This is a genomic window from Bradyrhizobium sp. Mp27, from assembly GCF_029953005.1.
Taxonomy (GTDB): domain Bacteria; phylum Pseudomonadota; class Alphaproteobacteria; order Rhizobiales; family Xanthobacteraceae; genus Bradyrhizobium; species Bradyrhizobium barranii.
The window spans coordinates 1-55,961 of record NZ_JASAUS010000002.1 but is presented as its reverse complement, the minus strand read 5'-3'; the positions used below and the strand labels follow the sequence as shown (position 1 = coordinate 55,961).

Genomic DNA, 55,961 nt, shown 5'->3' with positions numbered 1-55,961 from the left:
GCATCGCCACAAAAACGACAACGGCCTCTGCGGAGTACCCTTCGCAGAGGCCGTTGCACTATCAGCGGCAGGGATGGCGGAACAGCGGCCTCGCGATGCCGGCGCCGCGACAGTTACGGCTTCTGCTGGAATTCTTCCTTCGAAACATAATTGAAGTCCTCGACCAGGACGTCCTGGACGACGTCGGCCTGCATCCGCTCGTTGACGCGCTGCTTGATGGCCGTCGTGAGGATGGAAAGGTCGTAACGGGCGAGCTTCCTGAAATCGAGGCGGTCGTCGGCATAGATCCTGCGGAAGGCCTCGTCGACGACGAACGGCTCCGGCGGGACGTTGAGCTGGTGCATGATCCGCGCCTCAACGGTGTAGACGAAGCGCGCCACGATGTAGCCCTGCACGCTGCCGCCCTCGACCATTGGCACGCTCAGCGCCCGCGTCTTCTGGTACTGAAGGCCGTCGAGATATTCGTCCTTCGCCGGCAGCAGGCTGCCGTTTTCCTTCCAATAGGCCACGGCATAGCTCGTGCCCGCGGTGAGGATGCATACCCAGAGCCCGGCCAGCACGAGTCTGATCATTTTCCGTCCTGTGCTGTGCGGCCGGTATAGGTGCCGTCCGACTCGGCTTCCTTGATCGCCTTGACGATGATGGCCGCGACCTCGCGCACCGCATCGTAATGCATTTCGAGGATGGAACGGTTTCGCTCGAGCTTCTCGCGCAACCGCTGGATCTCCTCGGTGATCTCGACCTCGTTGCCGAGATGCATCCGTGCCCGCATCAAGCGGACGAATTCGAGCATGCTCCGGCTCTTCCGGGCACTGAAGTCGTCGAAATCGATCTTCTTGCCCGTCGAGAGCGCGACCGTCTCCTCTTCGACGATGTTCTCGAGCCGGCGGATCGCAGACAGCAGGCCACGCACCTCGTCCGATCTCGCCGCGTCGGTGCCGTCGTTGACCACGTCACTGCCGAGATTCGGCAGCAGCGCAGGCAAGAACGCATCGCCTTCCGCCGCTTCCAGCGTCATCGCCTCGGCGTCCACGACCGGCTGCTCCACCACCAGGACCGCCGCACCTTCTTGTGCTTGCATAGGAAATTCACCCCTCAACTTCTGTCACCCATTCCCGGATCATGATCCGGTCTTTTCCGTAACGCCGGGCCCCGCCGGCTGCGCAGCGGCGAGTTGCTTGGCAATGCCAATGCCGTTGCCCTTTGCCAGCTGAGCACCAAGCTGCTCCGCCAGCATCGACTTCCAGACGCCGCCGGCCGTGCCCTTGCCGAAGACTTCCTCCGACTCCTTCGGCAGCATCGTCTCGACGAAGGTCTGGAGAATGAACGCCTCGAACTTCCGGTACACCTCGCCGGATGCGGGCGCCTTGATCACCCGCACCGGCGGCCCGTTCACCGCACCCGACTGCTGCGCTTCGGCAGCCTGCGCCGCGGAATGATCGGCAGTCGCCGCCTTGGCCTTGCCGACCTCTGCGTCCATCGTGGCGGCGAAATCGGCGTCCGACGATTTCAGCGCATCGAGCTTCGCGGTCGCCGCCCGCTGCGTCACGGGGTCGGCGGCATCGAGGACATCGAGAACGAGGTCTGGCGTCGCTGTCACGATCATGTCTTGTTCCGGCTGGCTGGCCGTGACGTCCAGTCGCGCACGGCGGGGCTTTTTCCCGTCATCTCTTCGAGCGCGCGCGCCTCCGCGTCGCGAAGCTTGTCTGCGAGCGCGGCCTTCGCGACCTGCTCGAGCTGCTTCACACGGCGAGTCTCCGCGCGGACCTGGTCCAGTTGCTGCGACGCCTGCGCCTGGACCGCGCGCGCACCGGCGCTCGTCCTGTTGAGGCGCCGCGCGATCGATGCGCTCGACGACCCCGCCGGCGGCTTGCCCTCGTTGAGGGTTCCTACCAGCCATTCCTGCTCGTCCTGCAAGCTGCGCTCCTGCTGCCGCAGATGCGCGAGCTGCCATTCGGACAGCCGGAGCTGAAGCTTCACGAGCGAGACGATCCGGCCGAGCTTGTCCGCGCGCGACGTCATGACCATCACTCCGCCAGCCACGACGAGACGCCGAGCATGAATTGCGTCAGGAGCTCGTCGCTGGTGAGGTAGAGCAGCAGGAAGCCGCCGAACAGCACGAAGGGCACCGAGATGAAATAGACCGGGATCGCCGGCGTCAGCTTGTTGATCAGGCCGACCGCGAGATTGACGATGACCGAATAGACGATGAAGGGGCTGGTGATCCGCAGCGTCAGCACGAACGCCTCGGACAGGCGGCTGACGAGCTGGTCGAGCGCCATGCTGCCGCCGATCTTGTTGCCAGGCTGCCAGACGTCGTAGGAGTTCATCAGCCCGCGCAGGACCTGCCAGTGCTGGTCGGTCATGAAGAACAATGTGGTGACGGCTGCCATGATCAGCGGCACCAGGGCCGGCGCCGGATCGGTGTCGCCGACCGGCGTTCCCGGGATGTTGCTCAGCCCGATCGCACTCGCCATCACGGTCGCCATGGTCTGCAGCGCGAGGAAGAACACGCGCCCGCCGAGCCCGATGACGCTGCCGACCACGAGCTCGGAGCAGATCAGGAGCGCAAGCGTCAGCGGCGCGGCGTTGTCGGTGAGCGGTTTCAGGACCGAGATCAGGATCGGCGTCAGCGCAAACGTCGTGACGAGCGCGACGAACAGGCGAACCTGGGCCGGAACGTTGACGCTGGAATAGCCGGGCACGAGCATCAGGCAGGCGCCGATGCGGCAGAACACGATGAACGTGACCAGCACGCTGTCGGCCAGGCCGTTGATCACGAGATGGCTCCCAGCGCCCTGATCTCGGCACTGCGCGCGACCTCGACATGCGACAGGACCGGCAAGGTCGGAAACACCCGCTCCAGGATCATCCGGACATAGGGGCGGGCTTCCGGGGTGACCGCCAGAACCACGCTGGTGCCGTTCTCGGTGAATTTTCGGATCGCGGCGCTGGCTTCGGTTGCGAACTGCTCGATCAGGCGAGGATCGGCGTCGAATTCGAAGACTTCGCCCTTGGCGTCGCGCTTCAGGCTCTGGTGGAACGCCAGGTCCCAGCGGTTACCGAGGCGGACGACGTTCAGCACGCCGTTGTCGGAAAGGTCGCCGCAGATCTGCTGGGCAAGTCGCGTCCGCACATGCTCCGCGACCTGCTCGGAGCGCCGCACATGGGGTGCGATCTCGGCAATGGCCTCCAGGATCAAATGGAGATTGCGGATCGACACGCGCTCGGCCAGCAGGATCTTCAGGATCGCCAGCAGGCCCGAATAGGAGATCTGCGACGGGCAGAGATCCTCGACCAGGCGCTTGTATTCGGGATCGAGACGGTCGAGCAGGCCGCGCATGTCCTTGTACGACAGCAGCTGTGCGAGATTTGCCCTGAGCACTTCGCTCAAGTGCGTGAGCAGCACCGACAGGTTGTCGACCGGCTTGCAGCCCTGACGCTTGACCTCGTCGGTGAACGCCTCCGTCACCCACAGCGCCTTCATGCCGAAAGCGGGTTCGATCACCTCTTCGCCGGGCACGTCGGGCTTGCCGTCCTTGTCGACAAGCACCAGCACCTCGCCGAGCCGCAGCTCGCCATGGGCGATACGCGTGTCGTGGATCCGGATCTGGTATCCCTTGGGATCGATCGACAGATTGTCGCTGAGCTTGATCTCCGGAATGACGAAACCGTATTGCTTGGCAAACTTCTTGCGGAGCTTGCTGACCCGGTGGCCAAGCTCGGTGCGCGCGCCCAGCAGATGGACCGACAGATGGCCGCCGAGCGACACCTCGATCTCTGCGGTCTTGAGCGACTCCTTGACGGATTCCTTGGCATCGGCCTGGGCGCGCTCGTCGGCCTTGCGCGCATGCTCTTTCTTCTCCCGCGCCGCCTGCCGCCGCGGCAGCGAGTAGCCGACAAAGGCCATGACGCCGCCGAGCAGCACGAAGGGCGCCATCGGCAGCCCAGGCATCAAGGCGAGCACGAACATCATCAACGACGCCGCCGACACCGCGCGCGGGTAGCCGCCGAGCTGCCGCAGCACGGCCTGCTCCGCCGACCCCCTGGTGCCGCCCTTGGAGACGAGAAGGCCCGCCGACAGCGACACGATCAGGGCCGGCATCTGCGTGACCAGACCGTCGCCGACTGACAGTTTTGTGTAGACGTCGGCGGCACGCGACAGCGTCAGACCGTGATGGGTCACGCCGATGATGATGCCGCCGAAGATGTTGATCGCGGTGATGATCAGGCCGGCGATGGCGTCGCCGCGGACGAATTTCGAGGCACCGTCCATCGCGCCAAAAAAGGAACTCTCCTCTTCGAGCTCGCGGCGCCGGCGCTGAGCTTCCTTGTCGTCGATCAGGCCCGCGGACAGATCCGCGTCGATCGCCATCTGCTTGCCCGGAATGGCATCCAGGGTGAAACGGGCGCCGACTTCGGCGATACGCGTCGCACCCTTGGTGATCACGACGAAATTCACCGTGACCAGAATCGCGAAGATGATCAGACCGATGACGAAGTCGCCGCCCATGACGAACTTCGAGAAGCCGGCAACGACGTGGCCCGCGGCGGTTTCCCCCTCCCCGCCTCGCGACAGGATCAGACGGGTGGTCGCAACGTTGAGAGCCAGCCGCAGGATCGTCGCGATCAGCAGCACGGTTGGGAAGGCGGAGAAATCGAGCGGGCGCTGGATCCACAGCGCGACCATCAGGATCAGCGCCGACAGCGCAATCGAGACGGCGAGGCCGAGGTCGATCAAGATCGGCGGAATCGGCAGGAACAGGATCGTGAGCATGGCCACGATGCCGCCCGCGAAAAAGGCGTCGGCCCCCAATCGTCGCGGGGTCGGCAGGCTAGCAGCTAATGTATCGGCCATGGGTCACCGGCAGAGGGTCCGCCCCGCAATCTGCCGTGCAAAGCTTACGCGAGGGTGGTGGCCGGGCTCTCGCGGATCAGAAGCCGTGCTCGATCCGCGAATACACCATCTCGGTGAAGGTGGAGAGATGGGCGCCGATGAAGGAGCCGGAAACGGCAACGACCACGAGGATGACGATGATCTTCGGCACGAAGGTCAGCGTCACCTCCTGGACCTGGGTCAGGGCCTGGATCAGCGCAATGGCGGTGCCGACAAGCATCGCGGCGCCGACGGCGGGGCCGGAGGCGACGATGATGGTCCAGATCGCCGCCTGGACGATGTCGAGGGCGTCCCGCTCGTTCATGACTGGCTGATCGTAAGGCCGGGCCCGACCGCGACCTTCGTGCCGTTCTCGAGGGTCGCGATGGAGCCGTCGCTGTTGATGGAGATCGAAACGACCTTGCCGCTGAAGTTCGCGCCGGTCGCGTCGGTGAAGCTGACGGTCTTTCCGATCAGCCCGTTGGCCTGCGACAGCGACTGCGACGACAGCAGCGCATCCAGCTTCGAATTGGTCTGCATGGCCTGCTCGACCGTCGAGAGCTGGGCGAACTGGCTCATGTATTGCGAGGTATCCATCGGATTGGTCGGATCCTGGTTCTTCATCTCGGCGACGAGGAGCTGAAGAAAGGTATTGTAGTCGACGGTGTTGGTCGCCGTGTTCTGCGTGGAACTGGTCGCATTGGACTTGCTGGTGCTGTCGGTCGCGCTGTTGACGTTCATGTAGCCTCTCCGCTCTCAGGCAGCCTCGAATGGGATCTCGGTGGCGACGCCGGCCAGGCCGGCCAGGATTGCGTCCTCCACCGGGAACAGCGCCCGGATCCGCTTGAGCGCCTCGAAATAGCGGGTCGTACGGACCAGCTCGTGGATCGCGGCGAGCCCGTCGAGCATCTCGCGGCTCTCGCAAACCGCAAGCAGGGCCGCATGATGCTCCCCGTAGAGCGCGACTGCGGCGCCGATATCCGTCGGGTTCAACAGCATGAGCTGGACGATGAAATAGAGCTGCCGCATCGCCGTAGTGGCGTCGGAGGCCTGCATGACCTGCCCTTCGAGCAGGAACATCACGTCGTTGACGAGCTCGACGGAGACCTTGCGGTCCACGCGCAGCACAGCGCCATTGACGTAGATCCGCTCGCCCGCCCGCAAGGATATTTTCATCAGAGGGCGTCTCGGATCAGGCGGTTGATTTCGATGAGCTGCATCACGTCGTTCGACTTCTCCTCGCGAAGCCGATCGGCTTCCTTGACGACCCACAGGCCGATCGAGATGATGTCGGCGCGCAGCTTTTCCGGGAGTGCGTTTTCCGGATGGGCGAGATCCTCGATGAAGATCGTCCACAGCCGCCGCACGTAGAGCAGGCTCTCGACCAGATCCTCGAAGCTGAAGCGCCCGCCCTGGACCCGCTCAAGCCGGTCGATGCCGAGACTGAGCGCCTGCCGCTCGCGGCCCCGCGCCTCATAGCCGCTATCGTCGACAACCGCTTCATAGGCTTCAAACGTCATTAGAACCACTCTGCGCAGGAGACCGAATAACGAGACAAAGGTTACAGACCCAGACTCAGAGATAGTTGATGAGGCTGATCTGCTGAAGCTGCGACGTCAGCGCCAGCGCCGTCTTGATCTGGGTCTGCAGCGTGTTGACCCGGACCGAGGCCTCCGTCGGGTCGACCGCCTCCAGACCGACGATCTGATTGTTCAGAATGTCCTGCTGCGCCTTGAGCTTTTCGGTGGCGCCGGTGACCCGCTGCTGGACTGTGCCCATGCTGCCGCCGAGCGTAGCGAGGTCATTGATGGCGTTACCGACAAGGCCGATGGCCTTGTCCACGACGACCTGGAACGTGTCCTGGCTCAGCTTCGCGTTTCCGAGATCCGCCATCATGGTGTAGGCCTCGGCGAGCCTGCGGAAGCCGATCTGGTTGGCGCTAACGGACGTATCGGCGATCTCGGTCGTGGAGATACGGCTTTGCATGGTCTGGTCGGTGGCCGTTGACCAATTGGTGTTCCAGGCCGGGCTCGCGAACTCGGCATCGAAGGTGGTGTCGAGGAAGGTCTGCATTTGGGCCGGGGTAATGGTGCCCACGCTGGCCGAGGATTGCGAGAAGCCGAAGGTCGCCAGGAAATCGGCGTCGACCTGGTTCTTGCTGGCCGAGCCCGCGGTGTAAGCCGTGATCGGTTGGTTCTGCGTGTTGATGCCCGAGAACAGATACGAGCCGTTATAGGAGACGTTCAGCGCGCCGATCAGGTCCTGGAGATTGGAGGACGCAGGCGGCAGGATGATCCGCCCGCCGCCGTCGGTGCTGCGGGCCGCGATCAGGTCCTTGAGGAAAGAGGTTGCGGTCGTGCCGAGCTGGGTGATCCGGTTCTGCGTCGTGTCCAGGCGCCCCGAGACGAGCCCGTTGGTATCGACGAGTTGATCGGCAAAGCTCAGGTCTGCCCGCAGGGTGACGTCGCTTCCCGTCGTGGCACCAAGCTCGAGGCCGACATCGGCGAAGCGGCCGGTGGTGGCTTCCTTCGAGGCCTTGGTCAGCGCGGCCTGATTGTTCGTGATCGAGGACCTCAACGACGAAGACAGCATCAGGGTCGAGATGTAATTGGCGCTCATCATGACTTAATTCCCCACGGCGGCCAGCAGGCTCTGCAACATTTGGTCGACGGTCGAGATGATCTTCGACGATGCCGAATAGGTACGTTCGACCTGAAGCATCAAGGACATCTCGTCGTCCATGTTGACGCCGCTGACGTTCGACAGCGCCGCGGAGCTGCGGTCGAGCAGCGTGTTCTGGTAGGTGGCGTTGTCGTCCGCGGCCTTGCGCTGGTTTTCGATCCAGCTCGTCGACGACGCCGCGAAATCGATCAAGCTGCCGGTCGGCTTGCCTTGGGTGGATGCATCGAACGGCTGCGACGCATCCATGTTGCCGATGAGCTGCTGCAGCCTGGTCGAGTAGCCGGCATTGCCGGTGGTGTTGTATCTGTAGGCGACGTTGCCGCTGATCGCGCCATCACGCAGCAGATTGGGATTGCCGCCCTGGGCCGGGTCGACCGACGCCGCAACGCTGATCGAGCCGGCCAGGCCGACCGAGACGGTCGCGCTTGCGGGCATCGCGGGTGAGCCGGGATAGGTGAAGAGGCCGGGCCGGTCGGGCAGCGCGGCGCCGGACTGGTCGACCTCCTTGAAGGATTCGACAAGGCCGCGTGCGACCTCGTCGAGCTGGCTCTGATACGTGACCGTGGCGTTGTCGCGCAATTGGGCGAGGCCGGCGAGCTTGCCGGTCTTGATCGGCATCACGGAATTGGCGCCGGTGACCGGGACACCGTCGATATAGACAGCATTGCCGGTGGTCCCGGGCGTATAGATGTTGGTCGCCGCGAAGCTGACCGAGCGCGCCGTCTTGTCGAACAGCACGACACCGCTGTCGGTGTAGAGCGCCGCGTCGCCGTTGGCGCGCAGCGTCATCGAGACGCCGACCTCCTGCGACATCTTCGAGACGATGTTGTCGCGCTGGTCGAGATAGTCGGTGACGTCGTCACCGGCGATCGTCCCCTTCACGATCGCGGTGTTGACCTTATCGAACTGGGTCAGGAGCTGATTGATATTCCCGACCGAAGTCGCCATGTCGGCGTCCGCTCCCTGGCGCACCGTCTGCACGGTCTTGGTGGCCTGGTTGAGCGCGGTCGCCATGTCCTTGGCGGACGTGACCGCCGCCTGCGCCAGCGTGGTGTTGTCCGGAGCGTTGGCATATTGCTGGAGCGCCTGCTTCAGCTTGTTGAGCTGGGCAGCCGGCGACTGCCCAAGTTCGGGATCGTCCACAGTCGAGGCCGATATCTTCTGAAGACCGTCCAGGATCGCATTCTGCTTGGCGGACCCGGACGTCGCGATCAGGACGTTATTATAGAGACCCGAGCTGGCGGCGCGCTGGATCGCCGCCACATAGACGCCGGCCCCGGGGAGATTGTCCAGCACGGCGATCTTGCGCGAATAGCCGGTGGCGGTGGCACCGGCTATGTTGCGCGAGATCGTCGAAGACTGGATGCCCGACGCCATGAGCGACGCACGAGCGGAGTCGAGAGCGGCGGTAAGGGACATGATCTGCTCTTGCCCGGAATGAGCGCTTGAGGATTCAGCGCTTCAGGTTGACGACGACGTCGAGAAGATCGGCGCCGGTCTGGAACGATTTCGAATTCGCAGTGAAGCCGCGCTGCGCCTCGATCATCCCGGTGAGTTCGTCCGCGAGGTCGACGTTGGAGTCCTCCAGCGCGCCCGACTGGACAGTGCCGAGACCGCCGGTACCGGCATTCCCGGCCTGGGCGTTGCCGGAATTCATGTTGGTCGAATAGACGTTGCCGGGCTCCGGCGTCAGGTTGTCGGGGCTCGCGACGTCGGCGAGCATGATGGTGTAGAGCGTCAGTTGCTGCCCGTTCTTGAGGATGGCCGTCACGAAGCCCGAATCGTCGACATCGACCTTGTCGATGGCCGATGGAGCGCTGCCATTGACGGTCGCCTTGAAGCTGAAATCGGTTCCGGTCTGCGTCAGATTCGACAGGTCCAGGGTCGCCGCCGCACCGCCGGGGACGGTGAAGGCGAGAGTCGTCGGGCTCGCCGCGGCCAGCGCGCCTTTGCCGGTTGCGGTCGTATCGAGGGTGAGAGTGGTGGCGGCGCCGACCGACGCACCTGTCGCGGAGTTGTAAGCCTGAATCTGCCAGGTGTCCGAGCCGGCGGCCGTCGCCGTGTGGGACATGTAGACGTCGAGCGTAACGGCCTGGCCGATATTGTTGTAGGCCACGATCGAGCTCTTCGACGAATATGACGCCGGTCCGGGCGGACCGGCGATCACAGCCGCTTTCGGATCCAGATTGCCGGTCGTGAGCGTTCCCGCCGTCGTCGGCACGGGCACTTGCGAAACCTGGGCAATGTTGACGATCTGCATGCCGGACAGGCTGTTCTGCGAGAAATTGGTCACCTTACCGGGCTGGCCCAGGAGGTAGTAGCCGGCCGCGTTGACCAGATTGCCCTGGGCGTCCGGCACGAACGAGCCGGCGCGCGTCAGATATTGCTGCGTGTTGGTGGCGTTCGACACCACGAAGAAGCCGTTGCCCTGCACGGCGAGGTCCGTGGTCGACGTGGTGAACTGCGTGTGTCCCGCGTCGCTGATGGCGTAGCGAACCGTCGTCTCGACGGCGCCGGAGTCGTAATTGCCGGAGCCGCTCTTCAGGATCAGTGACGAGAATTCCGTCGAAGCCCGCTTGTAACCGGTCGTGTTGACGTTCGCGATGTTGTCCGAAACCGTCGACAGCTTGTTGGACTGCGCGCTCATTCCGGAAACGCCGGTGCGCATAACACCATACAGGCTCATGAAGTAGGCTCCTTTGTCAGGTTGTATCTACAATGCGGGTTCTTGCTTGCGCGGGGCTGATGATTGGGATCCGTACACAACTTTCAGGTTGTAGCGGTCATGTCGTCTTCGGCTGACAGAACGAGCGCGCCTTGTCGGTCCACGCGCCGAAGCCGCTGGAGACGAGATGAGCGACGATGTGACAGACGTAGCGCTTCTGCGCGGGCTGGTTGTTGGGGCCTGCATTGTAGCGCGCGACCGCCATGGTCCAGCTGCCCTCGCGCTGCTTCAGCTCTTTCAGGAAGCGTGCGGCGTATTCGACGTTCTTCGCGGGATCGAACATCGCGCGCACCGACGTGAACTTGTCGCCGTGATAATAATGGTTGATCTGCATACAGCCTAGGTCGATCAGCTTGATGCCCTTGCTGCGCATCGTCTCGAAATTCGCGATCGCGTCGTTCATGTCCTTGGCGAACACGGTCTGGCCGTCGGCGCCGAGCGCGTAAGGGTGGAGCGAACCACGCCGCCCGGTCTCCGTGAGGCCGACCGCATAGAGAATGCCGAGCGGAATCCCATGCTGCTGGGACGCGCGCGCCATCTCGCGCTCGCAGGGGCGCGCGTTGTCGGTCGCAGCTGGCGCGGCGCCCGCGCTACAGATAAACAGGGCCGCGGCGAGTATGCGGCCCCACGTCCTGGTCATGACGCGTCTCCTCGTTGGACTGGCGCTCCTGCCGGGCCTGCTTCGCACCGCCGTCCGATTGCCCGGACGACGTGCCGGCGCCGCCGAACGTGCCTTGCGACTGCGACGATGGCTGTTGCTGGCCGGCGAGCTGCGGCTGCGGCTGGCCGGAGCCGCTCTGGAATCCGTCCAGCGAGCCGTGCTGCACGGGCGCGACGTCGGCGACATAGCCCGCCGACTGCATGAGATCGCGGATCGAGTCGCGCTGCTGATCCAGCATCAGGCTGGTGTCCTTGCGCGCGGCCGCGAGGTGAACGGAAACCTCCGAGCCGACGAGGCGAAGGCGTACCGTGACGTTGCCGAGCGCCGGCGGTTCGAGATTGATCGTCAGGATCTTGAGCGGCTCAGGCGCATTGGTCTGCGACGTCGCGAGATCGGGGGCGGTGGACGCCGTCGGAGCCGGCGATTCCTTCAGCTCGGCGACGACTGCGTTGGCGACCTGCTGCGGGGCGCTGAACTGCGCCGGTGGCAGATGGGTCTCCTGCTGGACCACGGTGACCTTGGTCGCTTCGGGCAATGCGTCCCGCGCCGAGGCTTTGACGGCGCGCTCGACATTGGCCGTGATGGCCTCGAAGCCTTGCGTCGCGGGCATTGGCTTCGAGGACACACCGCTGCCTTGTTGCGCGGCTGCCGCCGCCTGCGAAGGCGCGGCCTGCGAGCGCGTGCCCGTTGAAGCGGCAGCGGGCGGCGCGGGCTCGGCAGACGTGACCTTCGCCGTGCCCTGGACCTCACGCTTCGCCGTGGCAGGGCGCTCGTCGCGCGCAGGCGCGTCCTTCTTGTCGCCCGCCGGCGATTGCAGCTGCGGCTTCACGGCCGGCACGGCGGCGAACTGCTGTTCGACGACCGCCGGAATGCTCGATCGGGCCGAAACTTCGGTTTTCGCGCCGTGGTCGACCGGAGTTTGCGTCTCCGGCGATTTTTCAGTTTTCTCGTCGGACGATTTGCGAATGGGTTCGGGCTCGTCATCCGCCTCGGTGCGTTCCCGCACCGTCTTGTCCTTGTCGGCCGGGCGCGCAAGGTGCGTGCGCAACGACCCGGCCTTCGCGCTCATGTTGCCGCCCTCGTCGTTGAGCGCCCGCTTCGCGAGATTCGAGACGGTGTGCAGCAGATCGTTGAACGACGAATCTGCCGGCGATTTCGTTCCGGCGGATTTTCCCGAGCGCGATGCGCCGCGCACGTTGAGGCTTTCGGCGAGACCCGAAAAGACCTGTCCGGAGGTTCCACTGAGCTTCGTCATGGGCGATCCCTGGTAAGGCGTTCGAGTTCGCCGAGCTGCTTCCGCGCGCGCGCAAGCGTCTCGGTCGACGCGGCGAGATCGAGACGCGCCGGCGTGACCGGAGGCTTGTCGGCGGCGGCGGTGGATCCGCCCGCGAACGGCTTGCGGACATCGAGTGCGAGCTGCAACGTCGCATTCAGCAACGGAACGTCGCGCTCGGGCAACTTCGAGCGGTCGAGGGCCTTCAACTCGGCGACACCGCCGTCATACTCGTCAGTGAGCGCCCGCGAGACGCCGCGTAAGAAATGCGCGCGCTCGCGATCCTCCGAGGCGTCGGCGCTGAGCGTCAGCGCACGCTCGCCTGCAAGCCGGGTCACCGCCAGCCGTCCATGCACCATCGCGGTACGCGCGATCACGAGATAAAGCTTGAGGCGGCTCGCGCGGTCGATCTGCTCCAGCAGAGTGACGATCCGCGCAAAGCGGCGCTCGTCGAGAGCAATGCTCGATTGCGTCAGGCCGGAGGCGAAGCGCTGCCAGAAGTCCCCGGCATAGACCGAGTTGCGGTAATGGCGGATATAGGCGAGCGTCAGGAACTCGAACTTGTCGAAATCCTCGGCCTGCCCGACCAGCAGGATCTCGCGCCGCAGCGCCGCCTCCTCCACCAGCGTGCCCGGCAACAGCAGCCGCGCGTCGTCCAGGCGCTCGATCGCGAGCGATGCCTCGGCGCGCGCGAACAGCGCGCCCTGGACCAGCGCGACCTGTCCGCCCAGGCCCGTTGGCAGCGTGCGCGGCTTGACGTCCTTGAGCAGTTCGCGCGCTTCGTCCTGGCGGCCTTCGACATAGGCCAGCGCACCATTGAACAGCCGCTCGTCGACGTTCAGCTTGTCGCGCGGCAGCTTTCGGACGACCTGCGGCCCGCCGCCGCTGAGCAAATAGATGATGACGGCCTGGCCGTTCTGCGCGTTGCTCCACACGCCCGGATCGGCGGCGAGGAACTTTTCGCCGACCTGCCGGGTCAGCGCGATGTGGCTGCCATGCGCCGCGGTGTCGCCACGGGCAATGCCATCCTGCACCGCCTGCAAGGTGCGCACGAGCTCATAGGGCTCGCCCGAGGTTGATGCCGGGGACGGTGCCGGATCGGCAAACGCGCATACCGTCGTGAACGGCAGCAGCAGCGCGGCGCGCAGGAGCGGCCTGATCAAGGGCGCTTCTCCCGGACCAGGATCTCGATCCGGCGGTTCTGAGCGGCAGCAGGATCGTTCGTCAGTTTCGGCCGCCGATCGGCGTAGCCTTCGACATGCTCGATCCGCTGCGCATCGACGCCGGACCGAACCAGCATGTAGTAAGCCATCTGCGCGCGCGCGGTCGACAGCCGCCAATTGTCGTAATTCTCGGACTTGTAAGGCCGATTATCGGTGTGGCCGCGGACGATGATCATGCCCTGGCGCTTCGTCAGCAGCGGCCCGATCTTGTCGATCACGCGGATCAGCTCGGGCCGCGGCTCGGCCGAGCCGACCGCGAACATGCCGAAGCTCGCATCGTCGGTCAGGCTGATCAGAAGGCCTTCCTCGACCTGGCGTACCTCGGCCACTGGGCCCGCACCGGCCTTGATGTCCGACAGCGCATCCGCGATCGCGGACTGCAGCTGCTTGACGGTCGGCTGCTGGGTCTGTGCCGCATCACGCGATTCGGAATTCTTTGCTTGATCGCCGGGGCGTGGCTGCGCGGCGGCATTGGCTTGAGCGCCAGCCTGGGCGCCCGGTTGCGGCGCATTTGCCTGGGCACTGCCATCGCGTTGAGCCTGCGAAGGCGCAGGCCCCGGCGGCAGCAGGGGCGACAGGCTTGCAGACGACGCGTCCGCGTTCGGAGCCACGCTTCCGCCGGCATCGTCCTGCTTGGCACGTTGCGCCTGCGGCTCGCCCTGACCTGTCCCGGACGCGTTGTCGCGCGCGGACGCGCTCGGCTTTGGCTCGCTGTCGACGAAGTGATCCGCATCCTTGGACGACTGAGGCGCCAACTTCCAATAGCCGGGATCGAACGGATCGCGATAGGCATCGCCGCCCTTGAGTCCGTCCTCTTCGGCGGAGGTCAGCGCGCCGGCACGGCGCTGGCCCGAGGCCTGGTTCGCACTGTTCGCGATCTCGGCAAGCGTCGCATAGGGATCGCGGAACAGAACCTTCTCTTCGAAGGAGGCAGGCTTCTCCGCCGTCGGCGAGTCTCCGCGACGTTCTTCGTTCGGCCCGGCCGGCTGACGCTTGCCGTCCTGGCCTTCGAACTGCGTCGGCTCCTTCTTGGTGAGATCCTTGAGGCCCTTCGGGGCGGGTGCGTTCTCCGCGAGCTTGATCGGGTTGAAATAGCTCGCGACCACCTGCTTCTGGTCCTGATTGAGTGCATTGAGCAGCCACATGACCAGAAAGAACGCCATCATCGCCGTCATGAAGTCCGCGTACGCGATCTTCCAGACGCCACCGTGATGCGCCTCCTCCGCGAAGGCGCTGCGCCTGCGGATGATCACCAGCTCGTGCTTGACTTCTTCCATGACGGACTACCGGCGCGCCTCGTTCAGACGTTCGCTCCACGCCGCAATCTGCGTCTCGATCACGGTCTGGTCGGCGACAACACGGACCTCGAAGGTCTCGGCGGCTTCGTATTCAATCCCGGTTCGCCGGGCCGCCTGGAGCTGCGAGCGCACCAGATCGAGCAATTCGCCCGGGCCGGTGATCTTGAACACCGGCACCGGCGAATTGCCGGTCAGCGCCGCGATCTGCTCGACCAGCGATCCGATCGCCTTGTCACGGACGGCGTCGGCGAGGAAAGGCAGCAATATCCGCGCGACCGAGCTTGCGATGTTGGTTTCGATCTCGCGGCAGGCCGTCTCGAAGCCGCCCACGATCGTGGCCGCCTGCTGGTCGGACCATTTGGCCCGCTCCTCGCCGAGCCGGATCGCGCTGCGGACGCGCTCCTCGGCAACCCTGGCATCGCCTTCCGCGACACCGGCGGCATGGCCGCGACGATAGGCATCTTCGAGAAGATTGACCGGCGGAGCTTCCGCCTCGGGCGCCGGAGGCGGCGATTGAAGCTGCGGCTGCGATTGGGCCTGACGCGGCGGCTGAGGCTCGCGCCGCACCTCCATCGGCCTTGTCAGCACATCCTGGATCTTGGGGGGCGGAGGCGGCGGTGGAGACTTGGCCCGCCCATTCGCGTCGAACTGCGTCAGGAGTTTTCCGATAGCCGCGTTCATGCTGCCTCCTCGCGCCGCATCCAGTCTTTAAGGATTGCTGCCGCCTGCATCTGATCGAGCCGTACGATCTGCTCCAGCCGCTTCTGCGGCGTCCGCTGCATCTTGCCTTCGAGATCCTCGACGAGGTTGAGCTCGGGGTCCTGACTGTCGGCCAATGCAAGGGCTGTTGCAGCTTCAAGCTCGGCGGCCTCGGCCGCCTCGGTCTGCTCCTGCGCTGCGCGATGCGTCAGAATGCCGTTGACCGCAGGGCGAAGGCCGAACCAGACCAGCATCGAGGCAACGGCCAGGATGGTTACTGCATTGATGACGCTGCCGAGCTGCTTGTTGATCATCTCGACGAAGCTGATCGGCGGCACCGGCGCCAGTTCGCGCGAGCCTTCGATGAAGTCGACGGCCGTCACCTGGATCTGGTCGCCGCGCTGCTTGTCCAGTCCGCCTGCCGTCGCCGCGAGCTGGCTGATCTCGGCGAGCTTGCTGTCGACGATCGCCTGGTTGCTCTTGTCGCCGAGATCGGCGACGAGCCGCGCGCGGTTGACCAGCACGGCGATGAAGAGTTTCTTGACCAGGTAACCGTCGCTCACCGTCGTCGTTGTCTTGGACGACACCTCGAAATTGGTGACGTCCTCGCGGCGGGTCTTGTCCTCGCTGGAATTCTTTGTGCCGCCGGAATTCACCTGCTGGTCGGGCAGGTTCTGCTGCACCGTGGTCGGCGTCGAACGGTCCGCATTCTGCGACGATTCCTTCTCGCGCACGTTCCGGACCGAACGCTCGGCGCGGCTCTCCGGGTCATAGACCGTCTCGTTGGTCTGCCGCTTGTCGGTGGAGAGCTGCGGCGCGACGCTCACCTCGAAATTGTCCAGGCCGAGATATGGCGTCAACGCCTTGCGGATGTTCTCCTGCACCATCCCGCCGACCGTCTTCTGGAGGCTCGCCATCTTGGTCGGCGCTGCGCTCGCCTCGTCCTCTTCGGCCAGCAGCATCGAACCATCGGCATCCAGCACCGTCACCTTGTCCCGGCTCATGCCGGGAATGGCCGCCGCGACGAGGTGGCGGATCGACTGCGCCGTACGCGCCTCGATCGCGCCGTCGGTGCGCAGCACGACCGACGCCGACGGCGGTTGCTGCGTCGCCCGGAACGAGCCGCGCACCGGCATCACGATATGCACCCGCGCCGCCTTGACGCCCTTCATCAGCTGCACGGTGCGCGCGATCTCGCCTTCCAGCGCCCGCAGCTTGGTGACTTCCTGCATGAACGAGGTCAGGCCGAGCGAGCCGATCTTGTCGAACAGCTCGTAACCGGAATTGGCGCTGGTCGGCAGGCCCTTCTCGGCCAGCAGCATCCGCGCCTGCATGGTCTGGCTCGGGCGCACCGAGACGGCGTCGCCGGCCGTATTGACGTCGAATGTGATATTCTGCTCGCGCAGCGCGGCGCCGATGCGCGTCACGTCTTCGCGATTGAGGCCTGTATAGAGCGTTTCGAACTCAGGCCGGCTCAGATAATAGGCGCCGCCGACGACGGTGACGAGAACGGCAAAGCCGATCAGTCCCAAGGCCATCAGGCGTCGCGGCCCAAGCTCCAGCAGATTGTTGAGCAGTTGCTGTACCTGCGCACGACTGAGCAGCATGTGACCTCGTACCAATGCGAACGTATGGGACACTCCGCTGCCAACCTTGTCTGAAGGTTGCGCGAGGAGGCGAATGTGTCGGTTCGCGGGCGAGGCGTTGCAATTTTACAAGAATCTTGGACGACGCAATCAGGTCAGGAGCAACAACCGGGCGCGCGGGCGCATGGCAGCGCGATCGGCTGCGGTGTGTTGCATGACGTCTGGCGTCGGGAGATCTTCCATTACGGGCACATCTTGTGCCGCCACACCCGCCGGTCATGGCGGGGACCGTGCTCCCGGGGGAGCACGGTTGTTTTCGAAGCCGGAGCTTACTTGAACAGCGACAGGATGCTCTGGCTGTTCTGGTTGGCGATCGAGAGCGCCTGAACACCGAGCTGCTGCTGGGTCTGCAGGGCCTGGAGGCGGGTCGATTCCGCGTTCATGTCGGCGTCGACGAGCTGGCCGACACCGCGATCCACCGAGTCCATCAGGGTCTTGACGAAGTCCGTGTTGGTCGCGATGCGGTTCTTGACGGCACCGAGATTGGCGGCGGCCGAGGCCACCGTGTTGATCGCGGTCGTGACCTGCGTGATGTAGCTGTCGAGCAGGATCTGGTCGGGCGCCGAGTCGGTCAGTGCACTGATGTTCAGGGTGCTGACCGAGGCCGCGGCGGGAGCGGGCGTCGGACCGCCGGCGGGCGGAGCGACGGTCGTGTCGAGAATGCCGGTCGGAGACGCGCCACCGGTGGTGTAGAGCGCGAAGCTCGCGGTCGTCACGGTAATGGAGCCGATGGTGGGCGTACCGCCAACGCGGGAGTACGACGACACCAGGTTGAAGGATGCCGGCGTGGCCGCGGGACCGGTCGAGGTATTGATGCTCAGCCAGTTAATTCCGTTGAAGGTCGCGGAGTCGGCCTTGAGCCTCATATCCTGCTGAATCTGGGTGATGTCAGCCTGGATCTTGGTGCGGTCGATACCGGCGGTCTTGGCTTCGACCAGCAGCGCCTGGAGCTTGGTCAGGCCGGAATTCTTGTCACCGATCACCGAGGTCAGAGCGGTGTATTCGGTGTCGACGGTCGCGGCCGACAGACCGAGCGAGTCGGAGACGGCGGAAAGCGCGGCGTTGTCGGAGCGCATCGAGGTCGCGATCGACCAGTAGGCAGCGTTGTCCGAAGCGGTAGAGACACGCTGGCCGGTCGAGATCCGGTTCTGCGTGGTCGCGAGTTGCGAGCTGACATTGCGGAGGGTCTGCAGCGCGGTCATTGCAGACGAGTTGGTGAGCAGACTAGAACTCATTTTTGACGTCCCCTTGAAACGGATTGAAATTTTTTGGGACATACCGGGCTTGCACCGGTACGACAGGGCGGCGTCATGCCTTTGGGCGGCGAAAAAGCGGGCCCAACCTGTCGTAACGGCGGCGATAGCACGCGAAGTTTGTGCGAGGCTTGTGGCTCCGCGGCGGGCCGGAACACGACGAGCCAGGTCAAGGCGTCAAGTCGAATTTCCAGGCCGCGATCATGGCGCGCGACGAGCTTGCGCCAAAATGGAAAGGCCGCGCTTCGCGAGAAGCGCGGCCTCCCCTGATGGTTTTGAGGCTTAACCGCGGAACAGCGACAGGATGCTCTGGCTGTTCTGGTTGGCGATCGAGAGCGCCTGAACACCGAGCTGCTGCTGGGTCTGCAGGGCCTGAAGGCGGGTCGATTCCGCATTCATGTCGGCGTCGACGAGCTGGCCGACACCGCGATCCACCGAGTCCATCAGGGTCTTGACGAATTCGGTGTTGGTCGCGATGCGGTTCTTGACGGCGCCGAGATTGGCGGCGGCCGAAGCCACCGTGTTGATCGCGGTCGTGACCTGCGTGATGTAGCTGTCGAGCAGGACCTGGTCGGGCGCCGCGTCGGTCAGTGCACTGATGTTCAGGGTGGCGACCGAGGCCGCGGCGGGAGCGGGCGTCGGACCGCCGGCGGGCGGAGCGACGGTCGTGTCGAGAATGCCGGTCGGAGATGCGCCACCGGTGGTGTAGAGCGCGAAGTTCGCGGTCGTCACCGTGATGGAGCCGATGGTGGGCGTACCGCCAACGCGGGAGTACGACGACACCAGGTTGAAGGACGCCGGCGTGGCCGCGGGACCGGTCGAGGTATTGATGCTCAGCCAGTTAATGCCGTTGAAGGTCGCGGAGTCGGCCTTGAGCTTCATATCCTGCTGAATCTGGGTGATGTCAGCCTGGATCTTGGTGCGGTCGATACCGGCGGTCTTGGCTTGGACCAGCAGCGCCTGGAGCTTGGTCAGGCCGGAGTCCTTGTCACCGATCACCGAGGTCAGAGCGGTGTATTCGGTGTCGATGGTCGCGGCCGACAGACCGAGCGAGTCGGAGACGGCGGAGAGCGCGGCGTTGTCGGAGCGCATCGAGGTCGCGATCGACCAGTAGGCGGCGTTGTCGGACGCGGTCGAGACACGCTGGCCGGTCGAGATCCGGTTCTGCGTGGTCGCGAGCTGCGAGCTGACATTGCGGAGGGTCTGCAGCGCGGTCATTGCAGACGAGTTGGTGAGCAGACTTGAACCCATTTTTGATGTCCCTTTGAAGATTGAACTGTTTTTGGGGACATACCGGGCTTGCACCGGTACGACAGGGCGGCGTCATGCCTTTGGGCGGCGAAATAGCGGGCCCAATCTGTCGTAGCGCCGACGATAGCCCGTGAAGCTTGTGCGAGGCTTGTGGCCCTGTGTCCGAGCCGCAACAGGGCAGCCGAAATTACCGCATGCGCGCGGCGTCACGCCAAACGAAAGGGCCGCGCTTCGCGAGAAGCGCGGCCCTCCCCAGATGGTTTGGAGCTTAACGGAACAGCGACAGGATGCTCTGGCTGCTGTTGTTGGCGATCGAAAGCGCCTGAACGCCGAGCTGCTGCTGGACCTGGAGGGCCGCCAGGCGGGTGGACTCCTGGTTCATGTCGGCGTCAACGAGCTGGCCGACACCGCGATCAACCGAGTCCATCAGCGACTTCACGAATTCGGTGTTGGTCGAGATGCGGTTCTTGACGGCACCGAGATTGGCGGCGGCCGAGGCCACCGTGTTGATCGCGGTCGTGACCTGCGCGATGTAGCTGTCGAGCAGGACCTGGTCGGGCGCCGCATCGGTCAAGCTACCGATGTTCAGGGTGGCGACCGAGGCTGCGGCCGGGGCGGGCGTCGGGCCACCGGCGGGCGGGGCGACGGTCGTGTCGAGAATGCCGGTCGGAGATGCGCCACCGGTGGTGTAGAGCGCGAAGTTCGCGGTCGTCACCGTGATGGAGCCGATGGTGGGCGTACCGCCAACGCGGGAGTACGACGACACCAGGTTGAAGGACGCCGGCGTGGCCGCGGGACCGGTCGAGGTATTGATGCTCAGCCAGTTAATGCCGTTGAAGGTCGCCGCATCGGCGGTGGACTTCATCTGCTGCTGAATCTGGGTGACGTCAGCCTGGATCTTGGTGCGGTCGACACCGGCGGTCTTGGCCTGGACCAGCAGCGACTGAAGTTTGGTCAGGCCGGAGTCTTTGTCGCCGATAACCGTGGTCAGAGCGGTGTACTGCGTGTCGACGGTCGCGGCCGACAGACCGAGCGAGTCGGAGACGGCGGAGAGCGCGGCGTTGTCGGCGCGCATCGACGTCGCGATCGACCAGTAGGCGGCGTTGTCCGAAGCGGTGGCCACGCGCTGGCCGGTCGAGATCCGGGTCTGCGTGGTGGAGAGTTGCGAGCCGACAGACCGCAGGGTCTGGAGCGCGGTCATGGCGGTCGAGTTCGTAAGCAGGCTTGACATTGCGAATGTCCCTTTGATGTACGCGTTACATTTTCATGAGGGGACATACCGGGCTTTCACCGGTACGGAGGGGCGGCATCATGCCTTTGGACTGATGTGGGTGGGGTCCAACCCGCCGTGCCGCATTGCTAGCACGCCGAATCTTGCGCCGAGATTAAGATCGGCTTGAATTTCTCTGTAATATCATATAGTTAACATTACCCTCTGCTAACCATAGACCGGCACTTTTCGCTAACCATAACCGGCCGGCGATCGCGGTAGCTACGAGAACGACCGTACCAGTCCGGAGGCCAGCAGGTTCCAGCCGTCGATCAACACGAAGAACAGCATCTTGAACGGCAGCGCGAGGATCGTGGGCGGCATCATCATCATGCCCATCGACATGGTCAGCGTCGCCACGATCATGTCGATGACGAGGAACGGCAGGATGATGAGGAATCCGATCTCGAACGAGCGCCGGAGCTCGGAGATCATGAAGGCCGGAATGATGACACGCATGTCGATGCGCTTGTCGTCGAACTTCTTGCGGAAGCTCTCCGCGGCGAGTGCCTCGAAGGTCTGGAGATCCTTGTCGCGGACATGAGCCAGCATGAACTCGCGGAACGGATCGGTGATTTTCAGATAGGCTTCTTCCTCCGAGATCTCGTTCTTCATCAGCGGCTGGACGCCGGTTTCCCAGGCGCGGTCGAAGGTCGGCGCCATCACGTAGAAGGTCATGAACAGCGCGAGGCTGATCAGCACCAGATTGGCCGGCGTGGTCTGAAGGCCGAGACCTGAGCGCAGGAACGACAGCGCCACCGCAAATCGCGTGAAGCTCGTCACCATGATCAGCAGTCCCGGTGCCACCGACAGCACCGTGATCACCGCCATCAGCTGGATGATGCGGCCGCTGGTCGAGCCGTTGCCCGGCGGCAGCAGCGAGTTGAGGTCCGGAATCTGGGCCAGCGCCACCTCGGGCAGCACGACCAGAACCAACGCGAGCAGCAGGACTCTCACTCTCACTGAATCACCAAGGTCTCAATGATCAATTCGCGGATCTTGCCCGACGAGCGGATATTGGCCCGCTCGGTCAGGTCGTCGCGCAGATGCTGAAGCCCGCGCGATCCCTCGAACTGGCCAACCGATGCCGACCGCAGATAGGTCACGATGTCCTCGCTGATATGGGCGGCCAGGATGCCGGCATCCTCGTCGCTCATGCTATCAGTCACCATGGAGGCTTCGACACGGGCCCAGTTGTTGGCCGGCGCGGCGAGATTGGTCACGATCGGGGACAGCTTTCTCAGCCGTGCGCTGCCGGCGTAGCTCGTGGCAAGGGGCGGCGGCGTGGCGCTCTTCTTCGCGTCGGCGATGCGCTCCGCAGCCGCGAACAGATGCAGGCCGGCAACCGCGCCCGCACCGATCGCGATCAGGGTCAGCACCACAATGGCCGCAATCAGGCGCATCACGTCCCCTGCCCTCGCGGCGCGGCGCGGTCGGCGCGAATCTCAGAATGGTGCCACGGCGTCATAGATCCGATGTCCCCATCCAGGCTGCTGCACGTCAGACAGATTTCCGCGGCCGCCATAGGCCACGCGTGCCTCGGCGATCTTCTCGTAGGAGATCGTGTTGGTGCGCGAGATATCGCGCGGACGCACGATGCCGCCGACGTTGAGCACGCGCATCTCGGTGTTGACCTTGAACTCCTGCGAGCCGCTGATCATCATATTGCCGTTGGGCAACACGTCGGTGACGATGGCGGCAATCGACAGCTTGATGTCTTCGGTACGATCGATCTGACCGTTCCCCTTGATCTGGGTGTTGGTGTTCAGATTGGCGCTGGTCGAGCCCTTGTCCTGCCATCCGGCGACGTCCATCAGCCAATCCAGCCCGAACTTGATTTGCGAATCGCGCGAACGATCGGTCTTGTTGTCGAGCTTGGCCTTGTCCTGCATCGAGATGATGACGGTCACGACGTCGCCGGTGCGCCGGGCACGGGGATCGCGATAGAGATCCGTGCCGTCGTCCCAGGTCGAGCGATAGCTGACGGGCGTACGCATGCGGGGCGTCACCGGAATCGGATCGGCCTGTGTCCTCAGGCCGGTGCCGACCGGCGACAGTCGCGGACCGGTCAGCACTTCCGCGGGATCGCCGATGCACCCGGTCAGCATCAGGAGCGGCAGGATGAGGATCAGATTCTTCATCTATTTGGTCTTTCCGTCATCCACGCGACGCATTCCGCCGAGCAGATCGGCAAGGTGCGCCGCGCGTGCCGTCTCCATCTCGTTGAAGATCGCGCTCGAGCTCCTCGGACTGAGTTTTGCAAGCACGGCGGCGGCGGTCTCGTCCGCCATCCCGGCGATCTGCGTCGCCGCGGCGTCCGGCTTCATGCGCGAATAGATCTCGACGACGCTCGCTTCGGCCTTTTTCAGGAAGTCGTCACGCAGCGCCATCCACTTCTCGTATTCGGCGCGCTTGGCCTCGACCTCGGCGATCCGCTCCCGGAGCTGGGTCTCGGCCTTCTCCAGCTCCCTGAGCTGCCAGGCCAGCCGCGCATCGACGGCGGGGTCGGCGACATTGCCGCAGAACAGGGCGACCTCATTGTCCGCAGGTACCGCAGCCTGTGCTGGCGCGGGCTTCGGCGGCGCCGTGACGCTGCCCGGCTTGGCCGGGCGCACGGGCGCGACCGCGGGCGCCGGCGCGGGCTTCTCGGGAGCCGGCACGGCCCCCGTGATCGCGGGTCCGGAATCTTCGGCGGCCCACGCCGTCGCCCGCAACGACGCATTGTCGCCCGGTATCGACGAGGTCGCCGGATACGGCTTCTGCGGACCAGGCGCACGGGCACGCGCGAAGGACAGCAGGTTGAGCGGCTTCGACGGCTTGGCCTCGTCCAGTGCCAGGACGGGCGAAGCGCATCCGAACGCGCAGGCCGCGACCAGGAGGAGGAGTTTGGCTTTGTGATCCAGCTTCAGCATCGGGCCGCGTGCGATTCTCGGTCGAGACCTGAGCATTGAGCGACCAAGCTTGCACGACGCTTGTGCATCATTGCACGATGACGTCGGCCTGGAGCGCGCCGGCCGTTTTGATCGCCTGGAGGATCGCGATGATGCCCGACGGCTTCAGGCCGATCTGGTTCAGCCCGCGCACCAGGCGCTGGAGGTCGACGCCGCTCAGGATCGCCACCTGCGATCCGGCCTCGTTGGCCTCGACCACCGTCTGGGGAACGACCACCGTCTGCCCTCGCGAGAACGGCGCCGGCTGCGACACCACTGGAAGCTCGGTGACACGAACCGTCAGGTTGCCGTGCGTCACGGCGACGGTCGATATGCGCACGTCGCGCCCGATCACCACCGTGCCGGTCCGTTCGTTGATCACCACTCGCGCCGGCGTGTCCGGCTCGACCGTCAGCTCGCCGATTTCGGCGAGAAAGCGGACGGGGCCGATATGGCGCGGCTTCGACAGCACGATGGTGCGGTAGTCGCGCTCGAAGGCGATCTGCGCGCGGTAGCGGCCACCGGCGTAACTGTTGATAGCGTCGAGGATGCGCGTCGCGGTGACGAAATCGGGGTTCTTGAGCTCCAGCACCAGGAACTCCATCTCGTGGAGGCTTCCCTGCACCTCGCGTTCGACCAGCGCACCGTTCGGGATGCGGCCCGCCGTCGGCGTGCCCTGGCTGACGTTCTGCGCCTGCCCTCCCACACTGTAACCGGCGACCGTGATCGCGCCTTGCGCCACCGCATAGACGGCGCCGTCCGCCGCCCGCAGCGAAGTCATCACCAGCGTGCCGCCGAGCAGCGAGGTCGCATCGCCGAGCGAAGATACGGTCACGTCCATGCGCTCGCCCGCTCCGATCGAGGGCGCCAAATCCGCGGTCACCATGACGGCTGCGACGTTGCGTGTGCGCAGCGTCGTCGGACGCGGGGGATTGTTGGTGCTCGTGGTCTCGTTCCTGACGTTGATACCCATGTTCTCGAGCATCGATTGCAGGGACTGCTCCGTGAACGGAGCGTTCCGGAGCGTGTCGCCGGTGCCGTTCAGGCCGATGACGAGGCCGTAACCGACGATCTGGTTTTCGCGCAATCCCTTGATGTCCGCGATGTCCTTGATGCGGACAGCCGCCTGGGCGCTGGCGGCGGAAACGAGCAGGACGAGCGCAAGCAGGATTCTGGTCATGATCCATCCACGACCTTGACGGTGCCGTCCGGCTGGACGACGCCTCTGATGATCACGCCGGTGTCGGTGTTTCGCACCGGAATGAGCGCGCCGGTCGCGCCCGACTGCATCGCCGCGCCGTAAGTGACGATCGACAGGCCGCTGTCTTCCACCACGACCTTGACCATGGCGCCGCGGGCAATCGTCCAGGGATCCTCCACCGAATTGGTCGGAATCGGCTGGCCCGGCAACAGCGTGCGCCGTGCCATGCGTCCGACCAGGATCTGGCGTCCTTCGATGAACATGGCAACGCCGAGCACGTTCGGCGCGAAGGCGCGTTCCGTGATCATGTCGTCCCGGATCAGCTCGCCGGCTCGGATCGAGACGGCCGGCACGGGAAGCCGCTTCTCCTCGGCCGCAGCGAGGCGCGCCGAGACGAGAACCAGCAGCACGGCGGCCAACCCGCGCACCATCAAGCCCACCCTGTTCGACATCGAGAACACCGGAACTAGCGCATGCCCTTCGAGACCGTCTGGGCCATTTCATCCGAGGCCTGGATGACCTTGGCGTTCATTTCGTAGGCGCGCTGCGCCGAGATCAACTCGGTGATTTCCTTGACCGGGTCGACGTTCGAGGCTTCGAGATATTGCTGGTTGATCTTGCCATATCCGGAATCGCCCGGCAGTCCGACGACCGGCGTGCCGGACGCCGTGGTCTCGCGATAGAGATTGCTGCCGAGCGGCTCGAGACCCGCTTCGTTGGCGAAATTGGCGAGGTTGAGCTGGCCGATCTGCCGCGGGTTGATTTCGGTGTCCAGCTTGGCAAACACCTGTCCGGTCTGGTTGACCGTGACCTGAACGGTTCCCTGCGGTATCGTGATTGCGGGATCCAGCAGATAGCCGTCGGTGGTGACGAGCTGGCCGTTGGCGTTGGGGCTGAACGAACCGGCGCGGGTGTATTGCACCTCGTTATTCGGGCCGAGCACCTGAAACCAGCCGCGGCCGTTGATCGCGAGGTCGTAGGGGTTGCCGGTCTGCGTGAGCGCGCCCTGGATGTGCAACTTGCGAATGGCCGTCGACTTGACGCCGAGGCCGAGATTGGAGCCTTCCGGGATCGGCGAGGAGCCATTGACGTTCGCGACGCCCTGCATGCGGTCCATCTGGTAGAACAGATCGGTGAATTCCGCGCGCGCACGCTTGTACGACGTCGAGTTGATGTTGGCGATGTTGTTCGCGATGACTTCGATGTTGGTCTGCTGGGCGTTCATGCCCGTGGCCGCAATGGCGAGCGATTTCACAGCTTCATTCCCTCAGATCAAATCGACATCCGGACGACTTCTTGGTAGGCTTGCACGACCTTGTCGCGGACCGCGACCGCGGTCTGCAAGGCCTGCTCGGCCGACATCAGCGCCTCCACGACCTTCCGGGTCGATTCCTTGCCCTGCATCGCCGAGATCGACGCCGCTTCGCCCGCCTTCAGCGTCCCGATCGCGTCCGTCGTCACCTGCTTCATCACCGATTCGAATCCGACATCGTCGGTGGACTGAATCGCAGTCGGCGCCGCCGGCGCGATGGCCTGCGTCTCGGTCGCGCGGCTCGCCGCCTGCCCGGCGGAAATCGCGGTGGACGAAATTGCCTCAAGCATTGTCAGCTCCTCAGCAGGTCGATGGTCATGCCCAGCATCGACCTCACCTGTTTCACGACCTGGAGATTGGCTTCATAGGACCGGTTGACTTCCCGCATGTCGGCCATCTCGATCATCATGTTGACGTTCGGCAGCTTGACGTAACCGGCCTTGTCGGCGGCGGGATGTCCCGGCTCGTACTCCACGCGGTACGGCGTGGTGTCGACCCCGATCTCCTTGACCTTCGCAAGCTGCGCGCCCGAGGCGCGGTCCATGGCGGCATCGAAGGTGATGGTCTTGCGCTGATACGGATCGGCGCCGGCCGTCCGCCCCGTCGAGGTCGCATTGGCAAGGTTTTCCGAAACGACGCGCATGCGCGTCGACTGCGCTTCGAGCCCGGAGCTCGCGACCGTCAATGACGCTTGCAGTGAGTCCAGCATGTCAATTCACCTCAGCTCTTCGCGCTCGACAGCAGCATGCGGTGGAACGACCGCACGACCGCCGAGTTCATCGAGTAGTCGCGACTGACGTCGCTGCCCTTGATCATTTCCTGCTCGAGGCTGACGGAGTTGCCGGAGTGAACCACTTCCCAGCTGTCCTTCGCGGTCTTCCGCGTATCGGTCTCGGCCGCGGACAATTGCATGTGCGAGGGCGACGTCGTCGCGAGCCTGACCGGCGTGGCGTCGAGAACCTTGTTGAAGGGCTCGACGTCGCGCGCCTTGAAGCCCGGCGTATTGGCGTTGGCGACGTTGGTCGCGATGGTCGACTGGCGGAGCTCGAGGTACCGCGCCTGCGACGATGCGAGTTCGAAGAGATAAAGCGGTCCCACGACGGCCCCATGCTGATTTCTTAAGATTAAGTTTAGGACCGCAAGCTTTCGTCAGGCTGATGCAGCCGACGCTATGCTCGGAAATCTACTGAACCTTCTCGGTCCTCGGCGCCTGCTTGGACTGCAGGAAGTAGATGATCTCGGCGACCGGCCGGAAGAATTCCGCCGGAATCACCTGGTCGACCTGAACCGCCTCATAGAGCGCGCGCGCCAGCGCCTTGTTCTCGATCACCGGGATCCGGTTCTGCTCCGCGACTTCGCGGATCTTGAGCGCGATCACGTCCATGCCCTTGGCGACGACCATGGGCGCTGCGTTCTCCTCGCGCTTGTAGCGCAGCGCGATCGCGAAGTGCGTCGGGTTTGCGATCACCAGCGTCGCGCGCGAGGCGGATGCGATCATGCGTTGGCGCGAACGGTCGCGCGCCAGTGAGCGCAGGCGCGCCTTGATCAGGGGATCGCCCTCCGCCTGCTTGTGCTCGTCCTTGATCTCCTGCTTGGTCATGCGCAGCTCGCGCCGCCAGTGGAAGCGCGCCCAGGCGAGATCGATCGCGACCAGGACGATGGTGGCGATGCAGATCGCCGAGACGATCCGCATCGCGATGTTGAGAATCATCTCCGGCAGCGCGACCGGATCCGTGTACATCGCCTCGAACGCCCTGGCTTCGGACGAGCGCAGCACGAACACGACGACGACCGTCACCGAGACGAGCTTGAACAGCGACTTGGCGAATTCGACGAGGCCCTGTGTTCCGAACAGCCGGCTCCAGCCGCTGATCGGGGAGATTCGCGACAGCTGCGGCTTGATGCGCTCCAGCACCAGGCGCGGCGCATTCTGCAGCAACGATGCGGCGAGGCCGAACACCGCCATGGTGACGACCAGCGGCACCAGGAATCGCAACGCCTCGAGGCCCACCACCGTGAGCAGGTTGCGCGCGTCCGCGCCGTTGCCAAGAGGGAAGCCTTCGGGATCGTCGAGCAGGCTCTTCAGCGTCGGCGTCAATTGCTGGACGCCCGGGCCGATCAGGAACGCCTGGATCACCATCAGTGCGGCCATCGAGGCGAAGATAGAAGCCTCCCGAGAGACCGGGATTTTGCCCTGTTCGAGCGAATCGCGGACTTTCTTCTCGGTCGGTTCTTCTGTCTTGCTCTCCTGATCGGATGTTTCTGCCATGCCCGTTCAGCGGTCAGCGGAAGACCAGCTCATCCTCCTGCTCGGGGTTGAGCTCGATTTCGCCCTTTTCCGCCAGGTCGAGTGCAAGGTCGGTGATAACGCGGCGCGCCTCCAGCACGTCGCGCTGGTTCGACGGCTCGCCGATGGCGAGTTCGTGCTCGACGACGCGGCGGACGCGCGAGGCAACCGAGGACAGGATGAGTTCGCGGAAATGCTTGTCGGTACCCTTCAGCGCGATAACGATGCGATCGGTCGGCACCTGATCGAAGATCATGGTGCGCGCCTTCGGGGTCAAATTGACCACGTCGTCGAAGGTGAACAGCAGTTCCTTCAGAACTTCGGCAGACTTCGGACGCTTCTCCGACAAGCTCTTCAGCATGTCCTCGATATGGCCGCGCTCCATCTTGTTGATGATGTCCGCAACGCGCGCGTAGGTGTCGGCGCCGAGGTTGCGGGCAAAATTGAGCGTCAGGTCCTCGTGCAGGGTCTTCTCGAGGACCTTCATGGCGTCGTCGACGATCGGCTTGAGGCTGAGGACGCGCCGCATCAGCTCGTTGCGCAGGCTCGACGGCAGCTGGCTCATCACCTTGGCGGCGCAGGACGGCTTGACCTTGGACAGGATCAGCGCCGCGGTCTGCGGATGCTCCTTGGAGAGGTATGTCGCCAGCGAGTTTTCCGACACCGACGAGACGCGGTCCCACACCGACCGGCTCGAATTGCCGAGCAGGTCCGACATGATTGCCGAGACCTGGTCGGCCGGCAGCACATCGCCGAGCACGGCTTCGAGACCGCCGATGGTGCCAAGAATGTTGGCGCCCATCGAGAATTGTTGGGCGAACTCCTCGACGATCGACTCGAGCTCCTGCGCGGTGATCGGCCGCAGCTCGGCCGCGGCCTTGGTGACGATGCGGATATCCTGCGGCTCGAACTGCGAGAGCACGCTCGCGGCCGCCTGCCGGCCCATGGCCAACAGGAGTGCCGCGACCTTTTCCGTTCCGCCCAGCGTGGCAACGCCTCGCTGCTTGATAGGAGCGACGCCGACCTGTGCCGCCATGATCAGGTATCACCCTGCCCCAGCGGTCCGACAATCTCCGTGAGCGAGACGCCGAAGCGGGAATTGTCCTCTTCGACGACAACCACTTCGCCGCGGGCAACGACGCGGCCATTGACCACGACGTCAACGGGCTCGCCGACGCGGTGATCGAGCGGAACCACCGCGCCGCGGCCGAGTTTCATCAGGTTCGCGACGGGAATGGTCGCTGATCCCAGCACCACCTGCATCGTGACGGGAATGCGCAGGATGGCATCGACATTGGCGAATTTGCCGGTTTCCTCTGCCGTGCGCGCGGCGATCTCCGCCAGCCGCTCCAGCGGAGACGCATCGGTCTCTCCCGATGCCGATGCAGACTCATATTCGAAAGATTGCGCCATTTGGTATCGCCTCTTGGTATTTCCGCTCCCGGAGCGCCGCGACGGTCCGATCGCACGTGTTCTGCAAGTCCCGAATTCAGTGCTTGTTCGCCTCGGCGCCGCTCACGGTTGCGGTCGGTTGAAGCCCGCTCCGCGCATCGAGCGCCGCGATCGCCTCGTGGGCCTGATCTATCTTCGTGCTCAGCACATTGGCGAGCCGGCCGAGATTTGCGGTGGAATCATGTGCGGCGGTGATGACGGTGTCGAAGGCGCCCGCCGTCTCGTGGACGATGGTCGAGAACTCGCCCTGGTAGCTGCGCAGCCGCGCCAATTCGCGGTGCATCCGGGTCACCCTCATGCTGGTGAACGCCAGCGCGATCAGCAGCACGGCATCAACGAGATAGGATATCATCGACGAACTCCCGCTTCTGATCGACGGGATCGGCCACCTGCATGGCGTAATAGCCATCGAGCTGGCCGATCTGACACCAGAACAGCACCTGGTTGTTGCTCTCGAGCCGGGCCAACGTGCGCGGCGTGGCCTCGAGCTCCAGAACCTGCCCCACCTTGAATTGCACGACGTCCTCGAGGGAAATCATCTTCTCGTCGAGCACCGCGCTCAGCGTCACTTCGGTACGGTGAACCTCGCTCTCCATCTGCTCGCGCCAGCGCGGATCAGCCGCGCGGCCGTCGCTGACGACGACGTGGGCGAGCTTCTGCCTGAGCGGATTGAGCGCGGAGTGCGGAATGATCAGGAACATCTGGCCGCCGCGATAGAGCGCCTGCACCATCATGTTCGCGCAGATCGACATATTGCTGGCGCGCCCAATCGCGAGCGACGCCATCGCCGTCTCGACGCGCTCGACACGGAAGGTGACATTGGAGGTGCCGGCGAAGGCGCCCTGCAGCGCCTTGGCGAACCGCTCAAACAGTGCCTGGACCAGCCGGATCTCGATGTTCGAGAAGGTGCGTTCGACGTCGAGCGGCGGTTCGGCGCCGTCGGAGCCGAACATCGCCTCGACCATGGTGAACACGAAGTCGCGATCCAGCATGATGATGACGCGCGAGTCCCACTGCTCGGCATAGAGCACGGCTGCAACCGCGTTGCCCTCGTAGTCCTTGATGATGTCGCCGAGCGGGTCGTTGGTGATGCCGTTGACGGAGAAGTAGCACGGCGTTCCCGCCATCGGCTGCAGGCTGTCGGTGCACGATGCCGCCATGCGATCGAAGATCACATTGAGCATCGGCATGCGTTCGATCGATATGCCGGCGGCGTCCAGCAGGTAGTTCGGCAGCTGCTTCCGCTGATCGACGTCGAGGTCTTCCGTCATCATGCGCGGGCAGCCTTCGGTTCAGCCTCGGTCGCGACGGCCTTCGGACCTGCAATCGTCTCGTTCTCGACCACGTCGATCGACGGCCGTTCGCCGCTCGCGATCATCTTGCGACCGTGCTCGACGGCGATCTGCGGCATGGCGCCGTTCATGAACGCCAGCAGCGTCTGCTTGACGATGATATAGGGCCGGCAGCGCTTCTCTCGCGTCATCTTGATCTTGATCGCGAAGGGCGAGAGGACCCCGTAGGACAGGAAGATGCCGGCGAAGGTGCCGACGAGCGCCGCCCCGATGAAGCCGCCAAGGAGCTTCGGCGACTGGTCGAGCGCGCCCATGGCCTTGATGACGCCGAGCACGGCGGCGACGATGCCGAGTGCCGGCAGCGCCTCGGACACGACCACCATCGAATTGTAGGGCGCCAGCTTGGCCTTCACGATGGTGTGGATCTCTTCGTCCATCAGCGCTTCGATCTCGTGCGTGCGCGCATTGCCCATGATGATGAGGCGGACATAGTCGCAGATGAACTGCAGCAACGGCGGGTCCCCAAGCACGCTCGGGAACGCCTTGAAGATCTCCGAGGACGCGGGATCGTCGATATGCGCCTCAACCTCGTTGCGGCCCTTGCCCCGCAGCTCCCGCATCAGGGCATGGAGCGCTCCGAGCAAATCGAGGTAATAGCGCTCACTCGGCACCGCGCCGGTAATGGCCTGCATGCAGGCCACGCCGGTATCAACGACCGTTTTCCACGGATTGGCAACGATGAAGGTGCCGATCGCGGTGCCCATGATGATCACGAATTCCCACGGCTGCATGAGCACGGCCAGATGCCCGCCCATGGCGGCAAATCCGCCGAGCAGTGCCGCTACCGTGATGAAAATCCCCACGAAACTGAGCAACGCACCACTCCATCGCCGATCCCATCGGGAATATCTAGTCGGCGACGCTTGCGCGAGGCTGGCTTCGTGGTCGCCAGCCCCGCGCAAGCAATTGGCGGCAGCTTGAGACAATGTCGCAACGGCGGCCAGAGGGGCGCGTGCCATGCTATCCACGATCGCGGACTACACCAGACTGACCAAGGACATGGGCAAATCGCTGACGCAGGTCGCGGCCCAGCCGGACGTCAGCCGCGACACCGATTATTTTCTCAGCCATATCGGCAAAGTGAAGACGATCGACGACTTCCTGAAGGACTATCGCCTCTACTCCTACGCGATGAAGGCCTTTGGTCTCAGCGACATGACCTATGCCAAGGCGTTCATGCGCAAGGTGCTGACCGAGGGTGTCTCCGACTCCAAGAGCTTCGCCAACAAGCTGACCGACACCCGCTACCGGCAATTCGCCGCCGCCTTCAATTTCGCCGCCCTCGGCGACAAAGCGACCCAGACCGCCGCGGCCACCACCGGTACGGCGACCCAATACGTCACGCAGACGATGGAGGAGAAGGCCGGCGACCAGAACGAGGGTCTGCGGCTGGCGCTCTATTTCACCCGCAAGGCCTCTACCATCAGCACCTCCTACCAGATCCTCGCCGACAAGGCGCTGACGCAGGTGGTCCAGACCGCCATGGGCTGGTCGTCGACGATCAGCTCGTCCGACATCGACGCCCAGGCCAAGATGATCACGGACAAGATCGACCTCACCGATTTCCAGGATCCGACCAAGGTGACCAAATTCGTGCAGCGCTTCGCGGCGATGTGGGATGCGACCCAAGCCCAGAGCGACACCTCGACCAACCCCGCGCTGGTCCTGATCGCCGGCGCGTCGTCGACGTCGGTCAGCCTGGATACCGACATGCTCACGACGCTTCAGAACATCCGATTCAATAGGTAAATCATGCAATCGGCTCTCTATGTGGGATTGTCGGCGCAGGTCGCTCTCGAAAAGCGCCTCCAGACGATCGCCAACAACGTCGCCAACGTCAACACGGCGGCATTCCGCACCGACGTCGTGAAGTTCGACACCGTGCTGTCGAAGGCCGGCGCGAACCCGGTCGCCTTCTCCTCGCCCGGCGACAACATCATCTCGCGCGAGATGGGCAGCATCACCGAGAGCGGCAACCCGCTCGACGTCGCCGTGGTCGGACAGGGCTGGATCGCCTTCGCCGGCCCGAACGGCACGGTCTATACGCGCGACGGCCGCCTCCAGATCGCCCCCAACGGGGATCTTCAGACCGTGTCGGGCTTCCCCGTGATCGATGCCGGCGGCGCGCAGATCACGCTCGACCCGAACGGCGGACCGATCGCGATCGCCCGCAGCGGCGCGATCACCCAGGACAACAACGAGATCGGCTCCATCGGCCTGTTCAACATTCCCGCCGATGCCAATCTCGAGCGCTACGGCAATTCCGGCGTCACGCCGGACCGGCCCGCGACCGCCATCGCCGATTTCTCCCGCGACGGCTTCAAGCAGGGCTATGTCGAGGGCTCCGGCGCCAATCCGATGATGGAATTGACCAAGCTGATCGCGGCTTCGCGCGCCTTCGACGGCACCAATTCGATGATCGAGGGCACCGAGAGCTCACTCCAGAACGCAATCCGGACGCTGGGCGAGCCGGGCAAATAGACTGCGCTGCATGCGCATTGAGGGTGGACGGTTTCCTTGAACGCTCTTCGGCAACTCGAGTGGGCGCTGCTGGAGCTTCAGCAGAGCACTCCCCTGGCCAGCGTCAGCGGCGCGATCTCCGAGATCGCTCCGACGCATTTCCGCGTCTCCGGCCTGTCGCGCTTCGTCAGGCTTGGTGAGCTGATCGGCGTCAACTCCGGCGGCAAGCCCCAGATCGGCGAGGTGGTGCGGATCGACAGCGAGGGCATCATCGCCAAGCCGTTCGACCGGCAGTTCGCCGGCGGCCTCGGCTCGGTCGCCTACCGGATGCCGCCACTGTCCTTCGCGCCCGATCCGAGCTGGAAGGGCCGCGTCATCAACGCGCTCGGCGCGCCGCTCGACGGACAAGGTCCCCTCACCCCGGGATCGCGCACCGTCTCGGCGGAAGCCGAGGCGCCGGCGGCCATGAAACGGGCGCGCGTCCACAAGCCGCTGCGCACCGGCGTGCGCGTCATCGACCTGTTCGCCCCGATCTGCGCTGGCCAGCGCGTCGGCATCTTTGCCGGCTCCGGCGTCGGCAAGTCGACGCTGCTGGCGATGCTGGCCCGCAGCCAGGGCTTTGACACCGTCGTGCTGGCGCTCGTCGGCGAACGCGGCCGCGAGGTGCGTGAATTCATCGAGGACGTGCTCGGCGCCAACCGCAGCCGCGCCATCACCATCGTATCGACGGGAGATGAAAGCCCGATGATGCGGCGGCTGGCGCCGAAGACCGCGATGGCGGTCGCCGAATATTTCCGCGACCGGGGCGAATCGGTCCTGCTGGTGGTCGATTCGATCACCCGTTTTGCCCATGCCGCCCGCGAGGTCGCCCTCGCCGCCGGCGAGCCTGCGGTCGCCCGCGGTTACGCACCGACGGTCTTCACCGACCTGCCCCGCCTGCTGGAGCGCGCCGGCCCCGGCGAGGACGGATCCGGGACGATTACCGGCATTTTCTCCGTGCTGGTCGACGGCGACGATCACAACGAGCCGATCGCCGACACCATCCGCAGCACCCTCGACGGCCACATCGTGCTCTCCAGGCACATCGCCGACCAGGCGCGCTATCCCGCCGTCGACGTTCTGGCCTCGGTCTCCCGCCTCGCCCACAACGTCTGGGACCCCGAGGAGCGCGAATTGGTGAGCAAGCTGCGCACCATGATCGCCAAATACGAGGACACCCGCGACCTTCGCCTGATGGGCGGATATCAGTCGGGGCGTGATTCGGGCCTCGACCAGGCCGTCGACATGGTCCCGAAAATCTACAGCGCCATGCGGCAGGACGCTTCGGCAGGGCCGAGCGCCGATCCATTCCGCGAGCTGCGAGACATGCTCAAGGGCGACTAGCCGGGCGCGACCAGCGTCGCCGACCTGCTCATTATCGCGGCAGTCGATCACGCATATCGCTACGCCTCCGGCGCATGCGCACCCGTTGCCGACTGCCGCCGTCCGTCGCGCGCGTGCATCAGCCGTTCGGCGGAGATCGCGCCGCCGAGGCGAAAGCGATCCGGCGGACCCGTCTCGCCGTCATTACCACAACAACCGTTGCGTGCAATCCCTACGAGTTCCATTGGCGATTCTGTGACGGATCGCACAAGTTGTGGATGACGCGCCGCTGCGCGTCACCGTCATGCACAAGCTTCCATCAATTTGCATCAACGGCGAAACAGCAGCAGGCGTGCAATCAAACCGTCGCACATTTGCGTGCAAGTAGCTTGTTACACTGCGTATTGCGATCACCATCATGTGTCCTGACGAACGAGATTGTCTTGAACGTTACAATCGCTTCGAGCGACAGCCAGTCTTCGGGAGCGTCTCTACTTGATTTTGTTGAGAAGCTCATTCATCGTTTCGATGGAATACAAGAAACGTCTGCGTGTGACTTGAACTTCAGGGGCTACGGTTGAACAATACCGATCCATCGTCCGGCTGTGACGGCAACTCGGGCTTTCGTTCGACGACGCCACGATTGGCACACCATCATCGACACAGCTTCTCGCGCCGTATCTCGCAGGGTCCATCTGTCGAGTTCGGCGGCAGAACAGTCCGTGCTTTCGCGCGAGAGCCTGGCTCTGCGCATGTGTCGGATGTTGTGGTTGGTACGGCTTCTCGCGAAGGACTGGTGCGCAACGACGGAAGGCGGCTTCGGGGCGCCGCAGACGTGATATCCGGGGCAAGGTAGGAATTTATGCCGTTGGCACGCGAGGCCGTCGAGCTGCTGGTTCAGGCGGCCAGAGCCTGGTATTTCGAAGGCAATCAGCACGGGTTGCGCGACCGGGAATGGATGGCGCTGCGCTTTCTTCACCGCGCCAACAGGTTCTCGCGCACGCCGTCCGCGCTGGCCGGCTTCATCGGCGCGACCCGCGCCACCGCATCGCAGATCGTGAAGACGCTGGAAGCCAAGTCCTTCCTGGTGCGAAAGCCGTCGCACGAGGACAAGCGGTCCGTCGTGCTGCACGTCACCGCGCAAGGCGAGAAATGCCTGAGCCAGCACGACCCGATCAATCACGTGGTAAACGCGGTCACGTCTCTCGGCACCGACGAATGCGTCAGGCTGCGCGACTCGCTGCGCGAGATCCTCAATCATCTCGACGCGGCCCATCAGCGGCTCGATGCCAGCATCTGCCGCGACTGCATGTTTCTCGCCGAACGCAGTCCCGGCACGGGCAAGGGACGCGCGAGCGCCGAATTCATGTGCCGGCTGTACCGCGCCCCGGTTTCCCTCGAGGAGACCGAGCTCCTCTGCACCAGCTTCGAGCGCACCCGCGACCGCCCGAAGATCGAGGGGCATCTCGACCGCGCGCGCATGGCGAGCCAGGGATGACGCGGGAGTTCGCGACGTGATGGAACGCGCAAGTTTCGCGCGGATGCGATCGCCGGCGCTTGCGTAAAGTTTCTCAGCGGCATCGTTCTTTGAAACGCGGCTCGTTTCCTCCGGTCTCCCGGACGCGCTGACCAAGCACGGGAGCATTGTGGCGCACACTCCCTCCACGTCGTTGCGAGCGCAGCAAAGCAATGACGGAGTATGAGACATCGGCGTCGTCCTCCAAGTGTCACTGTCATTCCCCGCGACCCGGCTACGCCAAGGCTTCGCCGAGGCTGAGGTCCAGGGCCGCCGAAGCTTTAGCGTAGCCGGGTCGCGGGGAATCCAGTACGCCGCGGCCTCTCGGCTCAATCACAGCCGTCTCTGGAATACTGGATCGCCCGGTCAAGCCGGGCGACGACCGCGAGTGCCTGGTCGCAGACACACCTTCGCGTCCTCGCGGCATGTTCGCCCGAGCTTTGCCTGATCTCTCCACCCTCGAAGCCAAGAGGGCGCAGGGAAGGCCGGGTGCTGACCTCGCACCCGCGGTCCGCTGCGCGAAAGGTAGCGCAAGGAAACCGCACAGCAGCATACAGGTGGTGCCAATCACTCGGCCTTCCCTGCGCGATGGTTGGACGGCTTATGCCGTGCTCTCCCGGGAGCCGAGTTCCTTCTGGCCTCCCTCGCGCCTGCCAAAGTCGCCGACAGCGCGCCGGTTGACGCGACTGCCGCATCCGCAAGCACTTGACCGTAGCAACGACGGCCAGGACCTCACGGCCAAGCACCACGCCGGACGCAAAGGCAAGGGCACGCCGGTGCTGACGCGGCGCCTTGAACGCCGCATCGACAACCATCTCCCGGTGCGCAACAAAATCGTTGAGCGCCCCCAAGGCATCCTGAATTTTGTTTTAAGTGGCCGGGCAAACGCGTAAGCTGCTTTATTCCCGTCGCACCGCCAATGACGCGATGGGCCATTTGTGGCATTGCCCTAGGACGAATGAACCTCGTGAACGGCCGCAGTGAAAGTCGCGTCGCCAGCCTTGAGGTCGCGGCAACTACTCGGGATACACCTGAACGTCGGCCCCGGCTTGTTGAATAGGATGAATACCAAGGGGTTGCCGGGCTCGGACATTGCATCGCTGCGCTGGCCCGTTATCTCTCCCGCCACGCCGCTTTTATATTCCGCAATCACCTCGGCAAAACCAAGTTTGCGTCTGAAGCGCGGATGGATTTCTGCAAGGTTCGCCACTATTGCCTTCTCCATATTCCCCGCGACACGCGCTGCGTGCCATCTAACCGCGCGTTCGTAATATGCTTGGATGGTATGGGGCGCGTCATCGAAATCGAACCAACTCGGCTTCGTCTGAGCCAATCCCACGCCTCTAGCGCGTCTCTATATCACTACATTCGATCGTCTTGGCTTGTAGAGGTGCAAACCCCATCAGCCCCGGGTGTGCCCCCTAAGGGTCTTGTCCACAAAATAGCCGGCGCGAGGATAGCACTAGCGCAAGTCAACGCCATTGCTATGCTTTAGAAACGCCCGACTGGCAGCGCGAAAACATAACCGACGCCGCGCTCGGTCTGGATTACCCCCGGCGCGTCCAGATCGACTTCCAGCTTCCGCCGCAACCGCAAGATCTGCACGTCGATACTGCGATCGAAAATATCCTCATGGACCCGTGTCGCCCGCAGCAGATACTCGCGCGAAAGCGGTCGCTGCGGTGACTCGAGAAAAGCCAGCAACAACGCATACTCGCCCTTGCTCAAAGCAACCGACTTTTCGTTGGCGTCGACGAGCCTGCGTCCGCGACGCTCGAGCCGCCAGCCATGAAATCTATATCCTCCCCGCTCTGGATGGCGGATCCGGGCGGCTTGTCCCATTTCCTGACGTCGCAGCACCGCGCGAATGCGAGCAAGCAATTCTCGCAGACTGAACGGCTTCAGGAGATAGTCATCCGCACCGAGCTCGAGGCCGACGATCCGGTCGATTTCATCGGGATGATGCCCAGTGATGATAATGACCGGAATATCCGAATCCGAACGAATGTCCCTCAGGATATCCAGACCATCGTCCTGACCGAGCCGGAGATCGAGAATGATCAGGCCGGGCTCGGAGCATTCAAGATGAGGGGTCAATTCGGCCCGGCTTGACGCAGCTTTCACCGACACAAAGTAATCTTCGAGGTATCGGGTCAGCATCTGGCGCATCTCCGGATCATCGTCGACCACGATGATGTGGCCGATGTTCTCGGTCCTCGGCTGATCATCACATTTTCTTGCCGCCACGTCGAACTGCCCCTTCAAAGGATCGATGGCGCTCTGACCGGAGCGCAGCAGGCGTAATTACTAGAGCATTCTACGCCCAGCGAACCTATCGGCCGGCCGCTGCGCGGTTCAACTTGTACTGCCGCAGTCATGCCAGCCGTAAGCACAATGCCCGTGGGAACTTCATCGATATGGATGCGAATCGGGATGCGTTGGGCCAGGCGTACCCAGGTGAAGATGGGATTGACGGTCGCATCCCCTTGATTGTTGGGCTGCGCGTTCGCAACGTTGATTGGGCGGGCGATGCTGTCGGGAGCCGATGGCGATGCCAAGTGGAAGCTCCAGCCCAGGGGTAATATCGGCGATCGGGTCCCCATGCATCGGCACAAAGACTTGCGTTTCAGGCTGGGCACTCAAATTCAGGTCCAATCTCATTGGTCGAGGCCAACTGGCGCTGGATAATTGATATTTGATCCCGACAAACGTGCCGTCCAATATCTTTGGGGTTCTTCCTTGATAGCTTTTAGCACTGACGTTGAACTGCGCCCCGTTCGGGACAGTGCCTGGACCTAGCGAAGAAAGGCGATCTTGCTGTTGGCCTCACGGAAGACCTCTGTTCGTCATTTGGATCGGGATGGTCACGCATAGGTCACCGCCACCTTGTTGAACGGGCCGAAGTCGGCCACGTAGGTCTCGCCTGGCTTCGGCCGTAGCATGCCCGTTAGCGTACCGGTGCTGATCATCTGGCTGGCCTTCAGGCCAATTCCAGTACGCGACAGTTCGTTCGCGAGCCATGTCAGTGGCACCATGGGATGATCCAGCGCTTCCGCTGCAATCCCCTTCCGGCGCTGCGTACCGTTGCACGTGAGGACGACCTCCTGATTTGCTACGTCTCGCCTGCGCCAATCTTCGATCGGAGGTCCGAAGACGATGGCGCCCGAGCCCGCACCATCGGCGAGGATCGCCGTCAGCGGCGGAAAGGCGCCATCATGCACAAAGCGGCATTCCGAAAGTTCGATGCCTGGATGCAAGGAGACAACGGCCTCCGTCACCTCCTCCATCGAGTACGGCTTCTCTCGCGGCGGAAGGTCTGCACCCAGGCGGGCCTGGTATTCGACCTCCGGAATCGGACTGCACTGCCTTGCGTGCTCGACCGTCGCCGGCGACGACTTAAGAGTGCCGAAGACGCGCCCGTAGATGGGCGCGTCCGTCCGCAACTGTTGTTGCAGCCTTCTGTTCATCGCCGCGATCTTCCAGCCCGCAACCTCCCAGCCGAGCGCTTCTTCCACCATTCGGGCGATCCGATACGCCGTCTCCTTATCAGGAGGAACAAGGCTCTCGTCCAGGCCACTCTGCTGTCGTCCCTCGCGGCGGAGCTTCGCGAGAAGGACAGCGAGTTCGTGTTGCCGTGACATGTCCATGGTCTACCCCTGTGTCAAAGAATTCGCCTTCGCCGTCGGGACCGGAGGCTCTTGCAGGTCTGTAAGCATCCGTCGGCGAGCTCTCCAGGTCTGCCCAGATTCGCGTGAAGGCAGGCGAGAAGCATGCCGTCCATGTAAGGCGGCGGTCCCACAGGCTCCGGTCGATGTTGTAGAAGCTCGATCCTCGGCAGGTGGGCGCCAGAGCGGCCGACCGTCTAGCGGCGGCTTCCCGGCCGGTCAGTACAACAACCCGGACTGCCGGTCCAAGATCGAAGCAGCTGCTCGGTATCGCCTCGACTGGAGACTGACCAAGAGTCGTTCTCCCTTCTTGATAGAGACGATAGGTCGACCCATCCTCGCGGTCCAAGACGATCAAAGACATATTTCAGATGTGAGACGACTTGGCGAAACGATTTCACACGTCGCGATCGGATGCTGTCGCCGCACCCATTCGGCAATCTCGAGCGCATAACGGCTATTAGGAAGTCGCGGCGGCCAACGTAACGGCAAGCCTGCATCGCACGCTTCCTGCTCTAGCCTGAAACGGCAGCTCGATCGCCGTGAACCCCTATCCACCGAGACTCTCGTTGCAGCTTCGAGCGACGTAACAAAATGGGCACGTGAAGTCGATCCAATGCCAAGAGATTTTGCCTTCTGGCATGTCAAACGCGGCCAAAGATGTGCAAGTGGTCGTTTCTCGAGTCTGATTGATCACTATGGACGTACCCTTGTAAGAAGTTGGGATGGACAGGAATTTGCCCCAGTTCAAGGCTGAACGGCTCGTCGCCACGAGGGCTCGGTCAGAACCGTGATGGTCGCCGACTCGATCAAGGCGCTGCGGCCGTACATCCCACTCCTTCGTTACACGAGTAACGCAGGTCCCGATGGCCGCAACTCTTCTGTAGCGCACTCTGTTCATCATTGTAGACGCCAACCAAAGAGGCGACCAAACGGACCAAACCAAAGATGAGGACGTGATGCTGATGGAAAAGCCGGCCGGCGGTGAGCGTGTTGTCCTGGTTCCTTGCTCGGCGAGCTCCGCACGGCAATGGAGATCGCTCTCGGAGCAACTCGTCGGCTTCGAGCCCCGACCAATCGATCTTTGGGGGCACGGCCATCAGCACCGCTGGCATGGCTCCGGTCCGCTACATCTTTCGGAGCAGGCGAGAGCCATTCAGGACGTTTGCCCCGATGGTGCTCCGTTCCATCTCGTCGGCCATTCCTATGGTGGTGCTGTCGCGCTCCAGTTTGCATTGAGCCACCCTGACCGCTTGCTTTCGCTCACGCTTGTCGAGCCGAGCTGCTTTCATGTTCTGAATGAGCTGGACCCACGATACATCGATGAGATCCGGGCAGTAGCGGAAGCCGTCAGCCGCGAAGTCATTTGCGGCGACTACCTGAGGGCCATGAAAGCCTTCATAGTCTACTGGGGCGGCGTTGATAGTTGGGACATGCTGCCAGACGAGAAGAAAACCCAGTTTGCGCAGGTCGCCGTCCACGTTGCACATCACTTCTGGAGTCTTGTTGAAGATAATAACACGCCGCTTACGGCCTATGCGGAGATTGACGTCCCTACACTCATTCTGTGCGGCTCGCACTCGCCCGCGCCGTCGCGCGCGATAACCCGGCTTCTTGCCAACGCAATTCCTGTCGCTCGACACCGCACGATACCCTATGCCGACCACATGTCGCCAATTAACCGCGCGGCCGAGGTAAACACACTCATATTAGAACACCTGTTGACTACGCCACGCTGCCCATCACTGAAGCACCCTGTACGGCCCGGCATCGCCGCTCGATGATGCGGTAACAAGGGTCGATTCTATAATTTCGTCCCTTTTTGGCCCGCGACAAACGAGAGCCGATCCACCACTTGGTGACCGCGGGCTGCGACGAGTTCGTCAGTCTCCGTCTGATCGATTCTCCATCGCTAAACTTCGAAGAACACAGTCTCGTCGTCTCCCTGCAAATGGAAGTCGAGCGCGTAGGCCGCGTTGCCTGATCCGGACTTGCGTTTCGCGATCAGGGTCGCACGACGGTCGAGCGGCACCAGCGCCAATACGGGATCACTGGCGTTGCAGGCCTCATCGTCGAAGTAGATCCGGGTGTAGAGCTGCAACAGCGTGCCGCGCGCGAAAACCGCGAGCCCGAGATACGACGCCTGCGGCCTGCCGGCTGGATCAGGCACGGAGCCCGCCTTGATGGTGTCGAAGGCGTGGCCAAAGCCCTTGAACGAGCTGTTGGGCAGCGCGCGGTTGTCCTGCGGATCGGAGAACCGACCCTGCGCGTCGGCCTGCCAGATCTCCAGCATGCTGTCGGCCACCATTTTTCGGAAAGACGACCGTCTGAGGCAGACGCTGATAAATCGAGTTATCGGTAGAAAGCGCCAGTCGTTCGCCATATCCGACCGAGCAGTCACCCTTGAAGCCGCACCTCTGCAGCTCCACCACGAACTTCGCATGCAAGTGAGTCGCGGCGGAACTGGCGGCCAGGCGCGGAATAATGGACCTCAATCCAAAGCGTTGCGAGTTTATGCGACGATCGCTTTTCGCGGCTCAACGTTCGAACTCGCATGAACCGTGAGGAAACGGTCAGCCTCCAGCGCAGCCATGCAACCTAATCCCGCGGCCGTCACCGCCTGCCGGTAGATGCCGTCCGCGACATCGCCGGCCGCGAACAGGCCAGGTATGCTTGTAGTCGTCGTACCCGGCTTCACCTTGATATACCCATCAGGATGCAATTCGACCTTGCCATCCAGCAAGGCGCTTGCCGGTGCATGGCCGATGGCAATGAAGACGCCATCGACCGCGATACGATCCGCGGTTCCGCTCGTGCAGTCCTTCACGACCACACCATCGACCTTCGTGGGGTTACTCTCGCCTACAATCGACGCCACCTCGCTATTCCAGCGAATGTTGATCGTGGGATGCGCAAACAGGCGCTCTTGAAGAATGCGTTCCGCGCGCAGCGTGTCGCGCCTGTGGATCACGGTAACCGAGCTGGCAATATTAGCGAGATACAGCGCTTCCTCTACGGCGGTATTTCCACCGCCAACGATTGCCACCCGCTTGTCGCGAAAGAAGAAGCCGTCGCATGTGGCGCAAGCCGACACTCCAAATCCCCGGAATGTATCCTCGGACGGAATACCCAGCCATTTGGCCTGCGCGCCGGTCGCGTAGATCAGTGCGTCGCAGATATAGTGGTCACCGCTGTCGCCGATCAGGCGGAAGGGGCGAGACCCGGTCTCGATCGAGACGATGTGATCGTTCATGATGCGCGTTCCCATATGCTCGGCCTGCGCGTGCATCTGCTCAACGAGCCATGGCCCCTGGATAACGTTAGCGAACCCGGGATAGTTCTCGACGTCAGTAGTCGTCACCAACTGTCCTCCCGGCTGCATGCCGGTCAGGAGTATCGGCCGACGGCTGGCGCGCGCGGTGTAGATCGCGGCCGTGTATCCGGCCGGGCCTGCGCCCAGGATGATGACGTCCGTCCGGTGCTCGGTCATTTTTATCGTCCTCGTTTTGACTAGAACTTCTGCATTCCCCAACGCCGGATCGTCTTGCGCTCAATCGTCCGGAAGATCACGCTCTCGACGAAGAGGCCGATCAGAATGACGCACAGAAGCCCGGCAAATACGTTCGCGGTCTCAAGGTTGTTGCGATTCTCGTAGATGAACCAGCCAAGGCCGCCCTGCCCCGAGCTGACGCCGAATACAAGCTCGGCGGCGATCAAGGTGCGCCATGCGAAGGCCCAGCCGATCTTGAGGCCGGCCAGGATGGACGGAAGCGCCGCAGGTATCAGGATCTCGGCTACGAGAGAAAGGCCTCTCAGGCCGAAGCAGCGGCCCGCCATCCGAAGCGTTTCGCTGACCGACTGGAACCCAGTGTGCGTGCTCAAGGCAACCGCCCATAGTACGGAGTTTATGATCACGAAGACGAGGCTGCCCATGCCAAGGCCGAACCAGAGCAGCGCAAGCGGGAGCAGCGCGACGGCGGGCAGCGGATTGAACATTGAGGTGAGTGTCGACAATACGTCGCTACCGAAGCGCGTCGTGGACGCCAGGATCGTAATCGTCGCCGCGGCCGTGATTCCGGCCGCGTAACCGATCACAAGGACTTTCATGGTCAGCAGAATGCGCATCGCGAGGCCGCCGGAAACCAGCGATGACACCAACGCGACGACGACCTCGGAAAGGCGCGGCATCATCAGCGAATTGTCCAGGTAGGTGGCGTACCCCTCCCACGCAGCGGCAAGGAGCCCGACCACGACGAGTCGACGGACGAGCGTGCTTTGCAGGATGCGCTCGTGCAACGGAAGAGGACATTCCACATCCGCCGAGGGCTCGATGACGCTGTGGAGTTCGAACTCATCGCGAACCGGGGGAAGCACGAAGGCCAGAGCCGCTTTTTGTTCGGTTGTGGCCATGTTTACCGTCCTTTCGGATGCCGCGGACAGGGCGTGAAGAGCATTTGATGGATGCGGGAACAAAGGCTTCCGAAATCCGCGTTTCCGAGATCGGCGAAGGCGAATTGATGCGCATTGATTTCGGCGCGAACCTGGCCCGGATGCGGGGTCAGCACCAGAATGCGCGACCCGACGATCACGGCCTCTTCGATGGAGTGCGTGACGAACAGAATAGTCGAATGCGTTCCGCTCCAAAGTTCGAGAAGGTCGTCCTGCATCTTTCGTCTGGTCAAGGCGTCGAGTGCGGCGAACGGCTCGTCCATCAGAAGGATCTTCGGCTCCATCGCCATCGCCCGCGCGATCGCGACCCGCTGCTTCATGCCACCCGATAGCGTGTGCGGATATGCGTTTCCAAATTTTTCCAGACCGACCTTGGCGGTAAAGAGCCGCGCCCGGTCCAGTATTTCGGCGGAAGGCCATTTCCTGGACTTCTGCATGGGGTAAGCAACGTTCTCGAGGATCGTCTTCCACGGCAGCAATTGGTCAAACTCCTGGAAGACCATCATTCTGTCCGGGCCCGGAGCATCGATGACGCGACCATCGAGCTTGATCTCTCCGGCTGCGGGAGCGAGAAAGCCGCCGACCGCTTTGAGCAACGAAGACTTGCCGCAACCGGAGGCGCCCAGCAGAATGAACCTGTCGCCCCGATATACGTCGAAGCTCACATCATAGGCCGCCGTGACGATGCTCGCGTCCGTCCGATAGCGCAGCGTCACGTTCTTCAGGCTCAATACGGGTTTCGCGTCGCTCGCGCCGTACGCCTGCTTGATCTGGGGCTGATTGATCATGTTCATCGTCAGCTTCCCTGTCTTTCCTGGATGAACGGAAAGAAAATGTCCTGCCATTTGGCCGGTCTTGACTTGATCTGGCCGGTTCTCTGCATGAAATCCGCGTATGTCATGACGCCGCCGGGCGGCACGCTGAACACATTCTCGGGATCTCGCAGGATGCGTTCGACGTACTCCACGTTCATGGATTTCGATGGCTCGAGCCTGAGATAAAGCGCCGCCGCCCGGGCGGGGTCTTCCTTGATCCGCTTCATCGCGGCGTCCATGGCGGTGACCATCGCCTGTGAGACCTTCGGATTTCTGTCGACGAAGCGGGCGTTCGCTGCGAGCAAGACGAAGGTCGAAGGCTTGCCAAGGATATCCTCGGAGCTCAACACCCTGTGCACCCGCTTGTCGTCAGCTTCAAACTGGGCAAATGGCGCGTTGGTGAAATGCGATGACACTTCGGTGCCCGCCAGCATGGCGGACATCGCATCCGGATGCGGCAGCGCCACAACATTGGTATCCAGCTTCTTCGGATCGCCCAAGAACTTCTCCGCGGCCATGCGAAGGCAGAGATTCTGGGGCGAGGTGTTGGCCGGCGTTGCAATGCGGTCTTGCGGGGAGAAGTCCGCAATTGTCTTTATCCGGTCGACGACCGTGTTGAGCACCATAGGGAACGATGAGCAACTGGCCAGTCCCTTGACGCCACCACGCGTCTTCTCTGCGATGATCAGCAGCGATGGGACTCCCATCACGCCCACGTCCGCTGTCCCGGCGAGGAGTCCCTCGTTGACGGCCGTCGAGCCGCTAACCCTCTGGAGCTTCAACTCGGCGCCCGGCTCTCCCAGCTCGGCGAGTGCCGCACCGAGGAGCTTCTCCTCTTCGATCAACATCAACGGGAGATACGAGACGCCGTACTGGATGATGGCGCGTACTTCGGTGACCGACTGGGCTCTTGCGAGGGCCGGTAGCGCCAACACGCCGGCTATAGCGCCGAGCGCCTTGCGACGCGAAATCTCGATCCTTGTCATTTCTCCTCACTTCTATTCGTTCTACGCTTCCGCTTCTTTGGCGGGTTCAGGCGTTGCTGCTTGAGATGATCCCCTGCTCCACCAACCGGTTGAGTTCGGACTCCGGCATCGCGAGATCGCCCTGTACGACTTCGGTGGTGTGAAATCCGAGCCGCGGCGGCGCCTGGCCGTACTCGATCGGGGTCCGTGAGAACCGGATCGGATTGCCGATCATTCTCGTCGACGGCCCTCCGGCGAACAGGCTCTGTTCCACGACGAGGCCCCGCGCCACGACGTGCGGGTCCGAAAACACTTCGTGCATTTCGTTGATCGGTCCGGCCGGGATCTTCTCGTCATCGAGAGCCTGGAGAAGCTCCATCTTCGTCCACGACCGAATCTTGCCGGCCACGATCGCGATCAGCTCTTTGCGATTTCTCACCCGATCCGCGTTTCTTTGGAAACGCGGATCCCTCGAGAGTTCGGGGACACCGAGAATTGTCACAAGGCGTGCGAACTGTGCGTCGTTGCCGACTGCGACAACGATGTGGCCGTCGGATGTGGCGAAGGCCTGATACGGCACGATGTTTGGATGAGCGTTGCCGTGCCGCGCCGGCGCCTTGCCAGAAGCCAGGAAGTTCATTCCCTGATTGGCGAGTGTCGCGATCTGGACGTCGAGAAGCGCAAGATCAATATGCTGACCTACGTCGCTGGTCCGGCGCTCGTTAAGGGCCGCAAGGATCGCAACCGTCGCATACAGCCCCGTGAAGATGTCTGCGACGGCGACCCCGACCTTCATTGGCTCACCGTCGGCCGCGCCGGTGATGCTCATGAGCCCGCCCATGGCCTGCACCAGCAGATCGTAGCCGGGCTTGTCCTTGTACGGGCCTGTCTGCCCGAAGCCGGAGATTGAACAGTAGATCAGTTTCGGATTGATCTGTGAGAGGGCTTGGTAATCAAGTCCGAGCCGCTTCAGGCCACCGACCTTGAAGTTTTCGACCACCACATCGCAAGATCGCGCCAGCGTGCAGACGATCTGGCGTCCTTCCGGTTTGCTGAAGTCGATGCAGACCGACTTCTTGCCCCGATTTGCCGCGAGATAATAGGCACTGAAAAGATCATCCTCGCCGTCCCCCGTGACGAAAGGCGGCCCCCAGCCGCGAGTATCGTCCCCCTCGCCCGGTCGTTCGATCTTGATGACCTCCGCGCCGAGATCAGCGAGCAGCTGGGTTGCCCACGGACCGGCGAGAATTCGGCTCAGATCGAGAACACGCAACCCGCTTAGGCACGGTTTCATGGTCGCCTCACGAAAATGCCTGGATGCCGGTGATCGCACGCCCCAGAATGAGCGCATGCACGTCGTGGGTGCCTTCGTAGGTATTCACCGTCTCCAGATTCTGGGCATGACGCATGACCTGGAATTCGCTGGAGATCCCGTTGCCACCGTGCATGTCGCGGGCAACGCGCGCGATGTCGAGCGCTTTTCCGCAATTGTTACGCTTGACGATCGAGATCATCTCCGGGGCCATCTGGCGCGAATCCATCAGGCGGCCCACCTGCAAGGATGCCTGCAAGCCCAGCGCAATCTCGGTTTGCATATCGGCGAGTTTCTTCTGCACCAGCTGGGTGGCCGCGAGCGGCCGGCCGAACTGCTTGCGGTCGAGGACGTATTGCCTGGCACGATGAAAGCAGTCTTCCGCAGCCCCCATCGCGCCCCACGAGATGCCGTAGCGCGCCCGGTTGAGACAGCCGAAAGGCCCCTTGAGACCGGAGACGTTGGGCAAAAGCGCGCTTTCGGGAACGACCACGCCGTCCATGACGATCTCGCCCGTAATCGAGGCGCGAAGCGAGAGCTTGCCGTTGATCTTCGGTGCTGAAAGGCCCGCCGTTCCCTTCTCGAGGATAAACCCGCGAATCTGATTGTCGTGGGTTGCCGACCTCGCCCAGACGACGAAGACGTCCGCGATGGGAGAGTTCGAGATCCACATCTTCGAGCCGGTCAACCGGTAACCGTCCGGGACTTTTTCGGCACGCGTCTTCATCCCGCCCGGATCGGATCCCGCGTCAGGTTCCGTCAGCCCGAAGCAGCCGACCCACTCGCCCGAGGCAAGTTTCGGCAGGAACTTCTTCCGTTGCGCATCGTCGCCGTACGCATAGATCGGGTACATCACGAGTGAGGACTGGACGCTGTTCATCGAGCGATAGCCTGAGTCCACCCGCTCAATCTCGCGCGCCACCAAGCCATACGACACGTAGCCCGCATCCGCGCAGCCGTACTCCTCCGGGAAGGTGACGCCGATCAGGCCGAGTTCACCCATCTCGCGAAAGATCTCGCGGTCCGTCTCTTCATTGAGGTAGGCCTCGGTTGCGCGCGGCAACAACTTTTCCTGGGCATAGGCGCGCGCTGTATCCCGGATCATCCGCTCGTCTTCCGTGAGCTGCTGCTCAAGCAGGAAAGCGTCGTCCCATCGAAATTGGGGATAGGACGTGCTTGGACGCGGTGCTCGTTCCAATTGACCCATCTGTCGCTCCAAGCTGCTGGTGCGACGACGGTCCAACGAATGGGTGGTTATATCAATGAAATTCTGATACCATCGATAATTGCAAAACAGGCATAAATCAAATGAGCAGCTCCGGCCTCCCCGATCTCACCTCGCGTCAACTTGAGACGGTTTTGGCGCTTGCCGAATACGGCAGCTTCATTGCTGCGGCTGCGCTGTTGAAGACCTCCCAGCCCGCTGTCACGCGCACGGTCAAGCACGTAGAGGAAGTGCTCGGACTCAAGCTGTTCGATCGCAGCACTCGCTCGGTGCAGATTACTGCCGCGGGCAAGGAGTTTGTCGGCGTCGCGGCACGTATGCTGAACGATTTGAAGATCACCATCCGCAGCATGCGTGAGCTGTCCGACCAGAGGAGAGGTCAGATCATCATCTCAAGCATCATGTCGGTCGCGAACGGAAAGCTGCCGGGACTCGTTTCAGCATATCGTCTCGACCATCCAGGTATCGAACTGCATGTCCGGGATGGTGTTCATGGTGCGGTCATGGAAGACGTGCGCAGCGGTGCCGCAGACTTCGGCATCACTTATCTCGATGATCTTCCGGATCCATTCATGTCAGTCCCGCTCGGCAAGGAGGAGTTCACGGTCGTACTTCCGCGCCATCACGAACTGGCGAAGAAGAAGAGCCTTGCTCTGTCCGACTTGAAGGGTGCGCCCCTGGTCTCGCTTCCGAGCGATTCCAGAACGAGGCGCGTCATCGACAGCGCGGCTTCGTCGATCGGACTAACCTTGAACCACGTCGTCACGGTATCCCAGTTCGCCACGATGCTCGGCTTCGTGAGAGCGGGGATCGGGCTTGCCATTGCTCCGAAGAGCGGAGTTGCAAGCTTTCTCGGAAAGGAGCTGAGCGCCGTGCCCGTTCGAGGACGGCCTCTCGCACGCGACCTTGGGGTCATAACCCTCAGGGAAAGGGAGCCGTCTCCCGCTGCGGCCGGATTGATGTCACTCCTGCGGTCGTCCTGGAACAAGCCGTAGTTCATTTATACTGATCTCGTATCAATCATGGCTATCAGGATTTTCTTGGCATAGAATGGATTGAGCCTAGGGTGAGCTCCGGGTTGAAACAGCCGGAGCGAGAAAATGGCACTTCAGACACTGGAACAGGGCAGCGCATCCGCTGCCGTCGAGACCGTCCCGACCAGCACTGATCTCATCGAGCTTTACTTCGAACGCGGCTGGTCTGATGGCCTTCCCGTCGTTCCTCCCACCCAGGACAAGATCGATGCGGTCGTAGCCGCCCTGGGCGGCGATCCCCAATTCGTCGAATGCAAGGTCGCGCCGCGCTGGGGTGCTCTCACACGGGAGATCCTCGCGATCAACATGGTGATGGCGGGTTGCCGTCCCGAATATGCTTCCATTGTCCGCGCTGCCATGCTGGCGCTCACCGACCGTGCTTTCAACCTGAACGGCGTCCAGGCGACCACCCACGTCGCGTCGCCGCTCATCGTCGTCAACGGACCGCTCGCGGCCGAGGTCGGGATGAACGGCGGTCCCAATGTCTTCGGATCCGGCAATCGCGCCAATGCGACGATTGGCCGGGCCGTCCGCCTGATCATGCTGAACGTCGGCGGCGGCTGGCCGCCGGATTTCGACAAGAGCACGCTCGGCCATCCGGGCAAGTACAGTTACTGCGTTGCGGAGAACGAGACCGACAGCCCATTCGCGCCGTATCACGTCGAGCATGGGTTCAGCCCCATGGATTCGACCGTATTCGCGATCGCGGCCGAAGCGCCGCACAGCGTCACCGACCACCAATGCAACGACCCGGAGGGCATTCTGGATACGATGTGCTCGGCGATGAGCACGATCGCCTCCAACTCCGCGGTTCTAGGTGGACACTGCACAGTCGTACTGGGTCTCGAGCATGCCAGGACGATCGCCAAGGCGGGCTGGACCCGCTCTGACATCCGCCATTATCTCTGGATGAACTCTGGCAACGCCTTCAGGGCAATCTCCCGCGATCATCGCTACGGCCAGGTCTACAACCGCAACTTGCCCAGGTGGCTGAAGCGGGATCCCGACAGCCGCATCCCGATCGTCCCTTCGGCCGACAACATCCACCTGTTCATCATGGGTGGGCACGCCGGTCGTTTCTCTGCATTCATTCCCGGCTGGGGCCACATGAGCACGCCGGTCCTCAAGCCCATCAATCCCGCGTCGGGTCCGGCAGACGACGGCTGCACCGACGGCGTGTGCGCGCTGTAAAACGAGAAGGAGGAGATTGAAATGTTGATGAAGGTAACAGACGCCAATTCGGTTCGCGTGTTCGATCCTCGCGGCATCGTGGAGTCCGCGAATACGCCGATCGCCGCCCGGGCGAAGAAGCTTGACGGTCTCCGGCTTGCGATTCTGGACAATTCAAAGTGGAACGCGAACAAGATCCTGCGCACGTCAACCGCCGCCCTCGAGAAGAGCGTGAATTTCGCCAAGGTGAACTACTACGTGAAGCACAGCTTCTCGAAGGACGCGGCGCCGGAAATGATCGCCGAGATCGCAGCAAACAACGATCTCGTCCTGACCGCGATCGGTGACTGTGGCTCCTGCTGCTCCTGCTGTATCCGGGATTCTGTCGCCCTCGAGAAGCTCGGCATTCCGGCGGCCGCCATCATCACGACCGAGTTCGAACGCGAGACCGAGCTCACGCGTACGGCGCTCGGCATGCAAGGACTGATCCTTGTTGTCATCGATCATCCTGTCAGCTCGATCACCCAGGCGGAGGTCGAGTCCCGCGCCGCTCAGGTCGCCTTGCAGGCCCCAAAAGTCTGGCTCGGCAAGTAACTTTCCTCCCAGACTTGGGCCCCGTCTTGAAAAAGCCGGGGCTCTTTTTCGCCTGCCACCCACCGATCTCTGATGATGACGACGCATTGCGGCAGGCCATGAACAGAAAGAACCAGGATCATGAATCGCACGACCGGTCGCTCCGCCTTCCTGTCCCTGCTGAAGGATGAAGGAATTACGCATCTGTTCGGCAATCCGGGAACCACCGAATTGCCGATCATGCATGCGTTGAAGGACCATCCGGAGCTGACCTATGTGATGGCGATGCAGGAAAGTCTGGTCGTCGCGATGGCCGACGGTTTTAGCCGGGCCTCGGGGCAACTGGTTGCCTGCAACGTTCACGTCGCCCCCGGCCTCGGCAACGCCATGGGTTCGCTATACAATGCCAGGTTCACCGGTACGCCAATGATCCTGACCGCGGGACAGCAGGAACATGGGCATGGGCTCATGGAGCCGCTTCTCTACGGTCCGCTGGTCCAGATGGCCGAACCTCTCGTCAAATGGGCGATAGAGGTGACGCGGCTCGAAGATCTTCCGCGCATCGTGCGCCGGGCCGCCAAGATCGCCACGACGCCGCCTACCGGACCGGTCTTCATTTCGCTACCTGGTGATATCCTCAATGCGGAGACCCACATCGAGCCCGGTCAGTCAACGCGCGTCGATACACGGGTTGCTCCCTCCAGGGAGGTGCTGGACGAACTTGTTCAACGGATACTATCGGCGCACCGCCCAGTCGTCGTAGTCGGCGACGAGATCGTAAAGAGCGATGCTCTCGACGAAGCCGCCCTGTTCGCATCGCGACTTGGCTGCCCGGTCTATCAGCAGACCATCGCCTATGGCGCCCATTTCCTTTCTGACCACCCTTGCTTTATGGGAGCGTTGCCACGCGATCAGCAGCAGACTACCAAGATACTTGGAGCGCATGATCTGCTGATCGTGCTCGGTTCGGACCCGGTTCGGATGTCGGTCCACAGCGCGCACGAACCTCTGCCTCGCGGAATGCCGATTATCCAGATTGGCCTGGTTGATAACGATCTTGCGAAGAACTTCCCAGCCGAGATCGCCCTGAAAGCCGACGTGCGAGAAACCCTGCGCGTTCTTGTGCCCGCGATCGAGGTGACGGGAGGGGCGCCTCTGGCCACGCTTGCTTCAGATCGTATCGAAAGCCTGAAGTCAGCGAACTGGTCGGCGAACCGCGACAGGCTTGTACAGGACATCTCGCGACGAAAGGACGCCGTTCCGATCGATCCCGACTGGTTGGCACTTCAGGTTGTCGATGCCCTCCCCGCGAACGCGATCCTGGTCGACGAAGGCCTGACGTCATCGCGCTACATGGCGGCCTTGAAAGGTCACCGCGACCGATACGGCTACCACCAGATGGCCTCCGGAGGCATCGGATGGGGACTTCCAGCCTCTGTCGGAGCCAGTCTCGCAAATCCCGAGAGACCAGTGGTCTGCTATTCGGGAGACGGAAGCGCGATGTACTCGATACAATCGCTCTGGACGGCCGCGCACCACGACCTGCCACTCACCGTTGTGCTCGTGAACAATGGAGGATACCGGATCATCAAGCAGCGCCTGCAGGCGTTCCATGGAACCAACCATTTTGTCGGCATGGATTTCCGCAAGCCATCCGTTGACTTCACGGGTCTCGCCCGGTCGTTGGGTGTTCGCGCCACTCGTGTCAGCGAAGGCGATCAGTTTCGGAGCATTCTGGCTTCGGCGATCGAACGACGCGGACCGGAGCTCATAGAAGTCATCGTGGATGGCGCAATCTAGGCCGATGCCCCTAAAGCTGCCGAGCTGACGGACTCGCGAGAGTCCGCGATGCCCCGACACGGCGACATCACCCGATGGGCCAGTTTCAGACCCATTCGCCACAGCGCTATTTGATCGGCATGCTGACCTGCACCAGCAAGGGCCGTCGCGCCGCGCGCCGCGGCAAAAGGCCTTCTTGTCATCCAGACGCGCCCGTCGGACGTCGAAATCGGGGGCGCATTTGGCCGCAGTGGCGACGCGCTCCAGCTTGCCCAAATGGTTGGTCACCACGGCACGCAGCATTGTCTCAATTTGAGACGAAGACAGATCGAGAGTGTCGCGTTCAGCGAGCATCGCTGCATCTTCCAGGATCAGGTCGAGTTGAACGGCCAGGCGCCGCGCCGTCGCGCGGCTGGTCGTCTTCAAGCTCAGAAAAAGATGCGGACAAGAAAAGAAACTGGCAAGCGGCCGCGGTGGACGGCGGCGCCAGTAATACACAGCATTCCTCCGGAAAATATGCGCAGCCATGGGATCACGACACCTGTGCAGCAGTGATGTGTCGCAGAGCTGTGCAGCAGCTCCACAGCCAGGCCGGTTTCGTGAGGAATTTCAGGGGAAGCGGAGCATCTGGCTGGGGCGGGAGGGATCGAACCTCCGAATGGCGGAATCAAAATCCGCTCGATTCTTCAACGACTTCAATGCGCGTTTGGAAAAAAGGCCAAAAACGGCCTCCAGCAATTCCAATAGCTTGGCGGACGTTTCCAAATAAGGAAGCAGCCTTCGCGGGGAGGATCAGTCCATCAAAACCTGAGGCAGCAGATTCTCCCTTTGTCGGAATGACGGTGAGCAGGAGAGCAGTGGCGGCAGAATGCTACAACTACCGACATCCCAAACGGAAGGAGTGGCTAAAGCGGCGACTAGCTTTTTGATTCGCGGACTAATCGACCTTATCGGGCAGGCCGCACGTTGATCTTTGCTAGCTCGCGACGCTCGGCGTCCGACAACTGCCAATCCTCGCACTGACTGCACAGCTGCCAGAAGACGTCATATAACTTGCTTCGAGCGACCTCGACGATTTCGGTGTCGTCGAATTCGCAAGAGTTCAGGAAGATTGGCAAGGCAAAACTGGTCTGACGGCTTTCGAATTGAAACGTCAAACGGATGTCCTCGCCTCGTTCGTTCGGTGAAATCATCTCGATGCGTGCGACCATTATCTTGAATTTGCCCGTTGTCTCACCTCGCTGGGTCGACTTTGATCGATCTTTCCGTATGAAATATCACTTACCAAGGCCACAGACGTCGCGGTCTTCATGCCGTCATGGTCGTCTCCCCGGCTTGATCTCGATCGAGCTCAACACCGATGCAGCCGATCATCACCAGAATGCCAACGAGGCTGAGCGCGATCTGCATCGCAAGCTCATTGGAGATGCTGAGCAGCTCGATGTGGCTGGCAAGCGCCAGCAGGACGTCGCGCTTTCGATCTCCACAGTCATCCGCCGCATCTAAGCGCTCGGCGCGGCCGTATCCCCCTCAAGGTCGACACGCGCCTCTCTCTGGACGCCATCGCTTCGCTTCCTGAGCATCAGATGGATCGACCGAATTAATCGTTACCATCTCGAGGAAGAGCTGCAGGGCGGGCGGAGCGCAGGTGCACTGCGGACGGCACTGCTTCGATTACCGCCCGCGTATCGCCGACGTCAATCAAGTTTGCATGGACGGTGCGCCTCTTTCGCTCGAATTGCTATCCCTTTCTTGGCTAATCGAGTCATTCTAGTACCCACTTTTCTTGGAACGTGAGTCGTGATTCAAGGTCGGGATGATACCCGAAGCAAGAGAAGTCCACCTTTCGAGGAAAGATCGCAAGGTGCTTGAGGCGTGCTGTCGCTCACCGGTGACGTTGCAGCGCGATTTGAAGCGGGCGCGGATAGTTCTGTTGGCGGCGGATGGGCGCAGCACCCGGTCGATCGCCAAGGAAGTTGGGGTCCAGCCGCGGATTGTCAGCCTTTGGCGGCATCGCTATGCCGACCATGGCCTTGAAGGGCTGCAAGACAAGCCGCGGCCTGGCAAGCAGCCGATCTATACGAAGACGACCGACAAGCGGATTCTGAAGCTGCTGGATAAGCCGCCACCGCAAGGGTTTGCGCGCTGGACCGGCCCCCTGCTGGCCGAGGCGCTGGGCGATGTCGATGTCCAATATGTCTGGCGGTTCCTGCGCAGCCACAAGATTGACCTGGTGGCTCGCAAG

59 protein-coding genes and 3 pseudogenes are annotated in these 55,961 nt (G+C 62.9%); 12 read left to right on the top strand and 50 right to left on the bottom strand.

Going from position 1 to position 55,961, the window contains the following annotated elements; translation table 11 throughout:
* Positions 1–113 precede the first annotated feature (113 nt).
* The 38 genes from QJT78_RS01855 to motA all read right to left on the bottom strand — a co-directional run bounded on the left by QJT78_RS01855 (position 114) and on the right by motA (position 32,206).
* Positions 114–572, bottom strand: coding sequence for a hypothetical protein (locus QJT78_RS01855; RefSeq protein ID WP_014492689.1), 459 nt, complete (start codon positions 570–572; stop codon positions 114–116).
* Positions 569–1,081, bottom strand: a complete 513-nt coding sequence (locus tag QJT78_RS01850; RefSeq protein ID WP_028147149.1) for a hypothetical protein — start codon at positions 1,079–1,081, stop codon at positions 569–571. The genes QJT78_RS01855 and QJT78_RS01850 overlap by 4 nt, the downstream gene beginning before the upstream one ends.
* Before the next feature lie 39 nt (positions 1,082–1,120).
* Complete coding sequence (locus QJT78_RS01845) at positions 1,121–1,606, bottom strand: rod-binding protein (protein ID WP_028147150.1); 486 nt, start codon at positions 1,604–1,606, stop codon at positions 1,121–1,123.
* Complete coding sequence (locus QJT78_RS01840; RefSeq protein WP_028147151.1) at positions 1,603–2,022, bottom strand: hypothetical protein; 420 nt, start codon at positions 2,020–2,022, stop codon at positions 1,603–1,605. The genes QJT78_RS01845 and QJT78_RS01840 overlap by 4 nt, the downstream gene beginning before the upstream one ends.
* Before the next feature lie 5 nt (positions 2,023–2,027).
* Positions 2,028–2,780, bottom strand: a complete 753-nt coding sequence (gene fliR / locus QJT78_RS01835) for a flagellar biosynthesis protein FliR (RefSeq protein WP_028147152.1) — start codon at positions 2,778–2,780, stop codon at positions 2,028–2,030.
* Positions 2,777–4,858 carry a flagellar biosynthesis protein FlhA gene (flhA, locus tag QJT78_RS01830; protein WP_028147153.1) on the bottom strand — a complete coding sequence of 694 codons (2,082 nt, stop codon included), beginning with the start codon at positions 4,856–4,858 and terminating at the stop codon, positions 2,777–2,779. Before flhA ends, fliR begins: the two co-directional genes overlap by 4 nt.
* 76 nt (positions 4,859–4,934) lie before the next feature.
* On the bottom strand, positions 4,935–5,201 hold the full coding sequence (fliQ, locus tag QJT78_RS01825; RefSeq protein WP_028147154.1) for a flagellar biosynthesis protein FliQ: 267 nt from the start codon (positions 5,199–5,201) through the stop codon (positions 4,935–4,937).
* Positions 5,198–5,617: a flagellar hook assembly protein FlgD gene (gene flgD / locus QJT78_RS01820; protein ID WP_028147155.1), complete on the bottom strand. Its 420-nt coding sequence runs from the start codon at positions 5,615–5,617 to the stop codon at positions 5,198–5,200. The genes fliQ and flgD overlap by 4 nt, the downstream gene beginning before the upstream one ends.
* Positions 5,618–5,632: 15 nt before the next feature.
* The gene (gene flbT, locus QJT78_RS01815; protein ID WP_038944909.1) at positions 5,633–6,052 is read right to left on the bottom strand and encodes a flagellar biosynthesis repressor FlbT; all 420 of its coding nucleotides are present in this window, start codon (positions 6,050–6,052) and stop codon (positions 5,633–5,635) included.
* Complete coding sequence (gene flaF, locus QJT78_RS01810) at positions 6,052–6,396, bottom strand: flagellar biosynthesis regulator FlaF (protein WP_028147157.1); 345 nt, start codon at positions 6,394–6,396, stop codon at positions 6,052–6,054. The genes flbT and flaF overlap by 1 nt, the downstream gene beginning before the upstream one ends.
* A gap of 55 nt (positions 6,397–6,451) precedes the next feature.
* Positions 6,452–7,498, bottom strand: a complete 1,047-nt coding sequence (locus QJT78_RS01805) for a flagellar hook-associated family protein (protein WP_028147158.1) — start codon at positions 7,496–7,498, stop codon at positions 6,452–6,454.
* Positions 7,499–7,501: 3 nt separating this feature from the next.
* A complete protein-coding gene (gene flgK / locus QJT78_RS01800) occupies positions 7,502–8,977 on the bottom strand; it encodes a flagellar hook-associated protein FlgK (RefSeq protein ID WP_028147159.1) in 1,476 nt (491 codons plus the stop codon).
* 34 nt (positions 8,978–9,011) lie between these two features.
* A complete protein-coding gene (locus tag QJT78_RS01795; protein ID WP_038944910.1) occupies positions 9,012–10,244 on the bottom strand; it encodes a flagellar hook protein FlgE in 1,233 nt (410 codons plus the stop codon).
* 97 nt (positions 10,245–10,341) lie between these two features.
* A complete protein-coding gene (locus tag QJT78_RS01790) occupies positions 10,342–10,923 on the bottom strand; it encodes a transglycosylase SLT domain-containing protein (protein ID WP_028147161.1) in 582 nt (193 codons plus the stop codon).
* Positions 10,874–12,199 carry a flagellar hook-length control protein FliK gene (locus tag QJT78_RS01785; protein WP_028147162.1) on the bottom strand — a complete coding sequence of 442 codons (1,326 nt, stop codon included), beginning with the start codon at positions 12,197–12,199 and terminating at the stop codon, positions 10,874–10,876. The genes QJT78_RS01790 and QJT78_RS01785 overlap by 50 nt, the downstream gene beginning before the upstream one ends.
* Positions 12,196–13,380, bottom strand: a complete 1,185-nt coding sequence (locus QJT78_RS01780) for a chemotaxis protein (RefSeq protein ID WP_038944914.1) — start codon at positions 13,378–13,380, stop codon at positions 12,196–12,198. Before QJT78_RS01780 ends, QJT78_RS01785 begins: the two co-directional genes overlap by 4 nt.
* Positions 13,377–14,717, bottom strand: a complete 1,341-nt coding sequence (locus QJT78_RS01775; protein ID WP_028147164.1) for a MotB family protein — start codon at positions 14,715–14,717, stop codon at positions 13,377–13,379. The genes QJT78_RS01780 and QJT78_RS01775 overlap by 4 nt, the downstream gene beginning before the upstream one ends.
* Before the next feature lie 6 nt (positions 14,718–14,723).
* The gene (locus tag QJT78_RS01770) at positions 14,724–15,419 is read right to left on the bottom strand and encodes a hypothetical protein (protein WP_028147165.1); all 696 of its coding nucleotides are present in this window, start codon (positions 15,417–15,419) and stop codon (positions 14,724–14,726) included.
* Positions 15,416–17,044 carry a flagellar basal-body MS-ring/collar protein FliF gene (gene fliF / locus QJT78_RS01765; RefSeq protein WP_028147166.1) on the bottom strand — a complete coding sequence of 543 codons (1,629 nt, stop codon included), beginning with the start codon at positions 17,042–17,044 and terminating at the stop codon, positions 15,416–15,418. The genes QJT78_RS01770 and fliF overlap by 4 nt, the downstream gene beginning before the upstream one ends.
* A 308-nt stretch (positions 17,045–17,352) precedes the next feature.
* Entirely contained in the window at positions 17,353–18,318 is a 966-nt protein-coding gene (locus QJT78_RS01760) for a flagellin (protein ID WP_028147167.1), read from the bottom strand.
* 300 nt (positions 18,319–18,618) lie between these two features.
* Entirely contained in the window at positions 18,619–19,587 is a 969-nt protein-coding gene (locus tag QJT78_RS01755; protein WP_212480602.1) for a flagellin, read from the bottom strand.
* A gap of 268 nt (positions 19,588–19,855) precedes the next feature.
* The gene (locus QJT78_RS01750) at positions 19,856–20,818 is read right to left on the bottom strand and encodes a flagellin (RefSeq protein WP_038944243.1); all 963 of its coding nucleotides are present in this window, start codon (positions 20,816–20,818) and stop codon (positions 19,856–19,858) included.
* Positions 20,819–21,079: 261 nt separating this feature from the next.
* Positions 21,080–21,820: a flagellar type III secretion system pore protein FliP gene (fliP, locus tag QJT78_RS01745; RefSeq protein ID WP_014492667.1), complete on the bottom strand. Its 741-nt coding sequence runs from the start codon at positions 21,818–21,820 to the stop codon at positions 21,080–21,082.
* Positions 21,817–22,260, bottom strand: a complete 444-nt coding sequence (locus QJT78_RS01740; RefSeq protein WP_038944241.1) for a flagellar basal body-associated FliL family protein — start codon at positions 22,258–22,260, stop codon at positions 21,817–21,819. The genes fliP and QJT78_RS01740 overlap by 4 nt, the downstream gene beginning before the upstream one ends.
* A 42-nt stretch (positions 22,261–22,302) precedes the next feature.
* Positions 22,303–22,998 carry a flagellar basal body L-ring protein FlgH gene (gene flgH, locus QJT78_RS01735; RefSeq protein WP_028153467.1) on the bottom strand — a complete coding sequence of 232 codons (696 nt, stop codon included), beginning with the start codon at positions 22,996–22,998 and terminating at the stop codon, positions 22,303–22,305.
* Complete coding sequence (locus QJT78_RS01730) at positions 22,999–23,769, bottom strand: MotE family protein (protein ID WP_028153466.1); 771 nt, start codon at positions 23,767–23,769, stop codon at positions 22,999–23,001.
* 67 nt (positions 23,770–23,836) lie between these two features.
* Positions 23,837–24,967 (bottom strand): flagellar basal body P-ring protein FlgI, encoded by a 1,131-nt coding sequence (gene flgI, locus QJT78_RS01725; protein ID WP_028153465.1) that lies wholly within the window; start codon positions 24,965–24,967, stop codon positions 23,837–23,839.
* The gene (gene flgA, locus QJT78_RS01720) at positions 24,964–25,419 is read right to left on the bottom strand and encodes a flagellar basal body P-ring formation chaperone FlgA (RefSeq protein WP_014492662.1); all 456 of its coding nucleotides are present in this window, start codon (positions 25,417–25,419) and stop codon (positions 24,964–24,966) included. The genes flgI and flgA overlap by 4 nt, the downstream gene beginning before the upstream one ends.
* Before the next feature lie 35 nt (positions 25,420–25,454).
* Positions 25,455–26,243 (bottom strand): flagellar basal-body rod protein FlgG, encoded by a 789-nt coding sequence (gene flgG / locus QJT78_RS01715; protein WP_038944240.1) that lies wholly within the window; start codon positions 26,241–26,243, stop codon positions 25,455–25,457.
* Between the two features lie 17 nt (positions 26,244–26,260).
* Positions 26,261–26,590: a flagellar hook-basal body complex protein FliE gene (locus QJT78_RS01710; protein WP_014492660.1), complete on the bottom strand. Its 330-nt coding sequence runs from the start codon at positions 26,588–26,590 to the stop codon at positions 26,261–26,263.
* A gap of 2 nt (positions 26,591–26,592) precedes the next feature.
* Positions 26,593–27,009: a flagellar basal body rod protein FlgC gene (gene flgC, locus QJT78_RS01705; protein WP_028153462.1), complete on the bottom strand. Its 417-nt coding sequence runs from the start codon at positions 27,007–27,009 to the stop codon at positions 26,593–26,595.
* 11 nt (positions 27,010–27,020) lie between these two features.
* Entirely contained in the window at positions 27,021–27,398 is a 378-nt protein-coding gene (flgB, locus tag QJT78_RS01700) for a flagellar basal body rod protein FlgB (protein WP_038944239.1), read from the bottom strand.
* 85 nt (positions 27,399–27,483) lie between these two features.
* Positions 27,484–28,569, bottom strand: a complete 1,086-nt coding sequence (flhB, locus tag QJT78_RS01695; protein ID WP_028153461.1) for a flagellar biosynthesis protein FlhB — start codon at positions 28,567–28,569, stop codon at positions 27,484–27,486.
* Between the two features lie 13 nt (positions 28,570–28,582).
* Positions 28,583–29,623, bottom strand: a complete 1,041-nt coding sequence (locus QJT78_RS01690; RefSeq protein ID WP_014492656.1) for a flagellar motor switch protein FliG — start codon at positions 29,621–29,623, stop codon at positions 28,583–28,585.
* Positions 29,624–29,625: 2 nt separating this feature from the next.
* A complete protein-coding gene (fliN, locus tag QJT78_RS01685) occupies positions 29,626–30,000 on the bottom strand; it encodes a flagellar motor switch protein FliN (protein ID WP_014492655.1) in 375 nt (124 codons plus the stop codon).
* Positions 30,001–30,076: 76 nt separating this feature from the next.
* The gene (locus QJT78_RS01680; protein ID WP_014492654.1) at positions 30,077–30,391 is read right to left on the bottom strand and encodes a hypothetical protein; all 315 of its coding nucleotides are present in this window, start codon (positions 30,389–30,391) and stop codon (positions 30,077–30,079) included.
* Positions 30,372–31,313, bottom strand: a complete 942-nt coding sequence (locus tag QJT78_RS01675; protein WP_028153460.1) for a FliM/FliN family flagellar motor switch protein — start codon at positions 31,311–31,313, stop codon at positions 30,372–30,374. Before QJT78_RS01675 ends, QJT78_RS01680 begins: the two co-directional genes overlap by 20 nt.
* On the bottom strand, positions 31,310–32,206 hold the full coding sequence (gene motA, locus QJT78_RS01670; protein WP_028153459.1) for a flagellar motor stator protein MotA: 897 nt from the start codon (positions 32,204–32,206) through the stop codon (positions 31,310–31,312). Before motA ends, QJT78_RS01675 begins: the two co-directional genes overlap by 4 nt.
* 142 nt (positions 32,207–32,348) lie before the next feature.
* On the opposite strand from motA, the gene QJT78_RS01665 reads away from it, so the two are divergent.
* The 3 genes from QJT78_RS01665 to fliI are packed head-to-tail and all read left to right on the top strand — an operon-like array spanning position 32,349 to position 35,234.
* Positions 32,349–33,140, top strand: coding sequence for a DUF1217 domain-containing protein (locus QJT78_RS01665; protein WP_038944237.1), 792 nt, complete (start codon positions 32,349–32,351; stop codon positions 33,138–33,140).
* Positions 33,141–33,143: 3 nt separating this feature from the next.
* On the top strand, positions 33,144–33,872 hold the full coding sequence (gene flgF, locus QJT78_RS01660) for a flagellar basal-body rod protein FlgF (protein WP_028153457.1): 729 nt from the start codon (positions 33,144–33,146) through the stop codon (positions 33,870–33,872).
* A 36-nt stretch (positions 33,873–33,908) separates the two neighbouring features.
* Positions 33,909–35,234, top strand: a complete 1,326-nt coding sequence (gene fliI / locus QJT78_RS01655; RefSeq protein ID WP_028153456.1) for a flagellar protein export ATPase FliI — start codon at positions 33,909–33,911, stop codon at positions 35,232–35,234.
* Positions 35,235–35,293: 59 nt separating this feature from the next.
* Here the strand turns inward: fliI and QJT78_RS01650 are convergent, their stop codons facing one another.
* Positions 35,294–35,458, bottom strand: coding sequence for a hypothetical protein (locus QJT78_RS01650; RefSeq protein ID WP_155258109.1), 165 nt, complete (start codon positions 35,456–35,458; stop codon positions 35,294–35,296).
* A 617-nt stretch (positions 35,459–36,075) separates the two neighbouring features.
* On the opposite strand from QJT78_RS01650, the gene QJT78_RS01645 reads away from it, so the two are divergent.
* Complete coding sequence (locus QJT78_RS01645; protein WP_028153455.1) at positions 36,076–36,711, top strand: MarR family transcriptional regulator; 636 nt, start codon at positions 36,076–36,078, stop codon at positions 36,709–36,711.
* Between the two features lie 695 nt (positions 36,712–37,406).
* Positions 37,407–37,622 carry a hypothetical protein gene (locus tag QJT78_RS01640; protein ID WP_028152941.1) on the top strand — a complete coding sequence of 72 codons (216 nt, stop codon included), beginning with the start codon at positions 37,407–37,409 and terminating at the stop codon, positions 37,620–37,622.
* Between the two features lie 155 nt (positions 37,623–37,777).
* Here the strand turns inward: QJT78_RS01640 and QJT78_RS01635 are convergent.
* The 3 genes and pseudogenes from QJT78_RS01635 to QJT78_RS01620 form a co-directional block, all read right to left on the bottom strand.
* Positions 37,778–37,903: pseudogene (locus QJT78_RS01635) on the bottom strand (peptidase M14); the annotation flags it as partial.
* A 317-nt stretch (positions 37,904–38,220) separates the two neighbouring features.
* Entirely contained in the window at positions 38,221–38,976 is a 756-nt protein-coding gene (locus tag QJT78_RS01630) for a response regulator (protein WP_049807825.1), read from the bottom strand.
* A 617-nt stretch (positions 38,977–39,593) separates the two neighbouring features.
* Positions 39,594–40,376, bottom strand: coding sequence for a hydratase (locus QJT78_RS01620; protein WP_038944236.1), 783 nt, complete (start codon positions 40,374–40,376; stop codon positions 39,594–39,596).
* A 977-nt stretch (positions 40,377–41,353) separates the two neighbouring features.
* Here QJT78_RS01620 and QJT78_RS01615 point away from each other — a divergent pair.
* The gene (locus tag QJT78_RS01615) at positions 41,354–42,178 is read left to right on the top strand and encodes an alpha/beta hydrolase (protein WP_080586708.1); all 825 of its coding nucleotides are present in this window, start codon (positions 41,354–41,356) and stop codon (positions 42,176–42,178) included.
* 128 nt (positions 42,179–42,306) lie between these two features.
* On the opposite strand, the pseudogene pcaG reads toward QJT78_RS01615, so the two are convergent.
* The 7 genes and pseudogenes from pcaG to QJT78_RS01580 form a co-directional block, all read right to left on the bottom strand.
* Positions 42,307–42,702, bottom strand: a pseudogene (gene pcaG, locus QJT78_RS01610) (protocatechuate 3,4-dioxygenase subunit alpha); the annotation flags it as partial.
* Positions 42,703–42,906: 204 nt separating this feature from the next.
* On the bottom strand, positions 42,907–43,884 hold the full coding sequence (trxB, locus tag QJT78_RS01605; RefSeq protein WP_028152946.1) for a thioredoxin-disulfide reductase: 978 nt from the start codon (positions 43,882–43,884) through the stop codon (positions 42,907–42,909).
* Positions 43,885–43,904: 20 nt separating this feature from the next.
* Positions 43,905–44,804 (bottom strand): ABC transporter permease subunit, encoded by a 900-nt coding sequence (locus QJT78_RS01600; RefSeq protein WP_049807824.1) that lies wholly within the window; start codon positions 44,802–44,804, stop codon positions 43,905–43,907.
* A 2-nt stretch (positions 44,805–44,806) separates the two neighbouring features.
* Positions 44,807–45,637: an ABC transporter ATP-binding protein gene (locus tag QJT78_RS01595; protein ID WP_049807823.1), complete on the bottom strand. Its 831-nt coding sequence runs from the start codon at positions 45,635–45,637 to the stop codon at positions 44,807–44,809.
* Between the two features lie 2 nt (positions 45,638–45,639).
* Positions 45,640–46,644 (bottom strand): ABC transporter substrate-binding protein, encoded by a 1,005-nt coding sequence (locus QJT78_RS01590; RefSeq protein ID WP_038944232.1) that lies wholly within the window; start codon positions 46,642–46,644, stop codon positions 45,640–45,642.
* Between the two features lie 46 nt (positions 46,645–46,690).
* Positions 46,691–47,917, bottom strand: coding sequence for a CaiB/BaiF CoA-transferase family protein (locus QJT78_RS01585; RefSeq protein ID WP_028152950.1), 1,227 nt, complete (start codon positions 47,915–47,917; stop codon positions 46,691–46,693).
* Positions 47,918–47,924: 7 nt separating this feature from the next.
* A complete protein-coding gene (locus QJT78_RS01580) occupies positions 47,925–49,142 on the bottom strand; it encodes an acyl-CoA dehydrogenase (protein ID WP_038944230.1) in 1,218 nt (405 codons plus the stop codon).
* Between the two features lie 101 nt (positions 49,143–49,243).
* On the opposite strand from QJT78_RS01580, the gene QJT78_RS01575 reads away from it, so the two are divergent.
* The 4 genes from QJT78_RS01575 to QJT78_RS01560 all read left to right on the top strand — a co-directional run bounded on the left by QJT78_RS01575 (position 49,244) and on the right by QJT78_RS01560 (position 53,737).
* Positions 49,244–50,155, top strand: a complete 912-nt coding sequence (locus tag QJT78_RS01575; protein ID WP_028152952.1) for a LysR family transcriptional regulator — start codon at positions 49,244–49,246, stop codon at positions 50,153–50,155.
* Positions 50,156–50,260: 105 nt separating this feature from the next.
* Positions 50,261–51,385: a hypothetical protein gene (locus QJT78_RS01570; protein WP_038944229.1), complete on the top strand. Its 1,125-nt coding sequence runs from the start codon at positions 50,261–50,263 to the stop codon at positions 51,383–51,385.
* Between the two features lie 21 nt (positions 51,386–51,406).
* Complete coding sequence (locus tag QJT78_RS01565; RefSeq protein WP_202801353.1) at positions 51,407–51,958, top strand: UGSC family (seleno)protein; 552 nt, start codon at positions 51,407–51,409, stop codon at positions 51,956–51,958.
* Between the two features lie 117 nt (positions 51,959–52,075).
* Positions 52,076–53,737, top strand: coding sequence for a thiamine pyrophosphate-dependent enzyme (locus QJT78_RS01560; protein WP_028152955.1), 1,662 nt, complete (start codon positions 52,076–52,078; stop codon positions 53,735–53,737).
* 926 nt (positions 53,738–54,663) lie between these two features.
* Here QJT78_RS01560 and QJT78_RS01555 read toward each other — a convergent pair.
* Positions 54,664–54,927: a hypothetical protein gene (locus QJT78_RS01555; RefSeq protein WP_038944227.1), complete on the bottom strand. Its 264-nt coding sequence runs from the start codon at positions 54,925–54,927 to the stop codon at positions 54,664–54,666.
* Between QJT78_RS01555 and QJT78_RS01550 the strand changes: the two genes are divergently transcribed.
* Positions 54,914–55,222 (top strand): hypothetical protein, encoded by a 309-nt coding sequence (locus QJT78_RS01550; protein ID WP_155258058.1) that lies wholly within the window; start codon positions 54,914–54,916, stop codon positions 55,220–55,222. The genes QJT78_RS01555 and QJT78_RS01550 overlap by 14 nt on opposite strands.
* 310 nt (positions 55,223–55,532) lie before the next feature.
* Positions 55,533–55,961, top strand: a pseudogene (locus tag QJT78_RS01545) (IS630-like element ISRj1 family transposase); the annotation flags it as partial.

Coding starts and splice junctions, on each gene's coding strand:
- QJT78_RS01855 (WP_014492689.1), bottom strand. CDS start 572: ATGATCAGACTCGTGCTGGCCGGGCTCTGGGTATGCATCCTCACCGCG.
- QJT78_RS01850 (WP_028147149.1), bottom strand. CDS start 1,081: ATGCAAGCACAAGAAGGTGCGGCGGTCCTGGTGGTGGAGCAGCCGGTC.
- QJT78_RS01845 (WP_028147150.1), bottom strand. CDS start 1,606: ATGATCGTGACAGCGACGCCAGACCTCGTTCTCGATGTCCTCGATGCC.
- QJT78_RS01840 (WP_028147151.1), bottom strand. CDS start 2,022: ATGACGTCGCGCGCGGACAAGCTCGGCCGGATCGTCTCGCTCGTGAAG.
- flhA (WP_028147153.1), bottom strand. CDS start 4,858: ATGGCCGATACATTAGCTGCTAGCCTGCCGACCCCGCGACGATTGGGG.
- fliQ (WP_028147154.1), bottom strand. CDS start 5,201: ATGAACGAGCGGGACGCCCTCGACATCGTCCAGGCGGCGATCTGGACC.
- flgD (WP_028147155.1), bottom strand. CDS start 5,617: ATGAACGTCAACAGCGCGACCGACAGCACCAGCAAGTCCAATGCGACC.
- flbT (WP_038944909.1), bottom strand. CDS start 6,052: ATGAAAATATCCTTGCGGGCGGGCGAGCGGATCTACGTCAATGGCGCT.
- flaF (WP_028147157.1), bottom strand. CDS start 6,396: ATGACGTTTGAAGCCTATGAAGCGGTTGTCGACGATAGCGGCTATGAG.
- QJT78_RS01805 (WP_028147158.1), bottom strand. CDS start 7,498: ATGATGAGCGCCAATTACATCTCGACCCTGATGCTGTCTTCGTCGTTG.
- flgK (WP_028147159.1), bottom strand. CDS start 8,977: ATGTCCCTTACCGCCGCTCTCGACTCCGCTCGTGCGTCGCTCATGGCG.
- QJT78_RS01795 (WP_038944910.1), bottom strand. CDS start 10,244: ATGAGCCTGTATGGTGTTATGCGCACCGGCGTTTCCGGAATGAGCGCG.
- QJT78_RS01790 (WP_028147161.1), bottom strand. CDS start 10,923: ATGACCAGGACGTGGGGCCGCATACTCGCCGCGGCCCTGTTTATCTGT.
- QJT78_RS01785 (WP_028147162.1), bottom strand. CDS start 12,199: ATGACGAAGCTCAGTGGAACCTCCGGACAGGTCTTTTCGGGTCTCGCC.
- QJT78_RS01775 (WP_028147164.1), bottom strand. CDS start 14,717: ATGGAAGAAGTCAAGCACGAGCTGGTGATCATCCGCAGGCGCAGCGCC.
- QJT78_RS01770 (WP_028147165.1), bottom strand. CDS start 15,419: ATGAACGCGGCTATCGGAAAACTCCTGACGCAGTTCGACGCGAATGGG.
- fliF (WP_028147166.1), bottom strand. CDS start 17,044: ATGCTGCTCAGTCGTGCGCAGGTACAGCAACTGCTCAACAATCTGCTG.
- QJT78_RS01760 (WP_028147167.1), bottom strand. CDS start 18,318: ATGAGTTCTAGTCTGCTCACCAACTCGTCTGCAATGACCGCGCTGCAG.
- QJT78_RS01755 (WP_212480602.1), bottom strand. CDS start 19,587: ATGGGTTCAAGTCTGCTCACCAACTCGTCTGCAATGACCGCGCTGCAG.
- QJT78_RS01750 (WP_038944243.1), bottom strand. CDS start 20,818: ATGTCAAGCCTGCTTACGAACTCGACCGCCATGACCGCGCTCCAGACC.
- QJT78_RS01740 (WP_038944241.1), bottom strand. CDS start 22,260: ATGCGCCTGATTGCGGCCATTGTGGTGCTGACCCTGATCGCGATCGGT.
- flgH (WP_028153467.1), bottom strand. CDS start 22,998: ATGAAGAATCTGATCCTCATCCTGCCGCTCCTGATGCTGACCGGGTGC.
- QJT78_RS01730 (WP_028153466.1), bottom strand. CDS start 23,769: ATGCTGAAGCTGGATCACAAAGCCAAACTCCTCCTCCTGGTCGCGGCC.
- flgI (WP_028153465.1), bottom strand. CDS start 24,967: ATGACCAGAATCCTGCTTGCGCTCGTCCTGCTCGTTTCCGCCGCCAGC.
- flgA (WP_014492662.1), bottom strand. CDS start 25,419: ATGGTGCGCGGGTTGGCCGCCGTGCTGCTGGTTCTCGTCTCGGCGCGC.
- QJT78_RS01710 (WP_014492660.1), bottom strand. CDS start 26,590: ATGCTTGAGGCAATTTCGTCCACCGCGATTTCCGCCGGGCAGGCGGCG.
- flgC (WP_028153462.1), bottom strand. CDS start 27,009: ATGCTGGACTCACTGCAAGCGTCATTGACGGTCGCGAGCTCCGGGCTC.
- flhB (WP_028153461.1), bottom strand. CDS start 28,569: ATGGCAGAAACATCCGATCAGGAGAGCAAGACAGAAGAACCGACCGAG.
- QJT78_RS01690 (WP_014492656.1), bottom strand. CDS start 29,623: ATGGCGGCACAGGTCGGCGTCGCTCCTATCAAGCAGCGAGGCGTTGCC.
- fliN (WP_014492655.1), bottom strand. CDS start 30,000: ATGGCGCAATCTTTCGAATATGAGTCTGCATCGGCATCGGGAGAGACC.
- QJT78_RS01680 (WP_014492654.1), bottom strand. CDS start 30,391: ATGATATCCTATCTCGTTGATGCCGTGCTGCTGATCGCGCTGGCGTTC.
- QJT78_RS01675 (WP_028153460.1), bottom strand. CDS start 31,313: ATGATGACGGAAGACCTCGACGTCGATCAGCGGAAGCAGCTGCCGAAC.
- QJT78_RS01665 (WP_038944237.1), top strand. CDS start 32,349: ATGCTATCCACGATCGCGGACTACACCAGACTGACCAAGGACATGGGC.
- flgF (WP_028153457.1), top strand. CDS start 33,144: ATGCAATCGGCTCTCTATGTGGGATTGTCGGCGCAGGTCGCTCTCGAA.
- QJT78_RS01650 (WP_155258109.1), bottom strand. CDS start 35,458: ATGGAACTCGTAGGGATTGCACGCAACGGTTGTTGTGGTAATGACGGC.
- QJT78_RS01645 (WP_028153455.1), top strand. CDS start 36,076: ATGCCGTTGGCACGCGAGGCCGTCGAGCTGCTGGTTCAGGCGGCCAGA.
- QJT78_RS01620 (WP_038944236.1), bottom strand. CDS start 40,376: ATGGACATGTCACGGCAACACGAACTCGCTGTCCTTCTCGCGAAGCTC.
- QJT78_RS01615 (WP_080586708.1), top strand. CDS start 41,354: ATGCTGATGGAAAAGCCGGCCGGCGGTGAGCGTGTTGTCCTGGTTCCT.
- trxB (WP_028152946.1), bottom strand. CDS start 43,884: ATGACCGAGCACCGGACGGACGTCATCATCCTGGGCGCAGGCCCGGCC.
- QJT78_RS01600 (WP_049807824.1), bottom strand. CDS start 44,804: ATGGCCACAACCGAACAAAAAGCGGCTCTGGCCTTCGTGCTTCCCCCG.
- QJT78_RS01595 (WP_049807823.1), bottom strand. CDS start 45,637: ATGAACATGATCAATCAGCCCCAGATCAAGCAGGCGTACGGCGCGAGC.
- QJT78_RS01590 (WP_038944232.1), bottom strand. CDS start 46,644: ATGACAAGGATCGAGATTTCGCGTCGCAAGGCGCTCGGCGCTATAGCC.
- QJT78_RS01585 (WP_028152950.1), bottom strand. CDS start 47,917: ATGAAACCGTGCCTAAGCGGGTTGCGTGTTCTCGATCTGAGCCGAATT.
- QJT78_RS01580 (WP_038944230.1), bottom strand. CDS start 49,142: ATGGGTCAATTGGAACGAGCACCGCGTCCAAGCACGTCCTATCCCCAA.
- QJT78_RS01575 (WP_028152952.1), top strand. CDS start 49,244: ATGAGCAGCTCCGGCCTCCCCGATCTCACCTCGCGTCAACTTGAGACG.
- QJT78_RS01570 (WP_038944229.1), top strand. CDS start 50,261: ATGGCACTTCAGACACTGGAACAGGGCAGCGCATCCGCTGCCGTCGAG.
- QJT78_RS01565 (WP_202801353.1), top strand. CDS start 51,407: ATGTTGATGAAGGTAACAGACGCCAATTCGGTTCGCGTGTTCGATCCT.
- QJT78_RS01550 (WP_155258058.1), top strand. CDS start 54,914: ATGCGTGCGACCATTATCTTGAATTTGCCCGTTGTCTCACCTCGCTGG.
- QJT78_RS01555 (WP_038944227.1), bottom strand. CDS start 54,927: ATGGTCGCACGCATCGAGATGATTTCACCGAACGAACGAGGCGAGGAC.